This window comes from Flavobacterium anhuiense, assembly GCF_900101855.1.
Classification (GTDB): Bacteria; Bacteroidota; Bacteroidia; order Flavobacteriales; family Flavobacteriaceae; genus Flavobacterium; species Flavobacterium anhuiense.
Genome location: NZ_FMVC01000002.1, coordinates 57,672 through 115,342 on the forward strand (window position 1 = coordinate 57,672; position 57,671 = coordinate 115,342).

At 35.8% G+C, this 57,671-nt stretch carries 40 protein-coding genes and 2 pseudogenes (2 of these 42 cut by a window edge); 21 read left to right on the forward strand and 21 right to left on the reverse strand.

The window, feature by feature from the left end:
* The 3 genes in view from BLP44_RS04730 to BLP44_RS04740 are tightly spaced (at most 35 nt apart) and all read right to left on the reverse strand, a layout consistent with a single transcriptional unit that may run on beyond the window.
* A protein-coding gene (locus BLP44_RS04730) for a PcfK-like family protein (RefSeq protein WP_091129962.1) crosses the window boundary here: on the reverse strand, positions 1-243 show its 5' portion. Its footprint begins 138 nt before the window's first position; 243 of the gene's 381 nt are visible here — the first part of the coding sequence; it begins with the start codon at positions 241-243; its stop codon lies beyond the left edge, outside the window.
* A 29-nt stretch (positions 244-272) separates the two neighbouring features.
* A complete protein-coding gene (locus BLP44_RS04735) occupies positions 273-632 on the reverse strand; it encodes a DUF7222 domain-containing protein (RefSeq protein WP_091129966.1) in 360 nt (119 codons plus the stop codon).
* A gap of 35 nt (positions 633-667) precedes the next feature.
* The gene (locus BLP44_RS04740; protein ID WP_091129970.1) at positions 668-1,057 is read right to left on the reverse strand and encodes a single-stranded DNA-binding protein; all 390 of its coding nucleotides are present in this window, start codon (positions 1,055-1,057) and stop codon (positions 668-670) included.
* Between the two features lie 308 nt (positions 1,058-1,365).
* Between BLP44_RS04740 and BLP44_RS04750 the strand changes: the two genes are divergently transcribed.
* Positions 1,366-2,838, forward strand: a complete 1,473-nt coding sequence (locus BLP44_RS04750; RefSeq protein WP_091129978.1) for a hypothetical protein — start codon at positions 1,366-1,368, stop codon at positions 2,836-2,838.
* A 155-nt stretch (positions 2,839-2,993) separates the two neighbouring features.
* On the opposite strand, the gene BLP44_RS04755 is transcribed toward BLP44_RS04750, so the two are convergent.
* Complete coding sequence (locus tag BLP44_RS04755; RefSeq protein WP_091129982.1) at positions 2,994-8,237, reverse strand: ATP-binding protein; 5,244 nt, start codon at positions 8,235-8,237, stop codon at positions 2,994-2,996.
* 148 nt (positions 8,238-8,385) lie between these two features.
* A complete protein-coding gene (locus BLP44_RS04760) occupies positions 8,386-9,189 on the reverse strand; it encodes a TraM recognition domain-containing protein (RefSeq protein WP_244511669.1) in 804 nt (267 codons plus the stop codon).
* Positions 9,190-9,259: 70 nt separating this feature from the next.
* Between BLP44_RS04760 and BLP44_RS04765 the strand changes: the two genes are divergently transcribed.
* The 3 genes from BLP44_RS04765 (at position 9,260) to BLP44_RS04775 (ending at position 11,020) form a co-directional block, all read left to right on the forward strand.
* Positions 9,260-9,685, forward strand: a complete 426-nt coding sequence (locus tag BLP44_RS04765; RefSeq protein WP_244511670.1) for a hypothetical protein — start codon at positions 9,260-9,262, stop codon at positions 9,683-9,685.
* 61 nt (positions 9,686-9,746) lie between these two features.
* Positions 9,747-10,736 carry a hypothetical protein gene (locus BLP44_RS04770; protein WP_139159171.1) on the forward strand — a complete coding sequence of 330 codons (990 nt, stop codon included), beginning with the start codon at positions 9,747-9,749 and terminating at the stop codon, positions 10,734-10,736.
* Entirely contained in the window at positions 10,736-11,020 is a 285-nt protein-coding gene (locus tag BLP44_RS04775) for a hypothetical protein (protein ID WP_008462833.1), read from the forward strand. Before BLP44_RS04770 ends, BLP44_RS04775 begins: the two co-directional genes overlap by 1 nt.
* 45 nt (positions 11,021-11,065) lie before the next feature.
* Here the strand turns inward: BLP44_RS04775 and BLP44_RS04780 are convergent, their stop codons facing one another.
* Positions 11,066-11,878, reverse strand: a complete 813-nt coding sequence (locus BLP44_RS04780) for a hypothetical protein (protein ID WP_139159172.1) — start codon at positions 11,876-11,878, stop codon at positions 11,066-11,068.
* Between the two features lie 270 nt (positions 11,879-12,148).
* On the opposite strand from BLP44_RS04780, the gene BLP44_RS04785 reads away from it, so the two are divergent.
* Positions 12,149-12,472: a DUF6965 family protein gene (locus tag BLP44_RS04785; RefSeq protein WP_091129998.1), complete on the forward strand. Its 324-nt coding sequence runs from the start codon at positions 12,149-12,151 to the stop codon at positions 12,470-12,472.
* Positions 12,473-12,903: 431 nt separating this feature from the next.
* On the opposite strand, the gene BLP44_RS04790 is transcribed toward BLP44_RS04785, so the two are convergent.
* The 3 genes from BLP44_RS04790 to BLP44_RS04815 all read right to left on the reverse strand — a co-directional run bounded on the left by BLP44_RS04790 (position 12,904) and on the right by BLP44_RS04815 (position 18,390).
* Positions 12,904-14,268 (reverse strand): hypothetical protein, encoded by a 1,365-nt coding sequence (locus BLP44_RS04790; protein ID WP_091131333.1) that lies wholly within the window; start codon positions 14,266-14,268, stop codon positions 12,904-12,906.
* A gap of 768 nt (positions 14,269-15,036) precedes the next feature.
* Positions 15,037-16,623 (reverse strand): reverse transcriptase/maturase family protein, encoded by a 1,587-nt coding sequence (locus BLP44_RS04800; protein ID WP_091130006.1) that lies wholly within the window; start codon positions 16,621-16,623, stop codon positions 15,037-15,039.
* 1,383 nt (positions 16,624-18,006) lie between these two features.
* The gene (locus BLP44_RS04815) at positions 18,007-18,390 is read right to left on the reverse strand and encodes a hypothetical protein (protein ID WP_091130017.1); all 384 of its coding nucleotides are present in this window, start codon (positions 18,388-18,390) and stop codon (positions 18,007-18,009) included.
* A gap of 746 nt (positions 18,391-19,136) precedes the next feature.
* On the opposite strand from BLP44_RS04815, the gene BLP44_RS04825 reads away from it, so the two are divergent.
* From BLP44_RS04825 to BLP44_RS04835, 3 genes are all read left to right on the forward strand, one after another.
* Positions 19,137-20,162 carry a Gfo/Idh/MocA family protein gene (locus tag BLP44_RS04825; protein ID WP_091130022.1) on the forward strand — a complete coding sequence of 342 codons (1,026 nt, stop codon included), beginning with the start codon at positions 19,137-19,139 and terminating at the stop codon, positions 20,160-20,162.
* A 133-nt stretch (positions 20,163-20,295) separates the two neighbouring features.
* Complete coding sequence (locus tag BLP44_RS04830) at positions 20,296-20,601, forward strand: putative quinol monooxygenase (RefSeq protein ID WP_091130026.1); 306 nt, start codon at positions 20,296-20,298, stop codon at positions 20,599-20,601.
* A 22-nt stretch (positions 20,602-20,623) separates the two neighbouring features.
* On the forward strand, positions 20,624-21,271 hold the full coding sequence (locus BLP44_RS04835) for a Crp/Fnr family transcriptional regulator (RefSeq protein ID WP_244511672.1): 648 nt from the start codon (positions 20,624-20,626) through the stop codon (positions 21,269-21,271).
* A gap of 172 nt (positions 21,272-21,443) precedes the next feature.
* Here BLP44_RS04835 and BLP44_RS04840 read toward each other — a convergent pair whose 3' ends face one another.
* Positions 21,444-22,556, reverse strand: a complete 1,113-nt coding sequence (locus tag BLP44_RS04840; protein WP_091130032.1) for a Fe(II)-2OG oxygenase family protein — start codon at positions 22,554-22,556, stop codon at positions 21,444-21,446.
* Between the two features lie 272 nt (positions 22,557-22,828).
* On the opposite strand from BLP44_RS04840, the gene BLP44_RS04845 reads away from it, so the two are divergent.
* From BLP44_RS04845 to BLP44_RS04880, 8 genes are read left to right on the forward strand one after another with little or no spacing between them, the layout of a single operon-like run.
* A complete protein-coding gene (locus BLP44_RS04845) occupies positions 22,829-23,461 on the forward strand; it encodes a nitroreductase family protein (RefSeq protein ID WP_091130036.1) in 633 nt (210 codons plus the stop codon).
* A gap of 29 nt (positions 23,462-23,490) precedes the next feature.
* Positions 23,491-25,008 carry a pyridoxal phosphate-dependent decarboxylase family protein gene (locus BLP44_RS04850; protein WP_091130040.1) on the forward strand — a complete coding sequence of 506 codons (1,518 nt, stop codon included), beginning with the start codon at positions 23,491-23,493 and terminating at the stop codon, positions 25,006-25,008.
* Complete coding sequence (locus BLP44_RS04855; RefSeq protein WP_091131336.1) at positions 24,986-27,427, forward strand: GNAT family N-acetyltransferase; 2,442 nt, start codon at positions 24,986-24,988, stop codon at positions 27,425-27,427. The genes BLP44_RS04850 and BLP44_RS04855 overlap by 23 nt, the downstream gene beginning before the upstream one ends.
* A gap of 16 nt (positions 27,428-27,443) precedes the next feature.
* A complete protein-coding gene (locus BLP44_RS04860; protein WP_091130043.1) occupies positions 27,444-28,784 on the forward strand; it encodes a lysine N(6)-hydroxylase/L-ornithine N(5)-oxygenase family protein in 1,341 nt (446 codons plus the stop codon).
* A gap of 10 nt (positions 28,785-28,794) precedes the next feature.
* On the forward strand, positions 28,795-30,630 hold the full coding sequence (locus tag BLP44_RS04865; protein ID WP_091130047.1) for an IucA/IucC family protein: 1,836 nt from the start codon (positions 28,795-28,797) through the stop codon (positions 30,628-30,630).
* Positions 30,627-32,033 carry an MATE family efflux transporter gene (locus BLP44_RS04870; protein WP_091130050.1) on the forward strand — a complete coding sequence of 469 codons (1,407 nt, stop codon included), beginning with the start codon at positions 30,627-30,629 and terminating at the stop codon, positions 32,031-32,033. The genes BLP44_RS04865 and BLP44_RS04870 overlap by 4 nt, the downstream gene beginning before the upstream one ends.
* A gap of 33 nt (positions 32,034-32,066) precedes the next feature.
* Positions 32,067-32,309, forward strand: a complete 243-nt coding sequence (locus BLP44_RS04875; RefSeq protein ID WP_091130053.1) for an acyl carrier protein — start codon at positions 32,067-32,069, stop codon at positions 32,307-32,309.
* 13 nt (positions 32,310-32,322) lie between these two features.
* Positions 32,323-33,711 (forward strand): AMP-binding protein, encoded by a 1,389-nt coding sequence (locus BLP44_RS04880; protein WP_091130056.1) that lies wholly within the window; start codon positions 32,323-32,325, stop codon positions 33,709-33,711.
* A 50-nt stretch (positions 33,712-33,761) separates the two neighbouring features.
* On the opposite strand, the gene BLP44_RS04885 is transcribed toward BLP44_RS04880, so the two are convergent.
* Positions 33,762-36,095 (reverse strand): TonB-dependent receptor, encoded by a 2,334-nt coding sequence (locus BLP44_RS04885; protein WP_091131340.1) that lies wholly within the window; start codon positions 36,093-36,095, stop codon positions 33,762-33,764.
* A gap of 276 nt (positions 36,096-36,371) precedes the next feature.
* Here BLP44_RS04885 and BLP44_RS04890 point away from each other — a divergent pair, with 276 nt between their 5' ends.
* Complete coding sequence (locus BLP44_RS04890; protein ID WP_091130060.1) at positions 36,372-37,478, forward strand: PepSY-associated TM helix domain-containing protein; 1,107 nt, start codon at positions 36,372-36,374, stop codon at positions 37,476-37,478.
* Positions 37,479-38,339: 861 nt separating this feature from the next.
* Here BLP44_RS04890 and BLP44_RS23245 read toward each other — a convergent pair.
* Positions 38,340-38,459: a DDE-type integrase/transposase/recombinase gene (locus BLP44_RS23245; protein ID WP_091130062.1), complete on the reverse strand. Its 120-nt coding sequence runs from the start codon at positions 38,457-38,459 to the stop codon at positions 38,340-38,342.
* Between the two features lie 1,094 nt (positions 38,460-39,553).
* Positions 39,554-40,216 carry an IS1 family transposase gene (locus BLP44_RS04900; RefSeq protein ID WP_091130066.1) on the reverse strand — a complete coding sequence of 221 codons (663 nt, stop codon included), beginning with the start codon at positions 40,214-40,216 and terminating at the stop codon, positions 39,554-39,556.
* A gap of 375 nt (positions 40,217-40,591) precedes the next feature.
* Between BLP44_RS04900 and BLP44_RS04905 the strand changes: the two genes are divergently transcribed.
* The 4 genes and pseudogenes from BLP44_RS04905 to BLP44_RS23295 form a co-directional block, all read left to right on the forward strand.
* Positions 40,592-43,588 carry a hypothetical protein gene (locus BLP44_RS04905; RefSeq protein ID WP_091130069.1) on the forward strand — a complete coding sequence of 999 codons (2,997 nt, stop codon included), beginning with the start codon at positions 40,592-40,594 and terminating at the stop codon, positions 43,586-43,588.
* A gap of 10 nt (positions 43,589-43,598) precedes the next feature.
* On the forward strand, positions 43,599-47,243 hold the full coding sequence (locus BLP44_RS04910; protein ID WP_244511678.1) for a DUF6443 domain-containing protein: 3,645 nt from the start codon (positions 43,599-43,601) through the stop codon (positions 47,241-47,243).
* 11 nt (positions 47,244-47,254) lie between these two features.
* Complete coding sequence (locus tag BLP44_RS04915; protein WP_139159173.1) at positions 47,255-47,755, forward strand: hypothetical protein; 501 nt, start codon at positions 47,255-47,257, stop codon at positions 47,753-47,755.
* Between the two features lie 430 nt (positions 47,756-48,185).
* Positions 48,186-48,574: pseudogene (locus BLP44_RS23295) on the forward strand (IS1-like element transposase); the annotation flags it as partial.
* 456 nt (positions 48,575-49,030) lie between these two features.
* On the opposite strand, the gene BLP44_RS04925 reads toward BLP44_RS23295, so the two are convergent.
* The 8 genes and pseudogenes from BLP44_RS04925 to BLP44_RS04960 form a co-directional block, all read right to left on the reverse strand.
* On the reverse strand, positions 49,031-49,471 hold the full coding sequence (locus BLP44_RS04925; RefSeq protein WP_091130075.1) for a hypothetical protein: 441 nt from the start codon (positions 49,469-49,471) through the stop codon (positions 49,031-49,033).
* 687 nt (positions 49,472-50,158) lie between these two features.
* Positions 50,159-50,836, reverse strand: a complete 678-nt coding sequence (locus BLP44_RS04930; RefSeq protein WP_091130079.1) for an IS1 family transposase — start codon at positions 50,834-50,836, stop codon at positions 50,159-50,161.
* 174 nt (positions 50,837-51,010) lie between these two features.
* Complete coding sequence (locus tag BLP44_RS04935) at positions 51,011-52,498, reverse strand: autotransporter outer membrane beta-barrel domain-containing protein (protein ID WP_091130083.1); 1,488 nt, start codon at positions 52,496-52,498, stop codon at positions 51,011-51,013.
* Between the two features lie 2 nt (positions 52,499-52,500).
* Positions 52,501-53,595 carry a hypothetical protein gene (locus tag BLP44_RS04940; protein ID WP_139159174.1) on the reverse strand — a complete coding sequence of 365 codons (1,095 nt, stop codon included), beginning with the start codon at positions 53,593-53,595 and terminating at the stop codon, positions 52,501-52,503.
* Between the two features lie 4 nt (positions 53,596-53,599).
* Positions 53,600-54,463 carry a hypothetical protein gene (locus BLP44_RS04945; protein WP_139159175.1) on the reverse strand — a complete coding sequence of 288 codons (864 nt, stop codon included), beginning with the start codon at positions 54,461-54,463 and terminating at the stop codon, positions 53,600-53,602.
* A 26-nt stretch (positions 54,464-54,489) separates the two neighbouring features.
* Positions 54,490-55,593: a hypothetical protein gene (locus BLP44_RS04950; RefSeq protein ID WP_091130097.1), complete on the reverse strand. Its 1,104-nt coding sequence runs from the start codon at positions 55,591-55,593 to the stop codon at positions 54,490-54,492.
* A 766-nt stretch (positions 55,594-56,359) separates the two neighbouring features.
* Positions 56,360-56,979, reverse strand: a pseudogene (locus BLP44_RS04955) (IS1 family transposase).
* A gap of 245 nt (positions 56,980-57,224) precedes the next feature.
* Positions 57,225-57,671: the 3' end of an aminotransferase class V-fold PLP-dependent enzyme gene (locus BLP44_RS04960; RefSeq protein ID WP_091130101.1), read on the reverse strand. 1,047 nt of this gene lie beyond the right edge of the window; only the last 447 of its 1,494 coding nucleotides appear in the window; its start codon lies off the right edge, out of view; its stop codon occupies positions 57,225-57,227.

The following is a 57,671-nucleotide window of genomic DNA, read 5'->3' on the forward strand; positions in this document are numbered from 1 at the left end:
GCAGTTAACGGGCTGAGGCTGTCCGATGCTGTCATCTGTGTAGTACTTGACCGCCATGTCGAATATTTCCTGATTGTCAAAGGCGCACAGCCCCGTTTTTTTCACTTCGCCGAAAATGTAATTGCAGCAGCCTTCCAAGTTTTTAGATTCCTTGACAAAGTCCTTTGCAAAAACGGTATCGGCAAGGGCGGTCTGATTGAGGTAATTTTCTATGGCGGTCTTAAAGTTTTCTGAAGCTTTCATAAGGGAAGATTTAAGATGAAACAAGAAGATTATTCAAAAGAGTTTCTGTAGATGTCATAGCAGTACTCCTCAAAGCAGAGCCAGCACATAAAGGTGTAGTGAGGCAGACTGTATCTGTCTTTTACCGCTTCCCCAAGGGAATCTTCCATTTCTTTTCTGATGTCTTCCAAATCATCCAAATGTTGGATATAGAACTTTTTGCAGTCGGCATGATAGATAAATTGGGATATCATACCGCTGATGCATCCGCTTCTCTGCATATCTTCAAGGAATGCTTTAAGCTGTTCTTTCTTTGTTCCGTCATAAGACTGCATCTCCGAAAGAATAATCTTTTTGAATGCTTCGTGCACGCCATATTGGGCATATACTGATTTTTCCAAGGCTTTCATAACTCATTTCTTTAGGCTTATACATTTGATTTGGATTAGAAAGGCAGGTCGTCAGGCTGTTCCTTTCCGCTCTTTTTTGCAGGAGCTGACTGCCCCTGTAAGGCTTGCCCATCGGAGACAAACACCAGTATCTTGATATTGCTTGTGTGAAAAGTGAGGCTTGCCAAGGCTTTGCCCTCCGAATTGAGATAGGCGTTTACTCCTATTCTGCCGAAAAGTTCCACCATCGCGCCTTTTTTCAGCCATTGCGAAACACCCGAACTGAGCCAGTACGAACAGTCAATGTAGGTTACTATTTTAGTTGTCTCGGCGCTTCCTTTGGCTTTGTAGCTGTCGTTGACTGCAATTGAAAAATTTACCACCTCCCTGCCGTTGGCTGTTTTGGCAACAACCGCATCTCTTGTCAAACGTCCTGTGATTTCCATGATTTCTAAATTTTAAATGATTACTGTTTTAAAATCCTTTTCCCTGCCTTTCCCAAAAAATGTTTTCAAAAGAAAAAACGGAAAAAAAGAAAGCGGCAATAAAGCGGGCATCAAGGATACGGAGGGCTATAAGTCCCGAAGGGAGGCAGGGCCGTTATGCGCCTGCAGGATCCGGTGTACGCTAACTTGGCTGCCTTTTTATCCGTTTCGAATGAAAACTGCATTCTCTAAAAACTTGATTATATTTGATTTCAAAAGATTCCGAAAAGCAGTAAAAACTGCAGAGAATAACTAACTAAAATGCGGGTATGGAAAAAGGGAACCACAAGAAAATATATTTCAGAAGCAGTATAGATACTTCCTTACTGGCGGAAAAACCAGAACATTCATGGACTAACATCCTGCCGCAACGATATTTTAACCTTATAGACCGGGATATATATTTTACCCGGATTCTAGAAAACCAGAAAAAAGGCAAAGCCGAACTTCAGAAGATGCTTGATGAGGCTAGAAAGGTTATCTTTTCGAAAGAAGAGCTGATATATTGGTTTCATAAGATTAAGGAAGATTCGGTACACGAAGCTGAAACCATACTCATCAAACATGAAGCCTCTCTTTTTTCGGAGGAAAAAGATATTGATTTTGAAAGGATAGGATTTCTTATAGGCACTTATGAGGAAGCAGAAAAATTCCTTTCGATAATGACTGCCATTGAACCTATAGAAGATGAGACAGTGCACTATTCCATCTTGGACGAACTAGAAAAAATTGATGAACAATTTATCGAGACAGATCAGATTCCAGGCTATTATAACACTCAAAGCCATCCAAAAATAAAGCTCAGAACCTATCAGCTCAAAGATTTAAAGCATGACTGGGATGAAATGCTTAAAAGACATATCGATTCTGAGCATATATTAGAAGGGTATGGAAATGTTGCCTATCTGCTGGACCAATATCATACCGAATTTGTATGGAAGATATATCAAACAAAGCCAAGAGAAAATATTAAAGCGTTTCTGGACTTCCACTACAATTCATTCGGCAGGGAGAAAGCCCTATTTCTTAACCATATTGAATTTAGGATACTTCCGAGATTGGCAAATATTACACGCACCAGCCATAAGCTATATGAAAGATTATTTTATGAATGGCTGAGCGAAAAAAGAGAAAAACTTACAATTGAGGAGAAAGATTTTCTATTAAAATCTGTAATGAGCGTATGTATGACTTTTTTGGATAATGTCTTTGAATATAGAAAATCCAAAAGCGAGAATAAGTATAATATACTGATACGCAATTTTTTAAAACATGCAGTAAACAGCCGAAATTGGAGCGTCAAAGACCAGTCTATGGGAGGAACGACGGATCCCGCAACTGAATCCAATACTTCGGGAATTGCATTTCGCGACATCATAATTGAGAATGAGAATTCAGACCATATATCGGCGATAGAATGCCTGAGAATAAAATCTATTCCGAAAGATGAGACTACAGATACAATAATCAAGAACCATCTTGTAAAAATTTTCCGTAACGAACCTATTGGAATCAGCCCGCTTTTTATTATAGTTTATTGCGAGAGCAAATCTTTTGAAGAAACTTGGAAAAAATATCAGACTTACATTGAGCAGATAGATTTTGGAAAATACCAAAGTTTGGGGATTGACAAAGAATTTGAATTAGAAACTCCTGCAAACTTAAAAATTGTAAAAATAAACCACTTCAGAAGTCTAAAAAACATTCAAGTTTATCACTTATTCTTAAATATGATTCCATAAATTGTTATATAAATATGCAAATTAATATTTTTGTCCAATTTTGAGAGATAGGTTTTTATTTACATTAACCAGTAGTTATATTTTATGGAAAGCATTTAATCAACCAAATGCTTTCCATAAAACCGGATCGATTTTCCTTAGCAAGAAGATTAACACTATAGCAATATTCGTTCCTGTAACTCCAGCCCAATAGGATTCTGCCTTGACACCAGATACGTTACAATTTCTTTAAACCCTTTCAGCACTTCATTATCCGCTTTAATCTGGCTGGAGCAGTTCTCCCATAGAAAACTGGCTGTTCCTGCCAAGGAATGTTCATACTTAAATTCTCTCTTTACATATTCTTTCGGCGGCCCTATTTTATCCCCAATTCTGCTCAAAGCAAGATACCTGTTTACAATATCCAACCCCTCTTTGATAAAATTAAGTCCTGGTGTGGTTTTCAAAAGCAATAATATTCTGTAAACTACATCCTGATCAAACCTGTTTTTCTGCCCCCATTTGATGACTTCCAAAATAGCCTTGTCGTAAAAGAAAGCATACTTATCGTTATTCCACCAATTGATCATAGTTTCGTTAATGCTTAAGAGTGCCTGATTTATGTCTTTTCCTGAATAATAACGGTCCCTCTTCCAAGTTTCACAGCTTTCAGCAAATTCAATCATGGAAATCCAGCACTTGTAAAAAACATTCTTTTTATCCTCACGCTCAATATTCTTGATGAAATAGTTTTCGATAAATACAACAATCCATTCGGCCATCTGTGGACCATACTCAAAAAACGGCTTCCACAATTCTTCACCGATAAGATTGTCCCCTTCCTCTATATCCAGAACTATCCTGGAAATTCTACCAAGAATCCATATATCAAATTCATCTGGATATTCACTTCTATGGGAGAAATTTTCTTGAATCTGTCCGCGTTCGAACAGCATCTGTTCCAGCATTTGTCTCCAGAGCTGGCAGAGATGCCGACGGTCTTCTTGTGAAAGGCCTTCCAAGTCTGGCGCTACAACAAATGCATGATGCAGCATAACCTTGTTGATGCCGGGTCTTTTTTCAAAATTTTGATCATTAAAATCCCAACTGCCATTATTTTTTGATTTTATCTCCCTTAATTGCGACCAGTCAATGAGTTTGCTTTCGATCCTGCTACAGATAAAATCTTGAATAATTTCTTCCGCAATTTTATTAAAGTCAAAAGGTTTCTGCTCAATAGCCGGTCTTTCAATGCCATAATTTGGGAGCTTGGCGCTGTAATCCTTATCTCTGCCCAATGCAACAAGCACAACAAGGTTCTGCAGCTGGACAAAGTCAGATTCGGACCATGAAACGTATTTTGCAGTCTCATTGAACAATATGCTCAAATTATCAAAAGGACATTTCAAAACCAGCTCTGCAATCAAGGTCCGTACCTGTTTATTATTTAAGTCTTCACTCCAGACCGATGCTAAAATCCTCGAAGCAAATGAGCTCCAAGAATCTTCCATATCAGTCTGATAAAAAGAATTGGGAAGAGGCTGATAATTCTTTAAGGCTTTCTCTATAAAAGTGATTGTCCATTCTTTTATTTCGGGATAATGTGCAATCCATATCTCTTTATTTTCAAAAAGAAAGGCGCATCCCGCGAGTACACATTGGTGCCTGCCTCCATAGGAGATATATAGATACTCTTCCTCAGTCTCATCAATACTTAAGACGCTTTGCCACAGCCCTTCACATTCTGCCAGATCTAACTTCCTTCCATTTTTAATAGCCTCCAGACATTGGAATGGATAAGCAAATAGGTCAAGCCCCAGCTCAGCATCCGATCTAGCGGACTCTAATTGCCGGCTAAGCGCTTCCGGCTCTTTATAAGCCCAACTATGGCCACTTTCTGTTTCCTGCTTAAAATAGTTGCTGAAATCAAAAAAAGAAATAAGACGCTTCAGATAATCAGAAGTGCGTCTATTATCTATACGGCCTAGCAAAACTGTCCATTCAGCAGTTATTTCCGTATACTGCTCCCTTAATTTCTCATTATCCATAAACAGGGTTCTACACACTGCTCCCATTGACATTCTCCGTTGAGGCATATTGTGCCATTCCTTTGCAAGCTCCCACGTTCTCGGATCAAAGCGATAAGCCCCTGTCATTTGGTAGCCTTCAATTCCGCCTCCGCCGAAATCGAGGTCCTTTTCCAGAAAATAAAAATCGGCTACAGGAAGCAGAGCATTCAAAGATTTCAAATAGTGTTTGGGATCATATTTTCCCACTGAATTTAAAACTCCCAATAAAGCTGCAGATGTCCCTTGTTTCAGAATAAAATCTACAAAAGGTCCAATATCATTCGATTTATCTGATTGATCAATAAGGAATTTTTCAAGCGCCTGCAAAGCACTTACAACTGAGTGCGGTGCACCAGCAGTATCTCGAAACCAGTAGTAAACCGATTCATTTCCCGTAAAATACCTCGGCTTACTTTCATAACTCACTTCAATTGCGGGTATAGTTATTTTTTTATGAGCAAAATCATTTGTCCACTGCTTGGTGGCAAAATTGACAAACTTTACCACCAGCTCAACTCCTATAAAAGGATGGCATCTAAAAAAGGCAGCAAAGGGTCCTCTATTGTAAAATGGAGGAAACCAGCCTCTTGGGTCGTTTATATCTAAATTGTAATGTGAGGAAGTAAATGCGAAAGAGACTTCCTTCGGTCTTTCAATCAGTAAGGCAAGCGTAATCTCCATTGCTTTTTGCGGCAGCAGGGCAATCAAAGGATTCAAAGCATGTTCATTCAGGCAAATTTTTGCAAAAGCATCATCCACACGTTCATATGGCCCGTCGGGCCATTGCGTTTCATTCCTGATTTTAGCAGCTGAAATAAACGATTTTACAGGATTTACTATAATCTCATTTTCCTTCTTTTCTTTAGGCAGCCTTTCAGATTTTATCCTTTTGCATAACTTGAGCGCAAGTTCGCTTACTTCTTTGGGATATTCATTGACGCCCGCCAAAAATGCCTTAAAAACAAACTGGTCGGAATCACCGCTTATATAGCCTCCATTAAACTTAAAGCTGAACATGCGATGAGCGTTTTCAAGAGCAATTGCTGCGACTTCTTTTCGAAAAGGAAAGCCCAGTTCGGTATAATCAAGCCACATTGAGCAGAGGACTGCCAGTTTTTTCCCTGTAATTTCAATAGCCTCTTCTTTATGCTCATACAAGAACTCGATTAAACCGGGCCAGTATAAAAAATCAGGAATTCTGTGATAAGACGCTGCTTCGGCTGCAGTAAGCTTTCCCTGCTTTTTTGCATAATCCATAACATTCCGGTTAGGCACGGTTGCCTTGATCAAAAACTGGCCTATAAAACGATTAAAAAGTTTCCCTTCATCTTCTTTCATCACATCGTAGACCAGCGTCAGATATTTGTATGTATCCGATGAAAAAAAGATCGATTCAAGCAGGAGATCCTGCACTATTTTTTCGCCAGGCTCATGCTCGGACAATGATCGCATTAATATTTTCCAAGAATTGCCCTCGTCATTCTTCTCCAGCAGATAAATGCCATAAAGACGAATTGCCTTACGCCACAAAGGAGAGCCTAGCTCTAAAGAAAGCAGATAAGGCTTCAGATTGGCATCTCTCGAACGCAAAATCTTATATCTCGCCCAATCCCCTAAAAGATCATGAGTAAGATATAATTTGTCATCATTTTCATAAATCTTCTTACCGCTTTTCAATTTTTCAAGCGGAATTAATTCTGAGATGCTAAAATCTGTTGCAGGAACGGATGCAGAAAACATCTGAGCCTGCTTTGCTGCATACTCCTGCATAAATCTAGAGCCAGTGCTGTCGAATTCCTCCTTCCAAATCCAATCTATAATTGTTGTTTCCCCTAAAAAGCCATTCTCAGGCACGGTTTTCCCAGACAATAGCTTAAATGCTAGAAGATCCAGATATTTTAAATTATTCAGAACAGCATGAAGATGAGCATGCTTGAACAAATCCGAGAGCTGCGGAATTTCTTTATAAATTGCAGCTAGATGATTTGAAATATTCAGATCTACAATGTAGCTCTCTGATTTCAAAGGTATATTAATTCTGTACAATCGTTCAATCACTTCACTGTAATCATCACTCTGGCAGGTGAAGATAACTTTCCATCCAGAATCCAGAACAACTGCTTTACTGAGAATCTCATGCAGCTGTTTTAGGTCTTCTTCTCTAAAGAAACGGTCAATACCATCAATTATCAGATAAGAGCATGTTTTCTTAGAATATTCGAATAGTTGCGTAATGCTGTGCTGCAAGCCGAAATATTGAGACAGCCCTCCATGATTTAAACATTGCGCATCTATCCATATGAAATTATTCTCAACAGCCGATACCCGTCTGATCATATCCTTGACAAGAACTGATTTTCCAAAACCTGATTTGCCAAGAACGAAAACAACCTGATTATCATCTATGCATTTTTTCAGATTATTAAGTTCAATAGTCCTATCCAACTTGAGTTTTCCTCCAATGGAATCCTGAATTAGGCCCGCAAGCAGGCTACTTTGAGCATGAATTTTGGACCAATCGTTTTTATGATTCGGGAAAGCTTTAAGCTCATAATTTATTCCAAATCTATTGAGCAGTTTAGTGTAGTCTAAATATCCCGAGACTGGCGCGTATTCACGTCCAATATTACACATTGAGTAATACATATCCAGTTCTTTTATGCCATCTGGCTGCAAGAGTATATCTGCCAGCATTTTTATGATCAAATTCTCATCTGATGAATTTGTATTCTGAAAATCAAACTCGAACAAGAATATCCTGCTAAGAAGCTTTACTGTATCTAATGCAATAATTTTATGTGCTGATGCAATAGCGGCAGGGCATTGGAAGCTGTCAAACAATTGTTTTTTTGTTTGGGAAAATCCTCCGTCTTCTGAAGTAATCCTATGAAGAAAAACTTTTGGATCCATACTACTTGCGGCAGCAAGCAAAGCTTTTAAATCTTCTGAAATTGACGCTGGAATAGTTGAATTTACAATACAGAGGTAGTCCTTTGAGGGATCAAAAACTCTTTTGGGCTCACCTACAAACTGATTCCACAAATCGTTTTTTAAATCGTCAGAAGGACCTGTTGTGTTAAACTGCACATTGCTTTTAACCGATATTGCTATTCTACATTTCTCTTCTTCTTTATTCTTTAAAGTAAGCAAAAGATCATCAAAAAGCCAGCCTTCTGGTCTAACCTGAAAATCCATTCGGATTATCTTTCCTACCTCTTTATTAAAAGGCAATGTATTGCCTAAAAAATGCGAACAAAACCATGCAGTTACTTTATCCTCAAAAGTAAAGCCTCCGCCGCCGGTTTGTTTTGGAGTGGCAACATTTCGCATTCCATTTTTTTTATCTGACATTATTGCAAAAGTTTTACAGGAATCTCAAAGTTAATTTTTTTTTTATTGAAACCCGTCAAAAATAAAACCAACACATTAACGCCTCTAAAAACTAGAAGCTTTATAATTTTATAGCAGATAAAGACAGACAAATAAATAAAATTTCACACTATTTTTTCAAAACTAGATAAGCATATGCGGGATCGTTCAAAAGACGTTCCATTTCTGAATTAATGATATCCTGCACGTCCTGTTTAATCTGCAGATAATTCCGTTGAATCATAAACTCATCAATTTTGCGGACCGGCGGGATTTCTTTAAAACTTTCTTCTTCTTTTCTCAAAGAATCATGATTATTAATAATCTCGCTGTGAAAAGTCTTCAGTTCAATTTTACAATCGGGATTATCGGCCACCATGCCCACAAATTCTCCCGAACTAAGTGCTGAAATTTTAGAAGGAGGAACTGCCGATTCCAACTGTTTGGAACGGCTCACTGACGTATCGCTGCTGTTGATCGAAAGACTCTCCCTATCCTGCAGAATTTTGCCGAAGCGCTCGGACAATTGCTTGGAAGTGTCTCCTGTAACCTGTCCGCTGATAATATTTCCGACAATATTCATAATAACATCCGCCTGTTCCCGTCCATAGTCCTTACGGAGCTGGCTGAAGTCCTGAATCCCAAGACACGTTGCCACCTTATTGCTTCTTGCTGTAGCAATCAGGCTGTCCATATTATTAAGATATATAGTGGGGAATTCATCAAAAATCAGGCTGGATTTCATTTTCCCTTTTTTGTTTACCAGCTTCACCAGCCTGTTGACATACAGAGATAATACAGCTCCGTAAATCTGTATTTTCTGCGGGTTGTTTCCCATGCAGACAATCTTGGGATCTTCGGGATTGTTGATGTCCAACGTGAAATCATTCCCTGACAACACGTAATACAACTGCGGAGATGACAAACGTGCCATAGCAATTTTAGCTGTGCCAATCTGCCCCTCCAGCTGGTCATTTGCCTCCCTTAGGTAAGCACGGTTAAAATTGGATTTTAAACAGACAGACAGTGCCGGGAATTTTAAGATCAGCCACTATCATCAGAATTACGGCTATGATCTGGAAGCCAGCCTTGAGAAGCACTCCATAAAAGAACTCAATACGCCCCAGTATAAGGAAGATCTTTTGAATTCCCTTAAAAAAGGAAATCTTCAGTCTGTGACTTTTGTTGTGGGTGGCGTCGAGAGCAAAATGTTCGTGGAAGCAAATCCGCAGTTCAAGACTCTTAATGTATATGACGGAAACCTCCAGCGCATCAATCATCGAGAAAGCAAAGAAGAAAAAAAAACTGAAGGAGAAAAAACTTCAGAAAAGCAATCTGACAAAAAACAGTCTGAGACCGCTGACCAGAACAGTGAAACCCCTTCAGCGAACAAACCAAAAAAAAGAAAACAGCAGTCTAATTCCGTTTAGAGATTTTAAAATAATTAAAGTTTAGATGATGAACCCGCAGTTTCCCTTAAATAGAGTAGAAATGGAATTCAGCCAATGGAAAGCAAGAGAGGAACGTTTCAATACGCTGTTTTCAATTACTCCGGCTGAAAACAGATCTTTATTGGCTGAGAAACTGCGGCAGTTCGACAGAATCAGAGCGAAATACAGATATTCAAAAAATATTGAGGAGCAGCATACGCTTCGAATCCTTAAAATGGAAATCCGAAGGATGTCAAAACAATTGTATCCAAATCCAATTTCACGTATCCTTAGAAATATAATCACAAGCTCACAGAATCAGCTTTCACTTCGCAGTGACGCAAAAAAACACGAGACAAACTTCAATTTGCTTAACGAGAAAGTGCAGAATATCGGCTTTCCTGATTTATCCGAAAAAATTAAAAATCTTATCGACAAAGAACAGGAAAATTTCACCGTGCCTCTATCCTACTACATTAATGAAAAGGAAAAAATCAATCATACCCTTTCGTTTTCAAAAAATGCTGAAGGCCATTTTGAACTTGATGGATTTAAAAGCAGCCTGCAAAATAATTCTGCTCCAGGGAACAGCAGGGAATATTACTTTAAAAATGGTCTGGAAAACGATTTTAAGCTGAATGAAGTCTATAATTTATTGTCAGGCCGTTGTGTAGAGCATAACCACTCATGGTTCCAGCTCGACTTTAATGATAGAGATGCTTCGGGCAATTATCACTTAAAAGAATTTCGAAATGAATATGCTTATGATTTAGAAAAGACTTTAAAGGCCATTCCTTTAAAAGAGATATCCAGCCAGTATGAAATGGAGAAACTGAAAAATACTTTAAGGCAGGGGGACAGAGTCTCTGCTGTGCTGATTAAAAATGGAAGAGAAAATCAGGTTTATATAGAAGCCAATCCGCAGTTTAGATCATTGAATATCTATGACCAGCATTTAAGGAAAGCTGAAATCACTTCATCAAAAAAAGAAACAGAAACATTACCGAAACAATCTGTGCAAAGAGGAATAAAATGTAAAATACAGCAGTGATGGAACAGTTAAATCCTTTAACGGAATTCTTTAGATCAATAGAAAAAGATCAGCGCATCAGCATTACCCATATTGGAATTTTTGCGGCACTGCTTCAATTCAGGGCAAATGAAGGCAACATCAATCCTATCAAAGCCTATAGGCATGAAATTATGAAAATAGCCAAAATAACCGGTCCTGTCACGTATCATAGGTGCATAAAGGATTTAAATGAATACGGCTACATTAACTACGTCCCTAAAAAAAATAGAAACCAGAAAAGCGTCATTTATTTTCTTGTTTAAAAGTGGAGCTGCTATATTTTGGGCTGCAAAAACTAGATCTAAAATTCAGCTGACAGTTACAATGCTTGAATCCGGAAAATCAATATCCAGAAACTTCTTTATCATACCTGTCACCACATCGATCCGGGTTCCTATTATTATATTTCGGTTTTTTATGGACCAGTCGGTCATTATTGCCACCAGTTTAGGCCTTATTATTCCCGTTTTCAAATCTAAAGGATCTGTAAACCATAGCCCACAGCCGCTGATGCCGTATAGATCCGGCCCTGTGCCGAAAGTGCCTTTTCGGCTGTCATAGGCTGACTTTTTATTGTAGGCCACCATAACATTCACATGCGGATTACTGCCAAACCCTGCATATTTCTCACTATGCAGAGGGGCTGTGAAATGGAAAAACGTAGTCACATCGAAAATATCGGTTTTATAGAGGACTTTTGCCCTCGTTGCAGGGTATCCGAGAAAGGTGTAAAATTCTTCATTTTGGAATATATGATTGATGGCCAGATCCTCAGCCTGCAGAAAACTATAGGAACGCAGGATATGCGGCAGGCAGTCCGCATCCAAACGAAGAACCGCTATATCAATTGTATCCTTTTCCCGATCTTCGGTACGGTTGATGTAGGTATCTCCGCCGGGCTTTATTATTTCATATTCCTGAGAAAGGAAGATAAAAAACTCACCATGCCTTTCCAGAACATGGGCCTCCGACACAAGAAAATAGTGCCCGCCTATATGAACAAATACGCCAGTTCCATGCGCCTTATAATTTGAGGTATCGGTCATGATTATGCATGTGCAGCTCTTCATCAACTCCAAACTGGAGATCTGCAGGGCTCTGTAATCCTCCATTGTTTTCATATATAGAATAATTTGACAATTTAGTATTAGCCCCGATAATAGCGGTATCCTTTTACGCCGGGGTTCGGCGTAAAATATTGAAGCGGATAGCGGGAAAAGCTCCTAAAAAATAATATAAAGCTAAAAATAATATTTTTTAATACCATTTCTTTGCCATGAAACGCAAAAAAATTCTGCAGTATCATATTCTTAAAGACCTTCTCTAATAGAGCCGAATTGAATGTGCCAAAAAGCCTCGTAAATCCGGAATTAATCCGCTAATTTTGCGGCATGAATTACGAAGACATCAAACGCCATTTTGAAAACAATCCCCCGCCCAAGGAAGTGAAATGGACCCAGTGGGCATACATCTCCGATACCCAGCAGTTTTTAAAGAGCTGCTATATCGGAATCAGGAACTTCAACGGTCCTATGGACCGCTGTCCTGCATGGTGGCATCTGAGGGATTTTTATATCCTGATGAAGAAAACCTCCCAGCAGACGGCCGCTGCAGAAGGAAATCAATCGGAAGAAAATGCTTCTGGGGAAATTGCGGAAGAACAGCCCCCTGTACAGCACAATTCGGACGCAGCAATCAGCGAAGAAATTTCCTAAGCGGAAGCCGAAACAGCCGTCTAAAAAAGACACGAAAATTCACCTGCTTTATTATAAAACGACAGCCCTGCTTTTCATCGGCAGGGCTGTTTAGGTTTGAAACTTTTAGAACTCAATGATGCATTAAATATGAGTGATCTGAGTTTTGTGGCAAAATCGTGGCACTTACAATTTTAGGAATCTAAAAACTCAGCAAAATAAAGTACTGACGAGTTTAGGTTCGAAACTGTATACGAAATTTTTACTATACAGCCCTCTAAAAATAATTATATTTCAAATAGTATATCCATACGATTTCTTTGTCAGAAAACACAATTTACAGGATTTAAGTTTTCTAAAAATTTTTTATTCTTACCAAAGTCAATTTTCATGGTTTATTGTTACATAAGAGTTATTATTTTATTTACAAAATCATTGATATGAATAGAAATTTATTTTTTTTTGATTTTCCATAATAAATATGATGGATTTTCTTTTACTTTTTCCTTATAATCTTGATAATCCTTATACCCCTTCCCTAAAGCTAAAGCTGTTGCCAGCAAACTAAAGCCACCTGTTGAAAAACCGCCTGCCAAACCACCAATTCCAACCAACGAGTTAACAAAAACCTGCTTATTGATATGATTTATTTTTTGCTTAATTTTCTGAACCTGCACATCATTTAACTCATGAAAAATGTTTTCTGTCTTTTGCTGGATAATTTTTGGATCGCTTATTGTCCTTAATTCTCTGAAATGTTTTTCAAGTTCAATTCGAAAGTTTGTAAAGACTCCTGAATCCATTTCCCTGACATTCATCAGCTTCTCTATATCAATGTTATCAAGAAATGGCAAGTCAAAATTGATTATTCTATTGGCTGTTTCGGTCTGAATTGTTTCCTTTACACTGTAGTTCTGAGATATTAATTTACTTGTAAAATCATTATCGCATAAATAAGTTGAATTGAGATTAGAGGAAATAAAATTTTCTTTAAAAATCCCATCGAAAAAATTTTTAGATGTTGAATTTATTGACTGTGCAACCCAAGCGTTAAAATGATCTATTTCGGGTGCTGAGTCAGGCAACATATGACTAAAAGTAACTGTGCCTGTTGTTTCATCCATGCTTAGCACTTCCGTCTGAAACAAATGATAAATCATGCTTGACTTGAAATTCGTTTCCTTAAAATCGACCACAATGCTTCTGCAAGGGTACAGTTTCTCCATAACCTGCCAACCATCACCGGATTTAAATTTTTCCATTGAACGGACAGAAACATTATCCCAGAAAAAATCCATAATTTCTTTAGGAAGAACCCCATTATAGTAATCAACAGGCATTTTTAGCGGAATCTGTTTAGGCGCTTCAAAATGATAACTTAGAGGAAAGATCTTTATATAATTACCTGCAACCATAGGCGTTATCTCCTTTAAATGCAATGATGCCTTTTTAAGACTATTTCTATTAATTATCCCATCATTTTTGTATCCCAGATATTTCCCAGTTACATTGCTTATTTCTGACTGAAAATCTGTCAAAGAAAACAGGGGATCTTTAATAATAAATTGATCTATATATAGCGATGTCTGCTTAAGCAGTCTGAGAGGGATTTCGTCTGACGACGAAAAAACTTTTAAGAAAGAATCCCGTTCGACAATTTCTTTAATTAATTGGTCATAATTATCAATGCAATGCTTCCTGTAATCTTGCAATTCCCTTTCGATTCTTTCATCAGTTTCCTTAACAAAATTATTTTCAATACTATTCTCATGAAAGAATAAGCTATCTGCCAAAAAATTATATGTAACACTTCCCATAGATATGACCTTTTTTTTATGATTGATCTTTAATATAAAAATTATGAAAATCTCAGCCTTCATTTCATCATATCATTTAGCTTAAAATGATTTACCAGTTTTCATCAATCATTAAATGCTTTCTATTTTTTTCTTTTAGAAGCAGATAATCCTCTGCTTCTTACGTACTAATTCAAATACATGCCATAAGGTGCTGTAACGAAATGTTTCTGTAAAAAGCTCATAATCCGCTGTTTTTTATGATCATTATATGCTTTATAAATATCGTCAATAAGCTTGCTTAATAACTTACAAAAATTATAATGGATATGCATTGTTATATTTGACGCAATTTGTACTGCTACATCCTGAATATCTTTTGAAAGAAATGGGCTGTTTGTTAAATCTCGCAGGGTTTTAATAAAAACTGCATATCTCATGGTATAAAAAATATGATGATTTTTTATTTCTCCTTCTTTAGCTTTAGCGGCATGTGCGGATTGGCGCTGACGATCATTTTTTCAAAAATAAAATCATCATATTCCTTAATGCTGCCTTCCACATAAACATGTTAATTAATTTCATTTTCCAAGAATTGAATACACACCGGCCAAAATCATGCTTAATAAAAATCTTAAAAAAACTAAAAACAATCACAAAAAAAGGAGAAAACTAAAGACAAAAAAAACATAACTAACTATCCAACCCTTTCGAAAGTCTAACTAATGCAAAAACAATCTGCTCGACCGAAGCAAAAAATTGGTGTAACTCCCATGGATCTGATAAAATTCAATACTTCATTCTTTTTCTGCTCACTCTTCGTCCCTGTTCTTTTTTTTTGGTGTATATATATTCCTTATACTCGTGTTGTGTGAAAGATTTCATTAAAATCTCCTTTTCCAGAATTGCAAAATGTGCAGAGAGCTGTTTTCTGATAGATTTGGAATCCATCCCTTCGCGATAGGCTTTAATTGATTTAGAATAATAACGCTTCTTTGAGGCCTTTACCGCATAAGAAAGAAAATTCCTTTTTCCCAAATGCGAGTATCTTTCAAATATCTGCTTTTTGAGTATTTTATCCCTCTTTGATTTATCGCTGTAGGCCATCATAACAGTCTTTACAATCCTGCCCTTCATTTTCCTGAAATAGCGGGAAAGGCTTCCTGGCCTGATATAAATCGAGACTCCATTAAACTCAAAACCGAGATACTGTAGATTCTTATAATACTGCTGCTCATTCTGCGAAGTGAAAACTGGTGAAAATTTTTCAATTTTCTTCTGGTTAAATCCTCTGATTTTTCCGGATAATGCAGGCCTGAAATGGATTATTTCAGTTTTTTTTGTCTGAATAACCAGTTTATAGGCAGCTATTTCCTTTAGAACAATTTCATTGATTTGCGCTGCCTTTTCAGAGTCACAGATTATTAAAAGATCATCGCAGTAGCGCCTGTATGTAAAGTCCAGCTCGATACTGAGATTAAATATCTTTTCATCAAAATCAATCAAGTAAATATTTGACAGCAATGCGCTCATAGGCGAGCCTTGAGGTATTCCCCGGAAACTTTTCTCTCCTCCTTGCGAAATTTTAGGAAGATTGACCGTCAAAAGATTTCTTTTTCGGAGCAGATCAAACTTATTGTTGAAAGTTGGGCCGGCTGCATCGTCAGGTATGAGATCTAGAAGCGAGTTCCAGTGAGGTGCTGTTTTTAAATCTATTTTAAAATGCTTCAAGATACTGTCTCGGTTTATGTAGCTGTATTTTGTAAGAGATCTGAAAATTTTATACTGGTCCTTTGCCAGCTCCTGAATGTTTAATGTTTTACACCATTTGTCTTTTAAAATCGTGTGGTCAATATTATCAAAATAACCGGTAATATCAAGTGCAATCGCAGTGCAGTGACCATTAGCTGAGGCCTTTTTTCTCACAGCTTCAAATGCTTCTTTTGCAAACTGTATATTACATTTCCCGTCAAGATCAGACCTGTAGGCCAGCACGCATTCACTAAAACCTTTCTCATGTACATACTCTTGGTACTTTTCGGTCAAAGCAAAAGAATAAAAACCATAAATATAAGAGTCGAAATGGGAAGCGAAAGCGATGGGTCTTATTTTAGTTTCCAGACCATACATTTTTTCGTTTTCCTGAAATCTGAATCTCGGTGTTTTGGTTAGTATTTTTACAAAAGGAAGAAAAGAATGCTTTTCCATAAGCACTCTATTTGACACAAGCTTTTTGATGTCACTGCTGTTTTTAAAAAAATTAAAATAAGGATCTAGGTGTGGATACGTTTTCAGTTCAAAACTCTCCTGGCTTTCGGCAGTCTTCGCCACATAACGCTCCCATAAATCCTCATTAAAAAGTAGTGTTTGATTCATTATTTTTTTATAGGGACACCAGCAGGAAAGCAGTATCAGTCATTAACCTTACCTGCTGATGTACAATGTTAAACATTGCTTGGCAGACGACCGATTTCCATCGTCTTGGGGTTTACACCCATTCATGCCTTAATCCTCACATTGGCTGATAGAATTGTGTTCTCAGCACTTCAGATTGGCTTTTTTAATTCCAACCTTTCCAAGATTACCGGCAGTCTGACTGAACTGCTTTTGTGTGCCTTGAAACCTTGCAGAAATGTTTTACACCTGCTCGGACATACCAGACAGAGCCTGGGAAATCTTACAAACAATAGAAATGTTATGAAAGCAACTTTAATCTTGACATTATGTCTGATATTTCATATCTTAGCGAAATATTTCTTTCCCTTTGGTTCAGAAATTGCAGTATATGTCATAAATCACATTCTGCCTGTCGCGATAGGCAGAATAGTCAACTTAAACATTCAACCCTCCAAACTATTTTGAAGGCACTTAGTTAGTTCAAAATCCGTGCCATACATTATCCTAATTACCACATTTAATTATAACGCTCTATAGATATCAGTTTTATCAAAGAAAAGATAATTATTTGAAACATTTTGTCAGCTTATATGACAGCTCTGACATATACCAAGCCTGTTTTGGTTGTTCTCCATCACATTGATACTCTTTTAATTTTTCATTTCAATTACAATTTATCCCCATAGCATGCCAGCTTTGCAATCACAGCTCAATTAGGATCATACTTCAGAAAATTATGCAAACTAGGGCCCTAGCCCCGATAGAAGCGGAAATCCTTCTGCGCCGCCGTTCGGCGCAAAAGATTGCAGCGGATAGCGGGAAAAAGCTCCCAAAAAATAATATTAAAAATATTAAATGCAATTGACGATGCTAATCATCCGATCAGATTGCATAAAAATTCCTCCTACCGATTAAAAATAGCCAAAATAACCGGTTCCGTCACTTATCACAGGTGCATAAAGGATTTAAATGAATACGGCTATATAAACTACGTCCCCAAAAAAAATAGAAACCAGAAAAGCGTCATTTATTTTCTTGTTTAAAAGCGGAACTGCTATTTTTTGGTGCAAAAGCTAGATCAGTTTTTTATAAACATCAGTACTCTGAGATTTGTGGCAAAATCGTGGCACAAGGTATTTTTGAAAACAGGAAATCCAGCAAAATCAATTATTGACAAGCTTAGGTTCGAAACATTACTACCAAAACATATTAATTGTCAGTATACTGCGAGACAACTAAATGCTTATAAGAAATATTTAATATTTCTTATGTTCAAGGCTCCAAAATATTTGGAGCCTTTCTAAAACATTTCTTCATATTCCCTTCTATGATTCCTTATCATTACAAAAAACTTTTTTCTCTTTATTTAGGAGATTCAAAAATTGCACTATTTATAATTGTATCGGTTTTTAGAATTTTTAAAACCAAATTTTTAAAATCATCGTCATATTTAATACTAATGCAGCTTTTTAAGGCCATGCCTTTACCTTTAATTTTTTCTTTTATATATGAATCTATAAAGGATTCCAGAGCTTCAAAATTATTTGGGTTTAGGCTTAATTTTTTATTGTAAAAGAGAATGCTTTTATCTTCGCTTTTTATCCCATTGATCCACTTTGTTTGAGTAATGCATTTGCAGACCGCATAATCATCAAACCATGCCTTTGCAATTTGTTCTTGAGTAGCTGTCTGGGAAAAAACTTTAATGAAATTAAACATTAAAATTAAAAACAATATTTTTTTCATTTTTTTTTAAAGGTTTATTTGATATAACATAATATAGCGTTGCCTGATAAAACTGAGGCGAATCAGCGTAAGAATGCCCTCCTAGAATGGCGCTTCTATTCCATATAATAGCCTGAGCCTGCTTTATTAAAAATTCAAAATCCTACATAAAAAACTAACAGCCAAAATGACTACAAGTATACGCGTTTTTAAACAACAAAAAAATATAAAAAATATTTATTAAACACTTTTTAAGTTAAAACACATAATTATTCACAATATTTATCTGTATTATAAAACTGGTGCTTTTTGAATTTTGAACAGTAAAATGGCCGTTTATAAATGGGATTCTTCATCTGTAGGGGAATCATTTTTTCAATATGCGTACGCAGCTTCTGCTCCATGGATTTCGAAGATATCTAAATTATTTAATGAAGGAAAAAATAAAAAATACAACTATTTCCAAACTTGTCCCTTATACAGAATCATTAATAAACTAAACAGAGTTTTCCGCCGATCCCAAGACATCCAACACAAATTCCTTTACCCTGCTTTCAACATCTCCGACAACTTAAGAAAAATCAACGCCGAGAAATTTATTATTCCCTTAAGTGGCCAATCGAGCAAGTCGATCAATGGATAGAGCCGGCAAAATGTCCATACCCATCCTTCCCAATGTGATGTACGTCACTTTAATTTCGTGATGTAGGTCATCTGCTGCAAAAATTCAAAATCTGAATTTTACATCAAATTAAAAACAGTAAAAAATGCAAACAAAACAACTTAGAATCGGTATTGTAGGTACCGGCATGATTTCAAATATAACAGCCCAAGCAATCAATGCGGCATCGAATGCCACGATTTCTGCAATTTCTGGAAGAAACACTGAAACACTGAACAATTTTGCCGACCAGCATCAAATAGCTTCCAGATACGATGACTGGAAAAAAATGATTGCCTCGCCAGAGGTCGACGCCGTCTATATAGGTGTTCCGACTTCTGCCAAAGAGGAGATTGCAATTCAGGCTGCCAGAGAAGGAAAGCATATACTGGTGGAAAAGCCCTTTGCGGACTTTGAGTCCCTTAAGCGCATCTCTGCCACTGCCAGGGAAAACAAAGTAGCATTCATGGATGCCACCCACTTTACACATCATCCGAGAACCAAAAAAATTCAGGAAAATGCAGCCGCACAGATTGGAACTGTCCAAGGAGTCCACACCTCTTTCTTCTTCCCTTTTCTTGACCGCACAAACATCAGATACAATACCCAGCTGGAACCTTTAGGGGCTATCGGCGATATGGGGTGGTACGTTGCTCGCGCTATAGTAGAATACATGCCCAACGCAAGCGAAATATCGGATATCAGGACTTTCATTCAGCGTGATCCCCAAACCAATGCCATTTATCGCGGTTCTGGGATGATCGAATTCAAGGACAATCAAATCTCAAACTGGGATATCGGCTACAATGCAGGGGTCTGCATTATGGATTTGGACCTTCTAGGCACCGAGGGCCTAATAGCTATGGATGATTTTGTACTGGACTGGTCAAAAGGATTTGCCTTTGATGATGAAAACCATATAGCAGGCTACACCCTTCGCAAAGGAATGGCAACCCCTAAAGATTTTGAATATGTCGGTTCGCCGACAGACAAGGCCCAAACCGTCCACATGGTAGAAAACTTCGCGGAGCTTATTTTCCACGGAAACGGGCAAACCATCGAATCGGTAATAAAAAAAGCTGAAGATACCCAGTTTATATTGGACAGCATATCTAACAGCATTCAAGGGTAACCAACCGACTAAGCTTATCCCATCCCTTTTAATCTGAAATACAGCTCGATGGAGACCTAGAAGCCATCCAGAATACGCCTGTAGAAACCAGAATTTTATCGGCAGAGGAAATTAGTTGGAAAAAAGCACAATTATGGAAAAGACTTCAGAGATAACAATCGTTGCAACAGCAATTGCTCTTAACAATGAAGAATTAAATCTCCGCCGCGAACAGGAAACGCTTGTTGCCGAGACATTGAAGGAAAAAGGATGCATACGCGATGAACTGCATCAGTCAAAAGACGATCCCAGAGTGTTGGTTTTTGTCGAGACCTGGGCCAGTGAACAAGATTGGAGAGCCCATATGCAAGGTGAGGCTATAAAAAAATTCCAAGCCAGCGGCGCTGCGAGATGGATTGCAGATTTCACGCTGCATAGAATGACCAAGATAGCAGGGTAAAGTTAAAACATGCCTTAGATAAATGAAAAAGCTGAAATTTATACTTCGGCTTTTTCATTATATTTGGCCAGTTAATTTTACAATCGCATCACGTACCATGGAAGAATACTATAGCCTGCTGAGAAAACACATCGAAGAGGTCAACCCCTTAACCGATCTGGAATGGGAAACCGTAGCGGCATGCTTTGTATATAAAAAACTTCGAAAACATCAATTTCTCGTGCAGAAAGATGAATTGGTGCATTATAAAGCCTGGATAATTAAGGGCTTGTCAAAAACCTATGCTATTGACAGCGAAGGCAAAGAGCATATACTCCAGTTTGCAATGGAACAATATTGGACCAGCGATTTCAAGGCCTATCAAAACAAGACGCCGGCCACTATGTTCATCGACTGCATAGAAGACTCCGAATTTTTCTGCATCCGGCATGAGGACAGGGAAAAACTCTGTCATGAAATACCTGAAATGGCAAATTTCTTCAGAGTGAAATCACACTACGGATACATCGCCCTAGAGCAGCGCATCATGTCGCTGCTGACCGAAACAGCCGAGACCCGCTATAATAATCTTGTAAAAAAATTTCCGCTTTTAATTCAGCGCGTACCCAAAAAACTTTTGGCTTCCTACTTGGGGATGACAAGGGAAACACTCAGCCGGCTTATAGGTTAACAGATGTGATCTAGGTCACTTTAAAATTTTGTTTTAACTATTACAAACCACATTCTTGCTGTTCAACAGTAGCCAAAAATCGTTTTATTTTTCTGGTGAACTTCGTGGCTGCTTAATTCCCAAAAAAAAAGACATCAAAAATGATGTCTTTAAAAATAGTCATCGGTATTTTTTATTCTAAATCAAAAACTTTACCTAGATGCTCTTCCATCACAAAATAGGGATTCTTAGTTTGTGTCATGGCTCTCATATGAATTAGGCTTGTTTTACTCATCATTCTAAGCATTTGTCTTCTCTCACATTTCACAATTTTGCCATTTTCCTCCCTCTGCCCAGCCGTAAAAGCACTCCTTCCATGCGCGCATAAATGATTATTGACGAAAATAACATCTCCCGAATCAGGAATATATTCGCTGTTTATCAGCTCTTTTGCCTCATTCCAGAATTCCGTTAAATTGTACAATGCTTCAGGAGTCTGTCCAGCCTTTTCGTTAAAAATCTGCTCTGCGGCATCAAATCTTATAAAAGGCAATTCCTTATTTCCATATAAAACTGAAGCTAACGGACCATCATTAATTTCTTCATCATAATTAGCATCTTTCGGACACTGATAAATCGGCTCAAAAAGCTTTTCCATAACAGGATTTATTTTACCGTGGGATCTCACAGAATAGAGCGTCGAAGGAACTCTTTCTTCATTTCGCAAATACAGAAAGCTCAAAAAATCTGCCTGATGAAGCAGAAAAGCATCTTCTGTATGAACATATAAATCTGTTTTTGAACCTGATCCCGTCTGTGTTGCTGCCATCTTTTCGTCTGGAATAACAGCATGAAGTATTCCGCCACCCTTTCGTTGCGCATAATACTGGACAGGCTTCGAAGGCACAGCCCCATGCAGCAGTGAACAGATAAAACCATATTTATTAAGTTTTGAATAATCTGCACTCTGCCAGTTCGCCGGTGTTGGCCCTAAAAGTTCCTGATCCACTTCCAAAAGCCCCTTAAATACTATAGCACCATATTGGTCTGCTGAAAAGTCTGTTCCAAATTGGCTTAAAATCCTAGCTATTCTTTCAGGCAGCAGCTGGTAAGAATAAAGATGAAGCGCCGCTATGTAATCTGGGTTTTCATAGGAGCGAAATGCCTTCTCTAAAAGATCTCCAACATTAGATAAAATGTTTCTCTCTTGGGGCGTAATTTCTACGATCAGCGGACTTGTAGGAATTTGATAAGCGTAATTTTCTCTAACTGGCAATTCATCTTCAATTACTGACTGTGATTTCATTTCTTAGTTTCTTTTATAGTTAATAAAAATTTGGATAAATAAAAAGCACAAACTGCTGAAAACAATCAATATACAAATAAAATATCGATCAAATACATTTTTTCAATGTAAATAATTTCGTATAATTTTTTTACTGTTTTATTTTTTTTATAAAGATTAATTTCTACATTTGCCTCTACTGTTTTTATTCATTCTAAATAAAATCTACTTACAAATATATTTAGTTTTACATTTTAAAAAAAGAATTTTCTTAAATAATTTTTTAAAAAAATATGAATATTAGTACGAAACACAATAAAATCAAGCTGTCAATACATGCACATCGACAGAAAAAAATTTCAAAAATCATCCGAGCTAGAAGAAGTGTCTATGCGGGAGATTTTATTAAGAAGGAAATTCCAGATAAGCTGTTAGATGAAATTCTGACCAATGCGCTTTGGGCGCCAAACCATAAAATGACCGAACCTTGGAGATTTCTAGTTTTAAAAGACAGCTATCTGGAACACTACGGCATTTTCATGGCAGATTATTTCAAAGATTCTTATCCTGAGCTAAGTGCAGAAGCTAGGGATGAAAAACTGGACTATCTTAGAAACTATCCTCTAAATGCGGCTTGCTTAATCGGCATTATCATGGTAAGGAATACCAAAATCAATCTTCCGGAATGGGAAGAAATTGCCGCGGTATCATCTGCAGTTCAAAACATTGCACTGACCTGCACGGCCTATAACATTGGAAATTACTGGAGCACAAAACAGGTTGCCATAGATTATGTCTCGCAGTTTGGACTTGCCGAAAATGAAAAATCGCTTGGCCTCCTCTATCTCGGATATTATCCTTCTGATTTAAAAATTTCAAAAAAGAAGAGAACTCCATTATCCAAAAAAGTCTCCTATTTCAAGTAATCATTAACTGAATAATAAAATTTAAAATTATGAACAATACGGTAAATACCACACAGGAATCTAAAACCACGCTTCCTAAACCGGAAAATTTCAAAGACATTTTCAGCCAGCACTCTGATAAAGAATATGCTGCCGCTGTAAAATCAGCGCAAGAAAGAGTCAGCAGTTTTTTAAAAAACACCGCTAAACCTTTCACGGGCATTAGACCTGATGAAATGAAACGTATGGTTGAGGCAATTGATCTTGATGAACCGCTTCCAGATTATCAGAGCCTTTTTGATGAAGTTGATGAAATTTATGTTAATCACGCTACAGCTTATCATCTTCCTCAATACATTGCACATTTAAACTGCCCAGTTGTGATTCCAGCCCTTGCGGCAGAAGTTTTAATAAGCGCCATAAACTCTTCTCAAGACACCTATGACCAAAGCGCTGGAGGTACTTTTATCGAAAGAAAACTAATCGATTGGACAAGCGAACAGATTGGCTACCAAGATGGGGACGGAATTTTTACTGCCGGAGGTTCGCAAAGCAACTTGATGGGACTGCTTCTGGCGAGAGATTATTACGCTTTGGAATATCAGAAATGGAATATCAAACTTGATGGACTTCCTGCCGATGCTTCAAAATTTAGAGTTTTTGTTTCGGATAAAGCGCATTTTAGCAACCATAAAAATTCGTGGATTTTAGGATTGGGCGAACAAGCGGTCGTTCACGTTGGTGTTGATGAAAGATATCGAATGGATCCTGAAAAATTAGAAAGTGCAATTGCTTCAGAAATTCAAAAAGGAAATATTCCGATTGCCATAACTGCCACTGCAGGCACAACAGATTTTGGAAATATTGATCCGCTTCAGCCGATTGCTGCTATAGCAAAACGCTACAATATATGGCTTCATGTAGATGCCGCTTATGGCTGCGGACTTCTTTTAACCGATAATCACAGACATCTTTTAAAAGGAATTGAACTGGCTGATTCTGTAACGGTTGATTATCATAAATCATTCTTCCAGCCAATTAGCAGCAGCGCATTCATCGTAAAAAACAAACTGCATTTAAATATTATCAAGCATCACGCCGATTATTTAAATCCGAAAGAACAGGATTATGATGCGCTTCCAGCACAAATCAATAAATCAATCATCCAAAGTACGCGCCGTTTTGATGCTCTAAAATTGTGGTTTACGCTTCGTTATCTGGGCAGGGAAAAACTGGGACAATATACCGATACGATTATTGATACCGCACAGCAAGCTGCAGCTTTGATTGAATCTGATCAAAACTTCGAGCTTTTATGCCACTCTGATATGGGCGTTTTAGTGTTCCGCTATCTGGACGGTCCTGCTGAATCCAACTCATGTGAAGTCAATAAATACATCAAAGAAAAGCTTTTTTTCACCGGAGATGTATTAGTAGCCAGTACAAAAGTGAATGGTGAATTCTTTTTGAAGTTTACCATTTTCAATCCGCTCACCACCGTAAATGATATACAAAACATTCTTAACCAAATCAAACAAAAAGGAAATGGATACCACAGACTTAACTAATTATAAGCAGCTTGCCGAACAAGTAAACTTTAAGTCTCTGCTTAATTGCTATTGCAGAGAATTTAGCAACTGGAGCCGTTATGAAGGAATCCCTAAATATGATCCAGCTCTAGCTGATTTCATGCAAACCATTAATCATGCTTCGTTTTTGAGATTTGATTTTGCATTAATTGGACAGGAAGTTTTTGCTCCGTTAGCTTACTTCTCAGAAAGTGGAGTTCATTCATTTCTTTTTCCAGTTGTATCTCGTGATCTTGCTGCAGATACATTTAGAGAAATAAATCCAATGGAATTCACCGAGTTTGCGGCTATTTATTCTAAAGATGAATATCCCGATGCAGATGCGGGTCCAACACAGGAACGTATGAAAAACAGTGTTGATAATTTGGCCTTATATCTGGAGCATCATAAAGAGAATGGCTTCAATTCTAATAGTCCGAAAATGAGCTTTATAGAGGCTGAACAGTCTTTAATTTTAGGACACAGTGTACACCCGTTGCCAAAAAGCAGGGAAGGTTTTAGCAAAGAAGAATTGCTTCAATATTCTCCAGAAACCAGAGGAAATTTTCTATTGCATTTTTTTCTTATTCATCCTGAAAATGTAATTGAAAAAAGTGCTGCAGATGAGCTTCCAACAGATTATCTTAAAAAAGAGATATTAAAATATAACAGTAAAAATGCCGAAGAGCTTCTAACTTTATATCCTGACTTTAAAGTAGTTCCTACGCATCCATGGGAAGCCTCCTATTTATTGCAACTTCCAGAAGTGAAAGAAATGGAAGCTAAAAAATTGCTTTTTGATCTAGGACAACTTGGACCAGATTATACTGCAACTTCATCTGTTCGAACAGTTTACAATGCTCAAAGCAAGTGGATGTATAAATTCTCATTGCATGTGAAAATTACTAACTCTTTCCGTGTGAATTACATGCATGAGTTAAATCGTGGTTATGATGCAGCCAGACTTATGAAAACGGATTGGGGAAAAAATATTCAGAAAGAGTACCCTCAAATTCAGCTCATTACAGACCCTGCTTTTATTGCTGTAACTTTTAACGATCAAATTATTGACGGTTTCAGCACGAGCATTCGCGAAAATCCTTTTAACGGAACGCTTGCTTCAAAAAATGTTTCTATGGCAGCTTCTCTCAGTCAAGAAGGATTTCTGGGCGAACCTGCGAGAATGCATAATATAATCAATGAGGCTGCGAGAAGAACGAATGCTTCTCCGCAAGAAACCGCTATTTCTTGGTTCAAGCAATATTTGAATATTTCGATTACGCCTTTGGCAGGGATCTTCAATAAATATGGTTTTGGCTCAGAATTTCATCAGCAGAATATACTGGTAGAATTTGATCAAAATCTTTTTCCATCAAAACTATACTTTAGAGATAATCAGGGTTACTTTTTCAGACAAGGGAAAGTTCCAGAACTGGAGAAATTGATTCCGAATTTTGGAGAAGAAAGCAGATCTTTTATTGCAGAGAAGCGAATTATTGATTTTTGGGGATATTATCTTCTTATTAATCATCTATTTGGAATAATAAGCATCTTAGGCAGTAACAAACTGGCTGATGAAATGGCACTGCTTGAACTTCTTTATCAAGCTTTAAAAAAAGAAGAAAACCAAGATGCTACAGGCATGATTTCGCACTTTACCAATAGTGTGAAATTAGTGGTGAAAGGAAATCTGCTGACCAGCCTAAACAATATGGATGAGGCAAGCGCTCCAAGAACAAATCCTGCTGTTTACAAATTATTTCCAAATCCGCTTAACAAACATTTTTTCTCAAAAAAACTTATAAATCCTAGAGAAAATGGGATTGTATTTAAGCGCTTTTTCGAAAAAGAAAATGTAACCATAACATTGCGTCCGATAGACATTGATAAAGATTTGGAAATGCTGCACGAATGGTTTCATCGTGAACATGCTTTGAAAATCTGGCAGATGAACTGGCCGCTTCGCGAATTGGAAGCCTATTACAGAATGCTATTGCCTGGAGATCATTCGCACAGCTTTATAGGCGAAGCAAATGGCGTTCCGACTTTTAATATTGAAATATACTGGGCAAGCCGAGACATTGTTGGAAATTATTACGACGTTCTCCCTTCTGATTATGGAACCCACCAATTTATAGCGCCAACCGATCCTAAGCTAAAATATGGCTCTCCAGCAACGCAATCGATGATGGATTTTGTTTTATCGGAATCAAAAGTAGGCAAAATGGTCGGAGAAGGATCTGTTGATTCCATCGCTTCGATGATGAACAAAGCCCATGTTGGATTTAAAATCGAAAAAGTGATTGAAATGCCGCATAAAAAAGCTAATCTAAACTTCTGTTACAGAGAATGGTATTGGGCAAAATTCCCTACTGCCAAAGATTTTCAAAACAATGAAGTTTCAACTGCTCAAGTCTAACCATAAAAATATTTCCATGAATACAGAAAAAATATATTCCGTAATTGGCATCGGTATTGGACCTTTTAACCTTGGCCTTGCTGCTCTTATTGAACCTGTTGAAGAGTTATCATCCTTATTTTTTGACCAGTCAGAACGTTTTGACTGGCATCCCGGTCTTATGCTCGACAACGCCTCTCTTCAAGTTCCGTTTTTAGCAGATTTGGTGACTATGGCAGATCCGTCAAACCCATATAGTTTTTTAAATTATATAAAAGAAAGCGGGCGTTTGTACCGATTTTATATACGTGAAAACTTTTTTATATATAGAAAAGAATATAATCAATACTGCCAATGGGTTGCGTCTAAACTATCGAATTGCAGGTTTTCTCATAAAGTTGTATCTATTGATTATGCTGACGATGTCTATAAAATCGTAGTTCTTAACACGAAGACGAATACCTCTGAAGCTTTTTATTCCCATAAAATTGTTTTGGGTACAGGAACTTCACCGCATGTTCCTGAATTTATAAATCAGGAAGCGCTTCATAACGTAATTCACACTTCAAAATATTTGTATTTCAAACCACAAGTAAGTGAGAATTCAACCATAACCATCATTGGTTCCGGACAAAGTGCTGCCGAAGTTTTTCGCGATCTTCTCCCGGAAACTCAGAATGGATTGCAGCTAAAATGGTATACGCGTTCTTCACACTTTTTCCCGTTGGATAATAAATCAAAACTGACTTTAGAATTGACTTCTCCGGAATATGTAGATCATTTTTATAGCCTTTCGCACGAAAAACGCAAACAGCTATTATCTAAACAACATGGCCTTTACAAAGGAATTGATCAGGAGTTGATTAATGAAATTTTTGACAGTCTTTATGAAATGAGTCTGGAAGGCAAACCTTTAAATGTCGAGCTGCGATCAAATCTAAAACTTACTTCAGTAAACGAAGAAAAAGACGGTTCGTACCATCTAGATTTTATTCATACCGAATTGGAAGAGCCATTTGATGATCGCACCGATTATCTTGTTATGGCTACAGGTTACAAATACAAAGAGCCTGCAATTCTTTCGTCTATTGAAAACAGAATCCAACGTTTAGAAAATGGATTATTTAATGTAAACCGCAACTATACCATTGATAAAAACGGAACTGAAATTTTCGTCCAAAATGCTGAACTGCACACTCATGGACTCTCTACTCCTGACCTAGGAATGGGTGCCTATAGAAACTCATGCATTATTAATCAGCTGGCTGGGCGAGAAATTTATAAAATTGAAAGGCGCATTGCTTTTCAAGAATTTGGCGTACAAAAAATGGAACTGGAACATCCAAAATCTACTGTTTTGGAATTGATAAACGAATAATTCGATAAGTATGATACTTTCAGAAAACACATTTAAGGAGACAAAACACCTGCACCCTTCCGTATGGAATAAAGTGAATCGAAATCTTCTTGCTAAAAGCATTTCAGAACTGATGCGTGAAGATGTGGCAAAACCAGAAAAAATAGGAACTGAAATAGATGGTTTGACACACTTTGCATTGCAGACAGACAGCGAGAATATTTATTATCGTTTTACTGGATATCCCAGATTTTTAAACTACTGGCATATCGTAAAAGAAAGCATAGTTAAAGTTGAAAATGAAATACAGCTAGACCATGTTGATGTACCTAGCTTTTTCATGGAAATGCAGCAGACTTTTCAGATTAATTCTTTTACACTCGCCCATTATATCGAAGAATTGCTTCACACTTTATATGCCGATGCTTTTATCCATTCGAAACGCCGTTTATCTGCCGCTAAATTGGCTGATGCAGATTTTCAGACTATTGAACACAGTCTTGACGGACATCCGTGGGTAATTGTAAATAAGGGCCGAATAGGTTTTGATACTCAAGATTATGGAAATTACACTCCCGAATCGGGCCAAAAAACAAAACTTATATGGGTTGCAGCCAACAAAAAAAGAGCTGTGCTGCATCTCCAGCCAGAAATGGACGGACAAAAGTTTTATGAAAATGAGATTGGTTCTGAAAAAATAAAAACTTTTCAAAATAAACTGACACAGTTTGGTGTAAACCATGATGATTATATTTTTATCCCGGTTCACTTATGGCAGTGGCAGAATAAATTGGTGATGCAGTTTGCAAGCGATATAGCATCTAAAGATCTCATTGCCTTAGAAGAAACAGAAGACATTTATAGTCCGCAGCAAAGCATTCGCACATTTTTCAATCAAAGCAGCCCAAAAAAACATTATGTCAAAACTTCTATATCGATTTTAAATACAAGCCATATTAGAGGTTTATGTCCAAAACAATTATTTATTGCACCACGGCTGACTTCGTATTTAAAAGATATTCTAAAAAAAGACGAGCATTTACAAAAGATGGATGTAATTCTATTGGGTGAAATGGTTACGGCTTCTTATTCCCATGCTAATTATAGCAAAATTGAAAATCCTCCTTATCAGTATAACGAATACTTAGGAGCCTTATGGCGTGAGAGCCCTTTCAATTTTTTAAAACACGGAGAGAGTTTAATGACAATGGCGGCGCTTTTATACATCGATGATCATGGAAAAAGTCTTGTACAAGAACTGATTGAAAAATCTGGCCTTTCAACAGAACAATGGATGAAAGCCTATATGAGAGCTTATCTAAAACCCGTTCTTCAGATTTATTATCAGCATTCTTTATGCATAGATCCGCATGGACAAAACGTAATTCTAGTTCTAAAAGATTATATTCCAACACGTATCGCTCTGCAAGACTTTGCCGGTGACATTTTAATTAATGAAGAAGGGAAGAAAAAACTGCCTCAGGAATTTATAGAGAATATGTTTAACGCCTCTCCAAATCCTGAGAATGCGCCATTAACCATACTAATAGCCGTTTTCGATGCTTTCTTCAGATATCTGAGCGATCTGATGATTTCTACTTCTGGCTATAATGAAATTTCTTTTTGGAGTTGCGTTCATGATATTGTTATCGAATATCAGCTGGAACATCCTGAACTGAAGGATATGTTTGACAAGTATGATTTGTTTATTCCTGAGTTTAAACGTCTTATTTTCAACAGCCGACGTTTGTACAATGGCTATGAAGAAACAGCTGGTTTCCCACACATGAAAAAAAGCGGTTTTATTCCAAATCCGCTGCATCAGCTTATCAATCAAGAAGTAATAACAGAAAAAGAAAACGCATGAAAGAAGCAATTTTAAAGACACGCTCTTTCTTCAATCTTTTAAGGCGCTCGCTTGCAGGAAGCGAAAGCAATTTTACGTCAGGAAGCATAAACAAGACCATTTTTCTGCTTTCTGTGCCGATGGTTGCCGAACTTTTAATGGAATCCCTATTTGTGTGTTCCAATCTGTTTTTTGTCAGCAGATTAGGTACTAATGCCATTTCAATTGCAGGCGCGGCAACTACCTTTATAACCTTCTGCTATTCTGTTTCGATCGGTTTGGGTATCGCAGCTTCGGCCATGATTTCCAGAAGAGTTGGCGAGAAAAAGTTCAAAGCCGCTGGAAATACTGCCATGCAGGTTATTTATTTAACCGTTCCGATTGCTGCAATTATCAGTATTGCTTGTTCCATTTGGGCTTCAGAAATAATGCAGGCAATGGGGCTTTCGGCAGCCATGATCCAGCAAGGGGCTTCGTACAGTGTTTTAATGTTCGCATCAAGCGGATTTTTGATTCTCCGCATTGTCGTCAACGGAATATTTCGCGGTGCAGGAGATGCATCAACGGCCATGAAAATACTATGGCTTTCAAATGCGGTTAATATTCTTTTATGCCCCGTTTTCATTTTCGGACTTGGTCCTATTCCTGCTTACGGTCTTCTTGGTGTGGGTTTGGCTACTTTAATTGCCCGCATTATCGGAGTACTGCATCAGGCTTGGCATCTCGTTCAAGGGAAAACAATTTTAAGAATTGGAAGAGCGCAACTTTTAATTAATAAAGAAATCCTCAAAAGAGTTGTGAAACTGGCATTTGGAGGAACCGTCCAATTTATAATTCCTGCCTCGAGCTGGGTCATCATGATTAAAATTATGTCCCATTTTGGATCTAATGCGCTTGCAGGATATATTTTAGCGCAAAGGGTAACTTCTATTGCCACAATGCCTGCATGGGGTTTGGGCAATGCAGCGGGCATTTTAACAGGCCAGAATCTTGGAGCAAAACAGCCTGAAAGAGCCGAAAAATCGGTCTGGCGAGCAGGAATGTTTAATATGGTCTTTTTAATTTCAATCGGAATTTCTTGGATATTTCTCGCTTCACCTGTTGTCAGGATATTTACTGATAATCCTGAAGTTATTTCTTTCAGCACGAGATACATCCATTTCATTTCCATGGCTTATATTCTTTTAGGCTATACAATGGTGATTTCACGAGCGCTGAATGCCGCAGGAGAAGTCAGATCTGTTACTTGGCTTTATATCTTAATGTTTTACATCGTTCAGATTCCCCTTGCCTATGCTTTGGGCATTTCTTTCAAACTGGGATCCAATGGAGTTTTCTCGGCCATTCTGATATCAGAAATCGTATTGGCAGCCGCCTGCATAACTGTTTTCCGCAAAGGCGGATGGAAACATACTAAAGTTTAAACTCAATTATAAATTTAATTAAAACTATAAAAAATGAATACAATAGAACAATTACACGGTGCATTTGCAAGAGCTTTTGAAATTCCCGTTGAAGAAATAAACGATCAGTTAGAATATCAATCCATATCTGAATGGGATTCTATGAGCCATCTGGTTCTAGTCCAAGAACTTGAAAGCACTTATAATATTTCTATCGAAATGGAAGATATTTTAGAGATGGGCAGTGTAGCTAAAATCAGAGACATCTTGAAAAAATATGGATACGAAATCAATTAGAGCCTAATGATATATGGAACTATATAATTTAATTAGAAAAAACGAAAAACTGGTCTTTACAGATTCCGGCACCGGCATTTCAAAATCTATTGGAGAAATGCATCAGTCCCTGGAAATCGAAAACCTGCGTGCTGTAGTTTTTATTTATAATGACAATCAGCTTCCTGCCATAGAAACATTATTAAATTTCTATCAGAGCAGATATACAGTTGCGCTATTAGGCATGGGAATGCTCGAGAATTTCAAGGAAAATCTCGAGCAAAAGTATACGCCTTATTATATCTATGATCCTTCTCGCAGCTCAATTGAAGGCTACACTGCTGTGAATGCTTCAGAAACGATTGTACTGTTTAAACGAAATGCCAATATGCTTTATCCGATACATGAAAAAATTAAGCTCCTTCTAAGCACTTCAGGAACTACTGGTTCTCCTAAATTTGTGAGGCTTTCGGATGAAAATCTTGTCGCAAATGCAAAATCAATTATGGAGTATATGCCTATTGAAAGTGAAGATGTTGTGCCTTTGAATGTTCCGATAAATTTCGTTTACGGACTGTCTATCTTCACAACAAATTGCATCAAAGCAAAAGAGATTGTCTGTACAGATAAAGATGCTTTTCAAAAGGAGTTTTGGGAAGATTTCAAGAAATACGGGTTTTCAACTTTAGGAGGAGTTCCTTATTTCTACGAGATGCTGTACAGTATCGGATTCTTTAGAAAAGACCATCCTTCGCTAAGATATTTAACCCATACTGGGGGAATGCTGAACAACAGATTGATTGAAGCAATTGCATCTTTCAGTGAAAAATTCGGCAAAAAATTCTTTGCGCAATACGGACAGACAGAAGCGTGCGGACGTATGGCCTATCTACCGCCAGAAGATCTTCAGAGAAAAGGATCATCCATTGGCAAACCAGTCAAAAACGGAGAATTTGAGATTGATTCTGAAACTTCAGAGCTGATTTACAGCGGTCCGAATGTATTTGGAGGTTACGCCAACATAAGAGATGACCTTAAATTTTTTGAAAAGCAGGAAAAACTTTATACTGGCGATAAAGCCAGAAAAGATGAAGAAGGCTATTACTTTATTGTAGGCAGAATCAAAAGGATTGTAAAGCTGTTCGGTGTTCGATTCAATCTTGACGAAACAGAGCTTCTGTTAAAAGATGCTTTGGGAGGACAGACCGTTATCTGTCTTGGAATAAATGATAAATATCTGGCTGTTATGTATACAGATCCTAGTTTAACCCGAGAGCTCATTCATACGGTTCTCAAAGCCAAACTAAATCTGCATTCAAGTTCCATCAAAACGGTGCACATCACTGATGTTCCGCTTACAGCAAATGGAAAAGTCAATTATCCGCTGCTGAAAAGCACTTTAGAATCTGGAATGCTGGTTTAATAATAAAGCCCCTCGTAATGAGGGGCTTTGTTTATGCATTCATTTTAACTTTAAAATTTAAAAGCTAAATTTACTAAAAAGTGAGCTGGCGGCTGTGGTGCTCCCCATGAACTCCAGTATTTTTCATTTGTGATATTGTTCAGCTTAAGGCCGATTCTCCAGTTTGCCTGCTCATAAAAAACAGTCTGGTTAAAAATGGCATATGACGGTATATAGAAAGTATTTGCTGTAGACATATAACTCTTGTCAACATAATTGGCGCCTGCTCCGATTCCAAATCCTTTTAAGGCATTTTGGAATTTGTACGATGCCCAGAAGTTTACCACATTTGCTGGAGCGTCTTGCGCCTTATTTCCTTCAATTGCCTTATTGGCATCGCTTGTTTTTACAATTCGGTTGTCATTATAAGCATATCCCGCTGTAATATCCAGCCCAGGGAAAGGATTCGCAATAAACTCAAACTCTACCCCTTTACTCACCTGTTTTCCATCCTGCTGATAGACAAGATCTGCCTGTCTTATAACGGCATTATCATTGGTAATATTATAATAGCTGAAAGTTGTGCTCAATTTTTTATTGAAAAGTTCCGCTTTTACACCCGCTTCATACTGATTAGCATATAATGGATCTAAAATCAGCTGACTGCCATCTGGCTGGTTAACAGGCGCTAAATTCTGGAATCCGTTCATGTAATTTACAAATACAGAAATCTGATCCTTCAAAATCTGGTAAACAAGTCCCAACTTTGGAGATAACGAATTCTGGCTGTATCCTGGCACAGTACCGCTATCTTTTCTTTCAAAATTATCAAAACGAAGGCTTGCCATAGCAAATAGACGGTCTGAAACTCCCAAAACATAAGAACCGTAACCGCTGAAAGTATATTCGTCACGTCCTGCGCGAATCACTGGTGCAAGCAACACGGCATCAATATCTTTTCTTCTTACCGGCGTAAAATTGGCCGTTACGTCGATTGTTCTAAACGCAGCCGCTGGAGTTGGCGTCGATGAAAATGTATCGGTGTAATATCTGTAGTTGATACCTGCTAAAATTTTATGCTTTAAAATTCCTGTAGCAAATTCACCATTGATATTTTCTTGAATATTAGTGTAATTGCTTGAAATAGGCCCGAAAAGAGTAGCGCGAATCGTAGCTGTAGCCGGTGAAGTCCATGTTGGCAGCACTTGGTAGCTGTACTCCACATCTTCATTTACGTATGAAAACAAAGTAGTCGATTTCCATCTTTCTGAAATTTGATATTCAGCTTGCACAAATGCTTTTGCTGACGACGTTTTTGCATCGGCATCATCATGCACAAGCGATTTTTTATAATTGAGTTTGATCTGGCTTGGATTAGTAATTCCTGAAGCTGCAGTAACAGCCGGATACAATGGCCTTGTGTTGTTTACATTAAACAATTCTGCATCAATATTAAAGGTAAGTTTCTCACTCGCCTTAAAAGTAATGCTTGGAGTAAAAGAAAAAGTATTATTAAATCCGTAGTCTAAAAAGCTTTTTTCTCTGTTTACAGCCGCATTTAATCTGAAAAGAACATTTTTATCTTTAGTCAAAGGCGTATTAACATCTACGGTAAGCCTGTTTGTGCTGAAACTTCCTCCCGTATAAGACACCTCAGCAGCCGAAGCTTCAAAAGGCTTTTTGGTTACCAGATTGACAACACCGCCAAAAGAAGAAGCTGATGAACCAAATAAAGTACCGGATGGGCCTTTCAATACTTCAATCCTTTCAACATTGGCTATCCCAACAGAAGATCTTCCCGAAAGTGTTTCCATACCGTTTCTTGAATTTATCCCCACACTAAATCCTCTAAAGATTACTGCAAATCCCCCTGACGGATAATTCAAAGGCACGACTCCCGGAGCATTTCTTACCGCACCAGCCGCATCAATAACTATTTGTTCTTGAATTAGTTCTTTATGTATAACATTATAAACCTGCGGATTTTCAATGTTTTTAAGTGGCATTCTGGCTACATAAGTAGTCTTCTTTGAGATTAAACTTTTTCTGTTATTAATGACCACTTCCTCCAATTCTTTGTTCGAGACATTAAGCACGACATTTACTGTTGCAGTTTTTCCATTCTCTACAGTAACCTGTTGTTCAGAAGTTTCGTAGCCTGTTAAGGATACCAAGAGAGTATAATTATTTTCTCTAATTCTGCTTAATTCAAAATAGCCGTCTTCATTTGTAAAAGTACTGTATTTTGAATCTTTAAGAATAATATTTACTTCTGATGCAGCTTTACCGTCTGAGGTGGTTATCCTGCCATTAATCTTCCCATGCTGCTGCGCATAAGAAACTGTTATAAAGAAAAAGCTGAAAATAAATAAAAAATGTAATGCTTTTAAACTAAAATATTTCATCTGATTATAAATTTGGTTAGTACTGTTTTTATTCATTCTAAATAAAAACGACGCAAAAATATAAATTAATATTAGTTTAACAAGCAAATACTTTACTTAATCATAAAACTATTTCAATATCTAAGAAATCAAAATTTGACTTCATCAAACTTTTCCAATCATTTGTTTAGAAAATCTTAAAATTTTCTTTAAAACAATTTCTATTAATTCTAAATAAATATAAATTTGTACGGATTTTAAATCAAAAAAAGATTTTAATTCACACCATAATTTTGAATGAAAGGGTTTAAAAAGAAAATCGGATTGCTGCATTTATGGCTTGGACTAGCTTCTGGCATTATAATCTTTATTGCTGCAATAACGGGCAGTCTCTTAGTTTTTGAAAAGGAAATTGACAGTACTCTCAATCCCGATTATTACAATGTCTCGGAAATTGGAGCCGAGAAAAAAAGCTTGGATTATTGTGTAGATATACTTCAGAAAGAATATGGAGTAAAAGAAATAACAAGAATCAGCACCTTCAGCGACCCTTCTCGCACAATCCAAATAGTTGGAAAAGATTCTGATAAAAAGGTACATTTATTTTCTATAAACCCTTACACGGGCAAAGTTCAGGCATCTACACTTCAGAAAAACAGATTTTTTGCCGTGGTTTTAGAAATACACAGACAGCTTTTAATGGGAGAAACCGGCGGCATAATAATGGGGACATCTTGTCTTATTTTTGTTTTTATGCTAATTTCAGGGCTAATATTATGGTGGCCTAAAAAAATAAAAAACTTAAAACAAAGACTTAAGATAAAATGGAATGCTTCCTTTAAAAGGGTTGTATGGGACCTGCATTCAACAACTGGATTCTACTCTTTTTTCATTCTATTGATTATTTCTTTGACAGGATTGTTTTTTGCCTTCAACTGGTTTCAAAACGGCATTCTTTATCTGGCTGACGGGAATAATAAAAGGCCTTCCGCTAAAATCGAAAACCCCACGAAAGCAGATCCTGGCTTAATAAAAACAGATTTTTACCAGAGCATTTTTGATCAATCTGACAGCCTTTTTCTCTATAAAGGAAACATGCAGATCAGAATGCCAGCCGATACAATTAATAGCATTTTGGTATTAAAAGAAAATACTGAAAGGCTTATCCCCCATCAATCAAGCGCTGCTTATTTTGATAAATATACTGCTGAGAACATTGAAGCAAGACCATATGCTTCTTTCTCAAATGGAGACAAATTAAAGCGTCTTATCTATCCGATTCATACTGGAAGCATATTCGGTCTGCCGACAAAAATTTTAGCCTTATTGGTTTCACTGCTCGCAGCGACACTTCCCATCACAGGATTTTTGATATGGCTGCGAAAAAAAACAAAGCTAAAGTAATGCCTTATACCGCCTAATTTTAAAATAATTTAGCATTCGCAATTGGTCATCGTGTTTGGACTTGGTACCATTTCTGCCACAAAAAACTAAGGCGAATTAACAATAATCGGCCATTCAAATTTTGTGGCATACTCATGGCGCATAGCTCTTCACATGTTGCATTATTCATTAAAATCAAACTCTTCCATACTAAGATTGAGTTGCAGAGCCTCCAGAATTTTAACTATATTCAGATATTCGTATGGCTTATAATTATAAGCCACCTTTAAGATGATTAAAAAAACTGTATTTTAATATTTATTGTATATTTACTTAGTAAGATGCATCTAAAAGAATGCTTTTTAATCTAAAAACAAAAAGCCTAGTGTCACTTATTCTTTAACCACAAGATAGAGCAAAAAAAATATATAAAGTTGAAACTAGACTACGATTTTAACTGAAATTTTCAATTGCAAATAGAACAGCTTGCATAAACAAGATTTTTCTAAAAATAAAGTTTGATTTATTTGTTATGGAGAAGCTTAACGTCTGATTAACGTTAAGTTTCATTTTTAAGAATACCGATAGAACATATCCTGTCCCTATAATATGCAGCGGTGAAAGATCGAAAAAGCACAATAAAAACCTAATAGTCTTAAAGAGCAATAATATAAGCAATTACGGTTCCCTCTCATCTGTCAGAATCAAATGTCAGAATTTAAGTAATTTAAAGTTAGACTGCAAATTTACGGAATGATTTAAACATAGATACTGCCGGCCTTACCATCTGATGTTTATCACTTTTGGCCTAAAGTTATTACTAATTGCTTTAATTAGAAATGACCAGGGCTCCTTTTCTGCCTTTTCTTAGTTAATGAGAAATCAATTGTGTTGCGTCCTATCAAGTGCCCTATACAAATAACACCATTGCTCGATCTTAATGTAAGTCTCGTCTATTTTCCAGCTACTGCCAGCCTCTACTTTACGTTTCTTCATTTGCATCTCTATTAACGGTGCAAACTTATATCCCAGCTCTAAATTGTAGTACGATCAGCTTGAATTCCTCTTATTTTCATAATCTCTTCAATATCTCTGTATTATTTGAGAATTAGCTGGTGAAACTTTTCCAGTCTTAAAAAAAATATCGTTTATTACATACTTAGTAATTTAAATTTTGCGGCAAAATTGTAGCACATGATATTTTTGAAAAGTAGAACCACAGCAAAATGGAGGTCTGCCAAGCTTAGGTTCGATACTGTATACGCAGTTTTATTGTTATTCTACTGAGCTTCAAAATTGATTTATCTCTGTTCTGCTGCCCTGCTCTTTTAGCCCCGATAGAAGCGGAAATCCTTCTGCGCCGGGGTGCGGCGAAGAAGATTGCAGCGGATAGCGGGAAAAAGCTCAAAAAAAAATTAAACTTAGAGAATAATACAAAGCCTATAGGCATGAAATTATGAAAATAGCCAAAATAACCGGCCCTGTCACGTATCACAGGTGCATAAAGGATTTAAATGAATACGGTTATATAAACTATGTCCCTAAAAAAAACAGAAACCAGAAAAGTGTCATTTATTTTCTTGTTTAAAAGCGGAACTGCCATTTTTTTGGCTTGCAAAAACTAGAACAGTTTTTTATAAATGTTTAGCAATTTAAATTTTATGGCAAAATCGTGGCGCATTGGTATTTGAAAGATCGAAGCTCCAGTAAAATCAAGACCTGCCAAGCTAAGGTTCGAAACTGTATTACACAATAAAAAGAAAAAACACTAACTAACTAACTAACTAACTAACTAACTAACTAACTAACTAACTAACTAACTAACTAACTAAGAAAGAAAGAAAGAAAGAAAGAAAGAAAGAAAGAAAGAAAGAAAGAAAGAAAGCTTTATTGCAGCAATCTAAGATCATGAGCAAAAAACACTGGTTCGAGTCCCGTTCCCGCTACTATAAAAAAGGTAAAGTCTGAGAAATCTAGATTTCTTAGGCTTTTTTTGTGGTTCGAAAAATCTCGTTTCATTTTTTTAAAATAAAAACCACCAGTGTTTTCAGGGAAAATTGGTTCGAGTCCTGTTTAGTCAAATAAAAGACTCAAATTCAAATCCAAAAATAAATCTTCAAAACAGCAGTAAAAACAGCTAAACTTCTGCTAAAACAGATTGTACGTCTGTTGAGCCTTTTCAGATGTGTTCTCAGTGTCAGATTCTTTCTTTCAATATGATTAGTTCCGAAGCGCTTAACAGAATGCATCTTCTCATCAAGCAGATATCGATAATTTTTCAATCTGTCAGTAAATATCTTTTTTGCTTCTGCCAATTTCAGAGTTTCCAAAACACGATTCAGAGTTTTATTAGTTCGTTTGCCTACATTAAAACTAACCACATTTTTAGAATTCTTTTCCAATGCATAAACCAGCCAGATATAATTTTTCTTGTGTCTGATATAAGTGCACAGCTCATCTACTTCATAGGCTTTGCCTCTGCTGATAATTGGTCTGATTATATTTCTCGCAATGGAGACAATTCTTTTCAATAATGTTGTGGCTGATATTTCCAGTATTCTTGCAGTGCTTCTTATTCCTAATCCCTCTTTGGTTAATTGAACAATCTTTTCATTAATATCTAATTTGTAAGCTTGATTTGTATAATATTCTATAAAGCGGTGAGAGCATATTTTACAATAATATTGCTGTTTATTATTTTTTGTTCTCCCATTTTTAATAACCTTTTGCTCTTTACATTTTGGACAATTCATGACCATCACTAACTTGGAACACTATATCGCATTTTTACTCATTTTAGCTCATTTAAGGCAATATTAAAACAAAAAAGATGAGCATTACTGCTCATCTTTAAATTATTTATCTCTAAAATTTGTTCGATTTCAAAAGGTTAGAATTTCAAAATCTTATATCATTAACTTTGAAACACTACCTTAAAAAACTGTAGGTCAGGTTAATGCGTAAGCTTAAAAAAAAACACTAAATTAACTATAATTAACAATTAAATACTTATTATTGTCTTCTAAATTTATTCGTTTATTAAAAAATTGCTACGTCAATTTTTGCTATTTAAATTTAGTCTTAATTGTTATAATATTTGAATAAAAAAAAATAAATCTATAAATATTCATTTTATGAAAAGAAAACTACCTGTTCTTTTAGCTGTCTTTTTTAAAATTTGCATTTTATGTGCTCAAGATAATTATCCAAAGGAAACACCAAAATCTAGCGATAATGCAGTTGCGTTACAAAATGCTGGAGATGTGCCCGTAAATTTATTTACAGGTCAGGCAAATATCTCTATTCCTTTGACAAAAATTAAGAATGGTCCTATTTCGGTCGATGTAAGCTTAAATTATGGAAGCTCTGGTGTTAAAGTTAACTCCAAACCAACATGGGTAGGTTTGAATTGGTTCTTAAGCGCAGGGGGAGTTATTAATAGAAAAGAAAATATAAGATTTGATGAATATACGTTTAAAGGTTATCTAGATAAGTATACAGCTCTAGCGGCATCCAATTGGAATACAAGTGCTTTTTTGAATACATTGAAGAATTCAGCAGTTTCCAATGAAGTAGCGCCAGATGAATTTAGTTTTAATTTTAATGGAATGTCTGGTAGTTTTTTTTTAAATCATGAAGGCAGTTGGATTGTAAAATCAAAATCAAATTATAATTTTAGAATCTCACATGTTGTAACAGCCAACTACCCAATTGTAGCGAATAATTCGAATAATTACACTTTGGCAAGAGCAATTACATCATTTACAATTATTGCAGATGATGGAGTGAAATACGTTTTTGGACAATCATCCAACGCTATTGAGTTTTCGTATGGACAGTCTACAATAATTATGAGTCAAAGTGGAGTTCCCCAAACTCAAATACAAGTTTCAGCTTGGCATCTTGTTCAAATTATTGCACCTACAGGTCAAGAAATAACATTTAATTATTCGAAATTTTGGGAATCAAATACAATCACTTCATCCTCAATTAGTCAACCAGTTTTGCCGGGCCCTGTTCCAACAAATATTAACTATCCTAGAAGGATTGCGATATCGTCTTCAATTTTAGAAAGTATAACTTGCAACAATGGGGTATCTTGTTATTTTAATAAGTCCTTGACTCAAATGAATTTGCCCCAAGGACCAGCTATACCAAATCCAGAAGTACCGCAAGGAACAGCATTAGGAACGTCTCAGGTTAATGAAAATTATCAATTTTTTAATCTTGATGGCATACAATTAAAATACCATAATACGATTATAAACAATATTAGTTTTTCGTACTTAAAAGCTACAGGGATTAGGAATAAGCTTCAAAAAGTTTCATTCATTTCCCCTGATGGGCTGGAAACTTTGGGTGAATATACATTTGAGTATAATTCCAAAATACTTCCTGCAATTACTTCAATGCTAGAGGATCATTGGGGATATTATAACGGTAAACGATATTGGGATATAATCTACTGTGGTTTCCCTACAAAACCAATGCCTGATGAATCTCTATATTATCAATCAAGAGAGCCTGATGCAAATTTTATGGATGCCGAAATTTTGCAGCGTATAAAATTTCCTGCTGGAGGGTATACTGAATTTTTATTTGAACCTCACGAATATTCTAAATTAATAAAGTTGAGTGAGGCCTCCCTAACAACAACAACTCCTCAGCTTTTAATAGAAAGCCAGTCTTCAAACAAAATTGGGGGCGGATTGAGGATAAAAAAAATCTCGACATATGAATCGCCTGGCAGTACTCCCATTGTAAAAGAATACTTTTATAATGTAAATTCAATTAGCAATGGAGCCATATCTAGTGGAATATTGAATATGAAACCGGACTATATGATGACTAATATGAACTATCTGTTTTTTAACAGTCAAGCTTTTAACATCGTTAATAATCAAAGTCCAATAACATATACTGAAGTTATGGAAAAGACGGGGCTTGGTTATACAGTAAATAGCTTTTCCAATCATGATAATGGCTATCTTGATAAACCAGCAACCTCACCTCTAGCATTAAATAGTATAAATCTATGGCAGGTTTACAGACTTTTTTCATCTTTAGACTTAGAAAGAGGGCTACTTTTAAATCAAAAAGTTTTTAATAGCTCTAAAACTATTGTAAAAGAAATAAGCAATGAATACAATTCGGATTCGAATCGTTATAATATTTGTATCAGAACAGCAGTTGATGTTTTATATGAGAAATTTGCTGCTATTCCTATCTATACTTTTTATCCTTATCTTAAAAAGACAATAATTAAAGATTTTTATAGCGAGGGTTTAACAACTAACCAAATAGAGTATCAATATGATCTAAACTATAGATTGCTTATTAGTGAAAAAAGAACTTTTGCAGACGGGAAAATAAAAGAACGCCGTTTTCAATATCCAGTAAATTTATATCTAGGAGATAATCAAGAAATAGATTCAGAACTTGATGATATAAAATCAATGGTTGCAAACAATGTTATTTCAAAACCAATTGAAATAATAGATCTTGTTCATAAAAATGGAGTTCCGTACGTGATAGGTGGAAAATTATTTTTTTATGAGAATTTTTTAACAGAGAAAATTTTTGATTTAGCAATGCCTATTCAGATTGCATTTTCGAGCTTCCCTTCTGTTTATGGGGATATGCTTGGATTTCATTACAGCAATAATTACAAATTAGCAAATAGCTATATGTATGACAACTTAGGAAACATAACAGAAGAAAGACTACGAGGGGGAGCTGTTACAAGTTATGTTTGGGGATATAACAAACAGTATCAAATTGCAAAAATAGAAAATGCATCTTATCAGGAAGTAACAAATCTTTTAGGAGCTTCAAATCTTAAATATCTAAATGATGGATATAGATATATGGTTGTTCCTCCCAATCCTCAGCTGCAATTAAAATCTTTTACAGATATTGAAATGCGAACTATGCTTAATGTCTTACAAACTAATTTGCCTAACTCTCAGACTATGTTTTTTACTTATGCGCCTCTGGTTGGCGTAACTAGTTTTACAGATCCAAAAGGAGACATTAAAAATTATACATATGATAGCTTCAACAGATTAAAAACGGTGAGAGATAAAAACCAAGATGTTTTATCTGAAAATGAATATCACTATAAAAACTAATTTTTAGAGTATGAAAAACTTAAACATATTGATATTTATATTTTTTCCTGTTTTACTTATAGGTCAAACACAAACAGAGAATTATATAAAAACTACAACATATAAAAAAGTTAACAATTCAAGTACCTTTGATCCTTCAAAACCTTCAGATGCACTTATTACAGTAGATTATTATGACGGATTAAATAGAATTATTCAAAAAGTAGAAAACCAGCAGTCGCCAACAGGAAGAGATATGGTAACTGTAATTGGTTACGATATTTTTGGAAGACAAGAAAAGAATTATCTTCCTTATGTGCCAAGTGATGCCGCATCTCTAAATTATAAAGCTAATGCCTTATCTGATGCGGTAACATTTTACAATACTGCCAAATACGAAAATACAATTAATCCTTATTCACAAAATGAATACGAATCTTCTCCTTTGAATAGAATTTTAAAACAAGCAGCACCTGGGAATGATTGGAAAATAAATGGAGGACATGAAATCAGAACTGATTATCAAACTAACACAAGTAATGATCAGGTTAGGCTTTTTAAAGTTTCTTTTGCTAATGGTAATAAAGAAAATCCCAAATTAGATAATAATAATTTTTACCTTACCTCTCAATTAACTAAAACTATAATTAAAAATGAAAATTGGCAGGTAAATCAGTTAAATAGCAGTGATAATACGATTGAAGAATTTAGAGACTCTGAAGATCGAATAATATTGAAAAGGACATTTGCAACCGTCGGAAATGGCACTTCTACTGAAAAATACGATACTTATTATGTGTATGATGATTTTGGCAATCTCTCTTTTGTTATACCGCCTAAAGCGAGTGACCTCATTGGAAGTAATACGGGGAATATTGCTGCCGAAGTAATGTCGAGTGCAGTAATAAGTGCAAATAGTCCTGAAGTAATTATTAATGCCACTAATTCAATTCGATTATTGCCTGGTTTTAATGCTCAAGCAGGAAGCACATTTTCTGCTTCCATTGTTTTAGGGATGGAAGATATTTTGAATAATTTATGCTACCAATATAAATATGATTATCTAAATAGACTTATAGAGAAAAAACTTCCAGGTAAACAGTGGGAATTTATAGTCTACGATAACCTTGATAGAGTTGTTGCGACGGGACCTGCCAATTCACCTTTTTCTGATATTGCAACAGTTGGTTGGATTATTACCAAGTATGATGCTTTTAGCCGACCAATTTATACCGGTTGGAGCAACCAGACTTCCACTTCGGCAACCCGAAAGATGTTACAGGATGCACAGAATGCCGCCACAGTTTTGTATGAAAGTAAACAAAGCTCCGGAACGATTGATGGTATCACAGTATATTACAGTAATGCAATAGAACCGACTTCATTCAAACTGCTTACTGTTAATTATTACGACAATTATAACTTTCCTGATGCTCCAATTATCCCAAGTACTCTTGATGACATCACAGATCAGGAAGTTTACTATAATAATGGTATTAAACCAAAAGGACTTGTAACAGGGACTTGGGTAAGAGTCCTAGAAACCAGTTCAAACACTAGAAACGAACAAACTTATACACTTTACGATGCCAAAGCAAAACCCATTAAGTCTTATATAAAAAACTTCTTAGGAGGTTTTACTTATACTGAAAGTAAGCTGGATTCCTTCTCAGGAAGATTAGAATACAATGTCACTACACATAAAAGACTCTTTGGAGATATTGAAGAATTAAAAACATCTGAATTTTACTATTACTCTGATCAGGATAGACTTTTGACACTCGCCCATTTTATTTACGGAATGCAGGTGCCAGAACCCATCTTAAGTAATACTTATGACGAACTCGGACAATTAATTTCAAAAGAAGTGGGTGGTGTACAAAAAATAGATTATACCTATAATATTCGTGGATGGCTTACAGGTATTAATGATGTTAATAATCTGCAAAAAGATATAAATCCTAAGGATCTGTTTGCTTTTAAGATCAATTATAATCTTCCTTCGACAGTAACTGGAGTTCCGGGGCTATATAATGGAAACATCTCCGAGACCCAGTGGGCTACCAATTCTGATAACGGAGTACTACGCGGATACGGCTACAGATACGACAATTTGAACCGTCTAAAGGAGAGCATATCTGTAAAAGCGGGCTCTGTAAGCAATGCCTATAATGAGGCTTTATCGTACGACAAAAACGGAAACATTATAAGCCTTATCCGCAACGGGAACAGCGAAGCCGTGCAGCAGATCGACAATCTGGTCTATTCTTACGCCAATAACGGTAACCTTTTAACTAAAGTCACAGACAGCAGCCGCAAGGACTTAGGATTTATTGACGGAGCCAATACTGGCGATGATTACACCTATGACCTTAATGGGAACGTGGTCTCGGATACAAATAAAAATATCGCTTCTATAGCCTATAATCATCTGAACCTTCCAATAAAAGTGACTTTTGCGACAAGCGGAAATATTACCTATATTTACAATGCACTTGGACAGAAATTAAAAAAGATTGTGAACGAAGCAGGAAAGCCTGCGGTAACCACTGATTATTTGGGTGGATACCAGTATGAAAACGGCGTGATGAAGTTTTTTCCAACTGCAGAAGGTTATGTGCAGCCTGAAGGAAGTTCTTATAAATATGTTTACCAGTATAAAGATCATCTTGGAAATATCCGTTTAAGCTACGACAAGAACCTGACCATTCAGGAGGAGAACAATTACTATCCTTTCGGGATGAAGCATATCGGTTACAATGGCGCAATTGCCTCAACAAACAGCGCTTTAAAGTATAAGTACAACTGCAAGGAACTGCAAGATGAGAGTATTGGTGGCTCTCAGTTGAATTGGTATGACTATGGAGCACGTAATTATGACCCTGCACTTGGACGTTGGATGAATATTGACCCATTGGCGGAGAAATCCAGACGCTTTTCTCCATATGTGTATGCTCTCAATAATCCTATTCGTTTTATCGACCCAGATGGAATGATGGCTACACCGCCAGACTGGTATATTGACGATAGAACTGGTAAAGTGCTTGGTCAAGATGGAGCATCAACAAATAATATTAGATTGATAGATGCTAATAATTTTAAGGATGTTAAAGAAGCAAATGGAGGTTCAACAACCTCTGCAGAAGCTACAGCACAATTGCAAAGTAGTGATATGAGCACACTCGTTACGATTAATGACACACAGATTCAAAATGAATTACAACAAGTAAATGACCAGTCGAGAAATGTTGAACATCAAACTTATTTAGTTTTGGATAGAGGAGCGGGAGAAGTAAAAGGAGTTCGTGGTGAACCTGGAGTGGATGGTTTAACAACAATGAATTATGAGACTCGTACAAATAAAGATGGAGTGAGTTACAACACTATGGGAGGAAATTTATTAATAGGGCAAGCTCATGGTCATAATCTAATTAAAGATTCAAATAAAGTAAATATCCCAGGAACATCACCAATAGATGTAAATACGGCGGCAAGTTCTGGAGTAACAATATATTCTATTGATGCGTACAATACTCCTGTAGGAGGTCAAGCTCAAATTAATAGAGTTACTCCTTCTGGTGTTCAAGAAAATGGTGTTGGTACAACTAAAGGAGCAACGGGAACAGGTAATTTCAACATTGGATTAGATGCATTAAAAAGATGGAGTGGTTTTTAAAATTTATTGATATGAAAAATATATTTAGATTAAGTTTTGTTTTATTATTTATTAGTTGTACAACTATTAAAACCAATAATACCGTAATTCCATATTTAGTTGATATTGGTGCTGAGAAATCCATTTACAATGAAATTTCTAAGAATAGAGATAGAGATGTAGTTTTTTATGTTGAGCATCTTTCAGATTCGACCATAAAATTTCATTTAATTAGTTCTAATGGAAATGATTTTTTAAGAACTGATAGAAAGTTATTTGTAAACGATAAATTATATCCGATAATTTTTGACACTGATTATCTATTTTATTCAGAAATGAAAGATGGCAAACCAATCATTTCTATGGAAGTAACAAAGAATTCTTATGAAGAAATTCCTATTCCTAGTATTGAGGAAAGAGAAAAAAATCCTGAATTATATGGGTTCAAAAAGAAATCTATCATGATTGACAATAGTATTTATTGGATTCTTGACCAAAAAGGAAAATTATTAAAAACTAATACAGGTAAATAATTTTGGAATGTATCTAAAATAAGTTGAGTGTAGTAAAGCCATTCCTATCGGAGTGGCTTTTGCTTTTATAGCGTTTCAAAGTGTACCAAACTGTTAAAATAGATTCCAAGTTAGCCTGCAACTGCTAATTAATCTCAAAAGTTTTGAAAAATATCACTCAGAGCATCCTCCCTCCCTGTATCGGCTGTTTTGATGCCAGATACCGAGATTTTAATGTCAAGTTACCTCCCCGTACTGTAAAATTGTGTAGCTGTTCCAATCGATACCATCGATGTCTTAAGCGAAAATTCGGTAATGTATCAGATGTGTTGGTAGTTAATTATTGTATCTAAACATTTACAGAAAATCAGATATTTATACTAATATCGCATAAAATTTAAAACAGCCTTTGGGCTGTTTTTTTATTTTATAATGCCTTAAATCGAAAAAAATGGAGTCAAACCAGACTAGGTGTTACAGATGTGTTGGTGCTATTCGAAAGATGATAAAATATGGAAAAACAAAGTCAGGTAATCAAAGTTATGTTTGCAGAGCATGCGGGAAAACTAGAGTTGAAAATTATGCATATCTGGCTTATAAGGCAGAGATAAATCAGAATATTATCCAATTAACCAAAGAGAAGGTGTAGGAATAAGAAGCACAGCAAGAATATTGAAAATATCAACGACAACACTAATGAAAAGAATCATCTTAATTGCCAGAAACATTGTTAAGCCGATTATCAGCAGAGGCAAAACGTCTGAAGTTGATGAGCTGTGTACTTACATTAGACACAAGACAAATTATATCTGGCTGGTTTATGCATTGGAAAAGAATTCTTTAAAACCTTTTGACTTAGGATTACAGAGAACAATTCTAATTAAAATATTCCTATTTGCTAAGCTAATCATAATAAAAAGGTTACCAAATGAGATTTATTTTATTCAAATCATCTTGAAAACGGTTCGAGAATTGTCCCGTTAGGGCTACTACTTTAAAGTAAAAGCCTGAGAAATCTAGATTTCTCAGGCTTTTTTTATGATTCGAAAAATCTTATAATATTTCTTATCAAATATAAAACACCTGTATTTTCGGGAAAAATTGGTTCGAGTCCCGTTAAGTTCTATTGTAGTCAATTGCGTGAACTATGTTGTAGAACTACAGAATCCTTGAAAATAAATTACGCCCAATCATCCCAAATACAAATCCATTTTTGCCTTAAGCCAATTGTCCAAATCCGTTTTAGTAGCTGTTAGCGGTAGTTATTGAATTTACGTAATGCCAAATTCTTTAGAGTTATTTTTTAACAGTATTAATGAGTTGGGGTAACCTTACATAATTACCTTTTGCATTTTCACTATATTGATAATTTACAGTTTGTATTTTTAATTGTCCATCAACTTTTACGGTTTTAATTTCATAAACACTTCTTGAAATATCTTCTAAAATTAATTCTTCATTATTATTTTCTTTAACCGTCTTTATTATACTATTTAGATAATAAATATCTTTTTTGATTTTTTTAATTTTTGATATATAAATGTGATAATTAGTTTTAGGATAGTCGTTTCCTAAAAAGCAAGTACTATTTAGTTCAGATTTCAAAAATGTCGAATCTATTTTTTCGGGTAATTCCCCTTCAATTGTAATCTTGTTTCCAATTACATCTTCATATGTAAAACTGTCTGTTTGAGTTTTAGCAACAAAAAATAAAAGACAAGTCAAAAATAATTTCATGATTTTATATTTACTTATTTTTCGTTAGATTTTAAATTGATTAATGTAACCACTAAATTTATGTTAATTACCACTAAATTGAATATACTACTGACAACATCAGACTTATCACCCAAAATTGGGTAGATATGTCTGACAAGGGTCAGGATTTATTTATTATCAAATATATAATAATAAACTTATAAATAATCAAATGAACTTTTAATTCGTTGAATGCTATTCGTGCTGACATGGTATAAAATTCAGTGGACTTGCTGCTTTATTGAATCAGCACAAACACGATTAATCAATAGTTATATTAAAGTCGAATCAAAAAATTAAACATCATTAAAAATCTTCAAATCGTACATTAAATGGTTCGAATTCTGTACCGTCAAGGTCGCTAGAATTTAAAAGTTTGAACAAGTATTAATCTTTTACACTTTAGTTTTTAATGTGGCCTTCATGGGATTTGAACTGAATAATTTAATATTGTTTGATATTTATTTTATTTAAATCATCTGCAAAATGGTTCGAGAATTGTCCCTTTAGGGCTACTATAAAAAAGGTAAAGTCTGAGAAATCTAGATTTCTTAGGCTTTTTTTTGTGGTTCGAAAAATCTCGTTTCATTTTTTTAAAATAAAAACCACCAGTGTTTTCAGGGAAAATTGGTTCGAGTCCTGTTTAGTCAAATAAAAGACTCAAATTCAAATCCAAAAATAAATCTTCAAAACAGCAGTAAAAACAGCTAAACTTCTGCTAAAACAGATTGTACGTCTGTTGAGCCTTTTCAGATGTGTTCTCAGTGTCAGATTCTTTCTTTCAATATGATTTGTCCCGAAACGTTTTACTGAATGCATTTTCTTATCAATCAAATACCTGTAGTTTTTAAGTCTGTCCGTAAATATCTTCTTAGCGTCAGATAATTTTAAAGTTTCCAGAACACGGTTAAGCGTTCTATTGGTTCGTTTGCCAACATTAAAACTCACAACTGTTTTAGAATTCTTGTCCAATGCATAAACCAACCAGATATAATTTTTCTTGTGTCTGATATAAGTACACAGCTCATCGACTTCATAAGTTTTGCCTTTGCATATAATTGGCTGATTAATTTTTCTGGCGATTGATACAATTCTTTTCAACAATGTTGTCGTTGAAATTTTTAATAATCTTGCAGTACTTCTTATCCCTAAACCCTCTTTAGTTAATTGAATAATATTCTGGTTTATCTCTGCCTTATAAGCCAGATATACATACTTTTCAACTCTGGTTTTCCCGCATTTTCTACAAATATATCTTTGCTTACCAGACTTTGTCTTTCCATATTTTATCATCTTTCGAATAGCACCAACACATCTGTAACACCTAGTCTGGTTTGACTCCATTTTTTTTCGATTTAAGGCTTTATAAAATAAAAAAACAGCCCAAAGGCTGTTTTAATTTTTATGCGATATTAATATAAATATTTGATTTTCTGCAAATGGTAGATACAATAATTAACCATCAACACATCTGATACATTACCCAGAACCCAAGCAATAGAAGTGTAATTAGTTTTCTCATTTTTTATTTTCAAGTTTTTCTAAGCGTTTATCTTGTTCCGATATAATATTTTTTAATTGTTCCGTTTTCTTATCCTGATCGATGATATAAAGCGTTAGCTCTTCAATTTTCTGCAAAAGTTTTATATTCATCTCAGATAAATTGATTCCTTCTTTTTTCATTTCTTCAGCAGAGGCAATTTCAGGTAAATGCTTATATTCTTTGATGTATTTAGCAACAGCATCCAGAGAAGGCAAACTGTAATTGTTTTCAAAAACAAAATCGGCACCCGCATCTACCGTTACTTTAACCTCGCGTGAATTAATGTTGCCTGCAACAGTAAATTTGGAAGTAGGATTCATTGTTCCTACACCTACATTTCCAGACGTATTAATGTAGATATCAGGAGTGGTTCCTGATAATTGTGCGCTAATTAGCAATGGTTTTGGAGTGACCGGAGCAACCGCTGTTGATTTAATTCTGTTATATTCAGTGTTTAAGCCATCAAAAAAGAATCCTCCTTCGGCATCCACCACATGTAAGGCACCCGCAGGATTCGATGTACCAATGCCGATTCTCCCATTTCTTTTGATATCGAGCAATACTGTTGCAAATCTTGAGAATCTAAATGCTGAGTTAGTAAGAGTTGTAAAATCTCCATTTGCTGTAGTTCTTACATTAAAATGCATATCAGTTGCCGGATTGGTATCTAGTGTAGTTGCATAATGATATAATCCTGTACCACTAACTGATTTTCCCACAAAAGCAGGAATAGCAACACCCGCACCTGCATTCAGTATAGAAATGGAACCATCTGCCTGAATTGCAGGGTTAAATGTGTTTACTGTACCTACTACGATATCTAGTTTTCCAATTGGTGTAGTTGTTCCAATACCTACATTACCACCATAAGGATTAATCGATAAGCTTTTATAACCAATACCACCTTTTGATGATTGAATCCATGAATATTCACCTACCGTATTAATACCTAAATTTACAGTCATTCTGTTAACTGCTCCATCGTGTACTGCTATACCGTCAACACCTGACAGACCTGTACTCGTTGGAACTTTAACCTCAAATTTATTTAAGATTGAAGTTTGACCACCGATACCAATATTACCATTAGCTAAAATAGTCATAGCTAAAAATGGGTTATTAAAACCAACTTCAGTATATAATTTTAACCCAGTTGTATTAACAGTTTGTTTAAAACCTTCAATCTTGGCACCAATATGGTTTGCAAACCCTAATCCAACTGATACAGTCCCGTTAACATCTAAAGAAGAATAAGATGTATTATTTACAGTTAAAGTATTTGCAATTGAGGATGGTGCGGCAATTCCAACAGCTGTGTTACTATCAGCTATATTACTATCACCTATTACACCACTACTTATAAATCTAGGTATTTTATTTAAAGTTCCTGTCCCTGTAACTGATTGACCAAAGCTCAATGATGCTGTTAAAATAGTTGCTAAAAAAAGTGCTATTTTTTTCATTATTATTTTTTGTTTTTTAAGTGATTTTCGATTTTAGAAAACTTTTCTAATAAAGTTTTAAAGGATTCGTTTTCTTTCTTTAATGCTTTTATCTCCTTTGATTGCTCAATCACATAAAGGGTCAATTCTTCAATTTTCTGCAAAAGCTTTATATTCATCTCAGATAAATTAATACCCTCTTTTTTCATTTCATCAGCTGAAGCAATTTCAGGTAAATGTTTATTTTCTTTGATGTATTTGGTAACAGCATCCAGGGAAGGTAAATTGTAATTGTGTTCGAAAACAAAATCTGCTCCGGCATCGACGCTTACTCTTACTTCACGGGAATGTATGTCCCCTGCAACTGTAAGTTTAGAAATAGGGTTTGAAGTTCCAATACCAATTTTGCCATCTGATTTAGCTCTTATAACTTCATTCATTACCCCGCTGGGTTGTCTAACTGCGAGAGCAAATTCACTATTAGAGTTTCCCGCGACAGGTTGTATAACTGCTAAATTTACGTAAGCATTATTAGCTCCTGTATTTCCACTTACACTTAATGCTAAAGCAGAGTATTGATCCGAACCTCCCGCTCCATGAATATTTGCAATTCTTAAAAAGTCATAAGTAGGCGAATTTAAACTTGATGTATATGTAGAAGTTTTAGAGCCTACAACATCTAATTTACCAAAAGGTGAAGTTGTACCTATCCCAACATTTCCATTTGAAACAATGCGCATTCTCTCGGCTCCATAAGTCCCGAAAACAATATTACCCATCATGTCTGGAATAGTCGAATAGCCAGACAAATCAATAAAGGACTTTATAGGATTTGTTCCCCCTCCGGCTGATAATCGTAAAAATCCATCATCAGCTCCGTTTCCAGCATTACTGTAACCTCTAATTTCTCCATTTGCTAAAGTAGTTGCCGCAACAAGTGGTCGAGAAATTGTGTTATTCAATCCTCCATTTATCGTAAGAGAACCGCTGATCGTTAATTTACTTATAGGATTTACAGTCCCAATACCAACATTATTGTTTTCGGGAAAAGGAAATGTATTTTGAGCAAAATCTAACTGAAAGGTTAAAATCAGCAAAATGCAAATGAACTTCTTCATAATATTATCGATTTTTTAAGGTTGCGATTTGTTTCTCTAACAGTTCTTGATTTCTCTTAATTCTCCTATTCTCATTCTTTATTTCTTCATTTGTTTTCTTCATTTGTTCATTCTCTTTTTTCATCTCAATCATATACAAAGTCAATTCTTCTATCTTTTGCAAAAGCTTAGCATTCATATCTCCCAGATTGATTCCCTTTTTCAAAACCTCTTCTTCACTTGGAATGTTTTCTAAATGTCCTTTTTCTGCAATATGTTTTTCAACTTCTTCCAATGTTGGCAAATCATAGTCTTTTTTGAATACAAAATCTGACCAGCCATCCATATCAACTTTTACTTCTTTGGAATGGATTGTACCGTTGACATCTAATTTGTTTTTTGCGCTTGTTGTCCCTATCCCGACATTTCCGCCATAGTACAAAAAGTCACCGTCTCTCTGCCAATGGAATGCGGCTCCAAAAATAGATGGCCTGACATCATTCTCTATTGCTATTATTTCTTCAACAAATGCACGGACACTGTATTTAGTCGTATGCTTAGTATAAACCATCACCGCATCATTTTCGACTATCAGCAAAGGATGATTTGAAGAATTGCCAGCCAAATTAACAGCCCTAATCTGCCATTTGGCAGTTGCATCATACCAAACAATGTATTCAGCACCCGTTTTTGTCCCTGTTCCCGTAGTGACTAACTGTACCTTATAAATATTTTCTGCATTTAAAGCCTGGTTAAGATCATCCTTTAACTCTAGTTTAGTAGCATCGTTAACACTAAAAATTTTGGTAAAAAAACGTCTGCCTCCTTCTTGGCTAAAAACAATTTGAGCCACAAAAAAGAATGCCATCAATAATATTTTCTTTTTCATACAATAAATTAATTGCAGTTGTTTTTTTATTTTACTTTATTTGTTGCAGTATTTATAATTTTTCTTAGGTCTTTATTCTCTTTTTCAACATTTTCCAAACGTTTATTCTGTTCAATCATATACAAAGTCAGTTCTTCAATCTTCTGCAAAAGTTTCGCATTCATTTCTCCCAAATTAATTCCGTTTTTTAAAACTTCTTCTTCACTTGGAATATTTTCTAAATGTCCTTTTTCAGAAATATGCTTTTCAACGTCAGCAAGCGTTGGCAGGTCATAATTTTTTTTAAAAACAAAATCAGCCCAGCCAGATGCTGTTACTTTTATTTCTCTAGCTCCAATTGACCCTTCAACAGCCAATTTATGTGATCCGGTTGTGGCAGTTCCAATCCCTAAACTTCCGTTTGCATTTAAAGTCATTTTTCTATTCCCATATGAATCCCAAGAAAATAAAGGTCTGCCAATTATTGCCGCACCAGAGGTTCGCGAATCAAAAGTCATAAGGGGAAAACTTCCGTTGTCCATACTGGGTTCGGTTGTTGCCGTTAAATAAAGAGACGCTTTATTGTCTGAAGTGCGGTATCCGTTTAAAGTTGGTACAAACTGTCCATTTGCAAATGTTCCATTTGCTATTCTTATATAATCTTGGGAAGCATCGCTGACACTTAATTTTAGCAATGTTTCTGACGCAGCTGTTAGGGCAGGAGAATTTATTTCTAAATTTGCTGTCGGATTTGCTGTTCCAATGCCAATATTGCCCGTTGGAGAAACCCTCATTCTTATTTGCGCTGATGCACTTGACCCGTCCCATGTTAAAAAACTGATTCCTTTATTATATGAATTACCGATAGCTTCATGAGAAGTTCCCTGAATCATCAACTCCCCATATTCATTAAAAGGAAAAGCTCCTGTGCCATTATCCGGAAAGCGTCTCGATCTATAAATAAGAGGTGAAGCCCAGTAAGCATTGGTTGAAGTCCAAGTTGCAGTTCCTGTCTCCGTTTTAGGAATTACATTAGAAGACGAATAAATAGCATTTACGCTACTATCCGGAGAAGTAATAATTCCCTGCGCTTTGAGATTCTTGCAATTCAAAACAACTATAATAATTAAAAGCTTAGATAATCTGATCATTTTTTTTCTTTTTATATATTATTCTTTAATGTAGTTATAATCATTTATTTTAAAACCTAATTTACATGATTCGTAGATATCGGCACTCAACACCCCTTATTAAAGATGAGTCATATCTATTCGATTAAACAATTAGAATTTAAAAATGGCTGATTCTCCAGATCATTTAGTGTAATTCTGTCTTAACATACAACTGTTAATGCTTAGTTAAAATTTCGGGCGCAAATAAACAAAAGGAATTTGTAATTTCTTTACGGAATTCCTCATTTCTGATCTTTTTTGTAGTCTTAAAATTAAAAAATAGCATCATCATTAACGCAATAGGCCATTTCCTGTCGAAAAGGGAAAGGTTAAAATCAAGTTATGGCTTATTCTTTAACTTAGCAATTAGATTTAAACTTGCAGAAGTATTCTACCTTCATTTCCGATAATAATTTTATGGGACTCCTGCCAGAAACCAAAAGATGGCGATGGGGTTATAAAGTGTATATTTGGCCTTGACGGGATTTGAACCAAATGATTTATATTAGTTTTAAAATATTGCTTTACGATACTAATGTAAAAATCGCATAATAATCTGCTATAATGTGGTTAGATATTTGAATGTTTCCCGCTACTATAAAAAAGGTAAAGCCTGAGAAATCTAGATTTCTTAGGCTTTTTTTGTGGTTCGAAAAATCTCGTTTCATTTTTTTTAAATAAAAACCACCAGTGTTTTCAGGGAAAATTGGTTCGAGTCCTGTTTAGTCAAATAAAAGACTCAAATTCAAATCCAAAAATAAATCTTCAAAACAGCAGTAAAAACAGCTAAACTTCTGCTAAAACAGATTGTACGTCTGTTGAGCCTTTTCAGATGTGTTCTCAGTGTCAGATTCTTTCTTTCAATATGATTTGTCCCGAAACGTTTTACTGAATGCATTTTCTTATCAATCAAATACCTGTAGTTTTTTAATTTGTCTGTAAATATCTTTTTTGCTTCTGCCAATTTCAGAGTTTCCAAAGCACGATTCAGAATTTTATTAGTCCGTTTGCCTACATTAAAACTATCCACACTTTTAGAATTCTTTTCCAGAGCATAAACCAGCCAGATATTATTTTTCTTGTGTCTGATATAAGTGCACAGTTCATCTACTTCGTAAGTTTTGCCTCTGCTGACAATTGGTCTGGCTATATTCCTCGCAATGCAGACAATTCTTTTCAAGTTGTCGTTGATATTTTCAGTATTCTTGCCGTACTCCTTATTCCCAAACCTTCTTTGGTCAACAGCACTATCTCCTGATTGGTATCTCCTTTGTAAGCGTTATACCTATATTTAATCTGCGGTCGTTTTTGACAAATAGTACATTTATAACGCTGATTACCGTTAGATTGAAATCCATTCTTTATGCATTACCATTGCAAAAATTACATTTTATTTTCATGACCTAATTTGAAACATTAAGGTAAGGCAAAAGCATTTTGAGGCTTATTAAAAGACAAAAAACGAAAGAGACGACCAGCTGGCCGTTTCTTTTCTATTCAATAATTTAATTTTAATATTCTTTTCAGTTAGTTATATGGACATATTATCAAAACACCTAATCTGTAACACTACCAACTTTGAAACAGTATCGAAATGAAACATTACCATTTCACACTGAAAACCATACTTTTACATCGTCTTCAATAGTTTCTCTAAACAGAAGATAATTAAATTCATTTGTTATAGGATCGTACTGATATGCCTGCTGCCATTCCTTAATGTTTAAAATGATTTGTTCAACAGCTTTACAGATAAAGAACAGTTCTTCATTTTTCATTGTTGGATGAATTGAAATCCTTACCCAGCCAGGTTTTTTAGTTAAATTTTTCTGAAGGATTCCGCTGGTGATTTCTGTTGATTTTTCTTCGTCAATGTTAAAAAGATAATGGGCATACGTACTGGCGCACGACCAGCCTCCACGCACCTGAATTCCAAAACGGTCATTCAATAATCTGACGATCAAATTGTAATGAATATTCTCTACCGTAAACGAAACGCACCCGATTCTTTCTGTTTTTAAATCTCCCAGAATCGTCAATCCTTTTATTTTTTGCAG

Coding starts and splice junctions, on each gene's coding strand:
- BLP44_RS04925 (WP_091130075.1), bottom strand. CDS start 49,471: ATGAAATTATTTTTGACTTGTCTTTTATTTTTTGTTGCTAAAACTCAA.
- BLP44_RS04880 (WP_091130056.1), top strand. CDS start 32,323: ATGGAACTATATAATTTAATTAGAAAAAACGAAAAACTGGTCTTTACA.
- BLP44_RS04775 (WP_008462833.1), top strand. CDS start 10,736: ATGGAACAGTTAAATCCTTTAACGGAATTCTTTAGATCAATAGAAAAA.
- BLP44_RS04740 (WP_091129970.1), bottom strand. CDS start 1,057: ATGGAAATCACAGGACGTTTGACAAGAGATGCGGTTGTTGCCAAAACA.
- BLP44_RS04785 (WP_091129998.1), top strand. CDS start 12,149: ATGAATTACGAAGACATCAAACGCCATTTTGAAAACAATCCCCCGCCC.
- BLP44_RS04790 (WP_091131333.1), bottom strand. CDS start 14,268: ATGGGAAGTGTTACATATAATTTTTTGGCAGATAGCTTATTCTTTCAT.
- BLP44_RS04915 (WP_139159173.1), top strand. CDS start 47,255: ATGAAAAATATATTTAGATTAAGTTTTGTTTTATTATTTATTAGTTGT.
- BLP44_RS04825 (WP_091130022.1), top strand. CDS start 19,137: ATGCAAACAAAACAACTTAGAATCGGTATTGTAGGTACCGGCATGATT.
- BLP44_RS04885 (WP_091131340.1), bottom strand. CDS start 36,095: ATGAAATATTTTAGTTTAAAAGCATTACATTTTTTATTTATTTTCAGC.
- BLP44_RS04870 (WP_091130050.1), top strand. CDS start 30,627: ATGAAAGAAGCAATTTTAAAGACACGCTCTTTCTTCAATCTTTTAAGG.
- BLP44_RS04940 (WP_139159174.1), bottom strand. CDS start 53,595: ATGAAGAAGTTCATTTGCATTTTGCTGATTTTAACCTTTCAGTTAGAT.
- BLP44_RS23245 (WP_091130062.1), bottom strand. CDS start 38,459: ATGCAAATGAAGAAACGTAAAGTAGAGGCTGGCAGTAGCTGGAAAATA.
- BLP44_RS04800 (WP_091130006.1), bottom strand. CDS start 16,623: ATGAATCAAACACTACTTTTTAATGAGGATTTATGGGAGCGTTATGTG.
- BLP44_RS04905 (WP_091130069.1), top strand. CDS start 40,592: ATGAAAAGAAAACTACCTGTTCTTTTAGCTGTCTTTTTTAAAATTTGC.
- BLP44_RS04865 (WP_091130047.1), top strand. CDS start 28,795: ATGATACTTTCAGAAAACACATTTAAGGAGACAAAACACCTGCACCCT.
- BLP44_RS04770 (WP_139159171.1), top strand. CDS start 9,747: ATGGAATTCAGCCAATGGAAAGCAAGAGAGGAACGTTTCAATACGCTG.
- BLP44_RS04910 (WP_244511678.1), top strand. CDS start 43,599: ATGAAAAACTTAAACATATTGATATTTATATTTTTTCCTGTTTTACTT.
- BLP44_RS04855 (WP_091131336.1), top strand. CDS start 24,986: ATGGATACCACAGACTTAACTAATTATAAGCAGCTTGCCGAACAAGTA.
- BLP44_RS04735 (WP_091129966.1), bottom strand. CDS start 632: ATGAAAGCCTTGGAAAAATCAGTATATGCCCAATATGGCGTGCACGAA.
- BLP44_RS04830 (WP_091130026.1), top strand. CDS start 20,296: ATGGAAAAGACTTCAGAGATAACAATCGTTGCAACAGCAATTGCTCTT.
- BLP44_RS04890 (WP_091130060.1), top strand. CDS start 36,372: ATGAAAGGGTTTAAAAAGAAAATCGGATTGCTGCATTTATGGCTTGGA.
- BLP44_RS04900 (WP_091130066.1), bottom strand. CDS start 40,216: ATGGTCATGAATTGTCCAAAATGTAAAGAGCAAAAGGTTATTAAAAAT.
- BLP44_RS04860 (WP_091130043.1), top strand. CDS start 27,444: ATGAATACAGAAAAAATATATTCCGTAATTGGCATCGGTATTGGACCT.
- BLP44_RS04835 (WP_244511672.1), top strand. CDS start 20,624: ATGAAAAAGCTGAAATTTATACTTCGGCTTTTTCATTATATTTGGCCA.
- BLP44_RS04780 (WP_139159172.1), bottom strand. CDS start 11,878: ATGAAAACAATGGAGGATTACAGAGCCCTGCAGATCTCCAGTTTGGAG.
- BLP44_RS04845 (WP_091130036.1), top strand. CDS start 22,829: ATGAATATTAGTACGAAACACAATAAAATCAAGCTGTCAATACATGCA.
- BLP44_RS04935 (WP_091130083.1), bottom strand. CDS start 52,498: ATGAAAAAAATAGCACTTTTTTTAGCAACTATTTTAACAGCATCATTG.
- BLP44_RS04815 (WP_091130017.1), bottom strand. CDS start 18,390: ATGAAAAAAATATTGTTTTTAATTTTAATGTTTAATTTCATTAAAGTT.
- BLP44_RS04840 (WP_091130032.1), bottom strand. CDS start 22,556: ATGAAATCACAGTCAGTAATTGAAGATGAATTGCCAGTTAGAGAAAAT.
- BLP44_RS04850 (WP_091130040.1), top strand. CDS start 23,491: ATGAACAATACGGTAAATACCACACAGGAATCTAAAACCACGCTTCCT.
- BLP44_RS04755 (WP_091129982.1), bottom strand. CDS start 8,237: ATGTCAGATAAAAAAAATGGAATGCGAAATGTTGCCACTCCAAAACAA.
- BLP44_RS04760 (WP_244511669.1), bottom strand. CDS start 9,189: ATGGCACGTTTGTCATCTCCGCAGTTGTATTACGTGTTGTCAGGGAAT.
- BLP44_RS04945 (WP_139159175.1), bottom strand. CDS start 54,463: ATGAAAAAGAAAATATTATTGATGGCATTCTTTTTTGTGGCTCAAATT.
- BLP44_RS04750 (WP_091129978.1), top strand. CDS start 1,366: ATGGAAAAAGGGAACCACAAGAAAATATATTTCAGAAGCAGTATAGAT.
- BLP44_RS04930 (WP_091130079.1), bottom strand. CDS start 50,836: ATGGAGTCAAACCAGACTAGGTGTTACAGATGTGTTGGTGCTATTCGA.
- BLP44_RS04950 (WP_091130097.1), bottom strand. CDS start 55,593: ATGATCAGATTATCTAAGCTTTTAATTATTATAGTTGTTTTGAATTGC.
- BLP44_RS04875 (WP_091130053.1), top strand. CDS start 32,067: ATGAATACAATAGAACAATTACACGGTGCATTTGCAAGAGCTTTTGAA.